Raw genomic sequence first — 55,818 nt, 5'->3', positions numbered from 1 at the left:
AATGTAGCTGGGGGCGTGCGGCTGGATGAACCAGCTATCGATTTGGCGGTTGCGGTCAGCATTGCATCCAGTCTGAGGGATGTACCGACCAAACCGGATGACGTCATCTTTGGCGAAATCGGTTTGACGGGTGAGGTTCGGGCCGTTTCACGGGCTGAACAACGTGTGAAAGAAGCTCAGAAATTGGGCTTTAAGCGTGTTATTTTACCAGAAAAAAGCTTAAAGGGCTGGAAACATCCTCGCGGGATACAACTGATCGGTGTGAATACCGTGGCAGATGCACTAGCGGTTGCTTTAGATTAGGGGGCATAACAAGATGAAAGATTCGAGCCAACTGGATAATATGAACGAATTGTTAAGGCTGATCGCACCAGGTACACCTTTCCGCGAAGGTCTGGAGAACGTGCTGCGCGCCAAGACGGGTGCACTGCTGGTTGTAGGATACAGCCCTGAAGTGATGGAAGTGGTGGATGGAGGATTCTCGATTAACTGTGATTTCTCTCCGAACTATCTGTATGAACTCGCCAAGATGGACGGTGCCATTATCCTTAGCGAGGATTTGAAGCGTATTCTATACGCCAATACTCAGCTCATTCCTGACTCATCCATCTCTTCATCTGAGACGGGGATCCGTCACCGGACGGCTGAGCGTGTCGCGAAACAAACAGGTAAATTAGTCGTATCTATATCGCAACGCAGGAATATTATCACCTTATATCAAGGAACACTACGGTATTCCCTCAAGGAAATCGGGGTTATTTTGACCAAAGCGAATCAAGCGATCCAAACCCTGGAGAAATACAAAGCTGTATTGACACAGTCCCTTACGAATCTGAGTGCCTCCGAGTTCGAGGAACTGGTGACGATTCCTGAGGTGGTCAATGTCATTCAGCGTACAGAAATGGTTATGCGCATCAAAACGGAAATCAAACGTTACATTCATGAACTCGGCAACGAGGGACGTCTGATCTCCATGCAGATGGAGGAACTCGTTGGTACAACGGAAGAGGAAGCCTGGTTGCTGTATAAGGACTATGCCCGTGTTGACAGTGATGAGAAAATCCGTGAGATTATCGTGGGTCTGAAAAGATTGTCGGACGATGAATTGCTGGATGCACATCATATCGTACGTCTGCTGGGATACCCTTCGTCAGCGGCTACCTCCGAAGATGCGGTTGCGCCTCGCGGATATCGGGTATTAAATAAGATCCCCCGCCTGCCGAATGTCATTATCCATAACCTGGTGGGTCAATTCGAACAATTGCCTCATGTCATTATGGCTACAATTGAAGAGCTGGACGAAGTGGACGGGATTGGAGAGGTACGTGCCCGAACCATTAAGGAAGGTCTCAAGCGTTTGCAGGAGCAGATGTTTATTGACAGACAGATGTAAGGGTTTGCCTATAACGGCTTGAAAATAATGAGGTGAAACAACGATGTTAACCAGATTCATTCCGAATCTCTTTACCTTGGGTAATCTGTTTCTTGGAATGATGGCAATCCTGCTTGCAATTGATGGAAATTATAGTTTGGCAGCCATTTTGGTCATTATTGCGATGTTGCTTGACGGCCTCGATGGTCGTGTGGCACGGGCACTGAATGCCCAGAGTGAATTTGGTAAAGAGCTGGATTCATTGTCTGACATGGTGTCATTTGGTGCAGCTCCGGCCCTGATTATATTCATGGTCTCGTTTCAGGATGCAACTCCGGTTCTTGCCTGGATCGCAACCGCAAGCTTTCCCATTTGTGGTGCCATCCGGCTTGCCCGGTTTAATGTTCGCCCCGGTATCCCCGGGTATTTCACAGGCTTGCCGATTCCAGCAGCCGGAGGTGTACTGGCTACACTGTCCCTGTTTAACAAGGATATCGGTCCTGTAAGTATGATGATTGCGACGCTGCTGTTATCGTATCTGATGGTAAGTTCGCTGAAATATCCCAATTTCAAAAAGGTTGGTCTGCCTCGTAAAGCGATCTGGATTGCACCATGGGTCATCGTCTTTGCGGTAGTGGTGGCAGTCATGTTCCAAGAACAACTATCCAAATTGATCTTTATTCCACTTGTGATATACGCTCTATATGGAATGAAGCATAATATGCGGACGGCAGCCTCACGTAACCGGGCCAAAAAGCGTAAGGAAGAGAAGTCTTCACGTCCTTCCGATCGCTAGGCATTCCATCATTCTGGAAGTCGGTCGGTCTGTGTCTCCTTTATCAACAATACAAAGAAAGCACGTACGCTCCTGAACGGAGAATGCGTGCTTATTTTTGTTTTTCAAATCTATAAGGTAACTTAACCATTTGCAACGAAATACGTATTGTTTACGACAAATTGAACATCCCTAACGTCGAACATTTCTGTGACTCGTGATTTACGACTTCTTCCATGTTGATGTCCAGCAGATTGCAGAGAGCCGACATATAAAACAGGTTCCGCCCCAGTTCAGAGCTGATCACCTCTTTACAATTCTCGCACAATTCACCTTCCACATGCGTTTCCAGCAGCCCTTTGGATTGAGCGATATCGCTCTCCGGGGCATATTTCTGCTTGGTGGCGTGCAGCTCAATGCAGCCGCATTCGGTAATGGCCTTGGACACGGCACGATTGACAGAAGCTCCGGCTTGTCCCGTTTTGGACAGTACATCAATCAGGCTGCGATGACGCAGCAACAGCTCGGAAACTTGATCCTGAAAAGCCTGTAAACTTAGCGTACTCATTTTGCTACTCACCTCGGGATATGAATTGAATTCATTATATGCCAATAATTTACCTTCTTTCAACTGACGATTTCAACATTTCCAAAAAGTTCTTGTAAAGCGGGATTAGCAATCCGGGAATTGGATCATACTGGATATAAAGATGAAGATATATTGAAGGAGGTGCAGGGACTTATGTGGAAAAAAGGCATTTTAACTTTTACAGGATTGTGCGGTGCATGGTTCGGCTACACGGCATATCATCTGGCAGGAAAATCTGTCCCTTGGATGGCTGAATGGATTCAGTCAGCAGGACTGTTAGGGGCTGGGGTAGCAACGCTTTTAGGAGCAGTAATGTTTATGTCTGTATGTAACATCGGCGGAACAATAATGGCAACCAGACTGCAAAATGGGATTGATTCCCTGGCAAAGGTACCGATGAATGAATTAGCTGCAGGTGCCGCTGGTACCGTTGCTGGTTTACTGGTAGCCTTGCTTTTATATCCTTGTGTGGCATGGCTGGGGACGGCTGGAGAAGTGCTGCAGGTGGCACTGACGGTCGTAAGTAGCTATGCAGGCTATATGCTTGCCATGGCAAAGAAAGACGATCTGGCGGCATTCTGGATGTCAGGACGCTGGGGTCATCCCGAGGTGGACGAGGAAAGACGGCTGGAAGAGCACAAAATTTTGGATACCAGTGTCATTATCGATGGTCGCATCGCAGATATATGCAAAACCGGATTTATTGAGGGCACGATTGTAATCCCGGAATTCGTTCTGGAGGAATTGCAGCACATTGCTGATTCATCGGACTTGCTCAAGCGAAACAGAGGACGCAGAGGGCTTGATATACTGAATAAAATTCAGAAGGAATTGGATGTTAAAGTACTTATCTACGAAGGAGATTTCGAGGAAATTTCCGAAGTGGACAGCAAACTGGTCAAGCTCGCCAAGGTGCTTCAGGGTAAAGTCGTCACCAACGACTTCAACCTGAACAAGGTCTGCGAATTGCAAGGAGTATCCGTGTTAAACATCAACGATCTTGCCAATGCGGTTAAGCCGGTTGTATTACCGGGTGAGGAGATTATGGTGCAGATTATCAAGGATGGCAAGGAGCATGGTCAGGGTGTAGCCTATCTGGATGATGGCACAATGATTGTTGTGGAAGGCGGACGCGAGTACATCGGCATGATGATGGAAGTGCTGGTGACCAGCGTGCTGCAGACGTCAGCAGGACGAATGATTTTTGCCAAGCCGAAACTGTTGGAAAAAGCCCAATAAAGCGGTATGATGGGTAGTGTATCGTTTAACGATATTTTATATCGAAAGTAGATATTGTATATCTCTGAACGATAAACTGACAGACAAGGCAGGGATTGCGGCATGGATAAAGGGTGGGGTGTTGTCATTGTGGCAGCAGGTCGAGGGACCCGGATGGGAACGACCGAGAGCAAGCAGTTTCTGCTGCTGCAGGACAAGCCCGTTTTCATACATACGCTCGAAGTGTTTGCGGCTTTGGACGAGGTCAGCGAAATGGTGCTGGTCACAGGATCTGCCGATGTTGAACGCTGCCAGGATTGGGTAAAAGAATACCGACTGGAATCACGTGTCCGTGTCATCCCCGGAGGGAAAGAGAGACAGCATTCAGTCCACGAAGGCCTTAAGGCATTGGGGACGGATTGGGTCCTCGTTCACGACGGGGTACGCCCTTTTATAAACCGTGAGCAGATTATGGGGTGTATGCAGGCCGCCATGTCGGGTGGAGCAGCTGTACTGGCCGTTCCAGTGAAGGATACGATCAAACAAGTCAATGCGGAGGGAATCGTTACGGCGACGCCTGACCGCAGCAGTCTGTGGAGCATTCAAACCCCGCAGGCTTTTCGTCTTTCTTCCCTGGTGCTCGCATACGAATCGGCGGAACGGGACGGATTTCTCGGAACGGATGACGCGATGCTGGCTGAACGCCAGGGAATGTCGGTCAAGGTTGTGGAAGGCAGTTATACGAACATCAAATTAACGACGCCGGAAGATTTGGAATACGCTGCGTTTATCCTGGGGGGAGAGAAGAAGCGATGATACGTGTAGGACAAGGATTTGATGTACACCAGCTGGTAGAGGGACGCCCATGCATTATTGGCGGGGTGACGATTCCTTATGAAAAAGGACTGCTGGGCCACTCGGACGCAGACGTGTTGCTGCATGCCATTAGTGATGCTATTCTTGGCGCGCTTGCGCTTGGGGATATTGGCAAACACTTCCCGGATACCGATCCGGAGTTCAAGGATGCCGATAGCCTGAAACTGCTGGAGCATGTGTGGCAGTTGGTGAAGGATCGCGGATACCGTCTAGGGAACATCGATTCAACCATTATTGCACAGAAACCGAAGATGGCACCTTACGTTCCACAGATGGCTGAGATTATTGCCAAGGCACTGGAAGCGGATGTAACTCAGGTGAATGTCAAAGCGACAACAACAGAGCAACTGGGATTCCCCGGACGGGGAGAGGGCATAGCAGCCCAATCAGTTGTTTGCCTTGTTCGCGTGTGATATTATCAACCAATTAGAGACGGAGGGGATATTATGAGCACCGAAGTTCGCGTGCGTTACGCGCCAAGTCCAACGGGACACCTGCATATCGGGAACGCCCGTACAGCGCTGTTTAACTATTTGTATGCCAAACATAATAACGGCAAATTCATTATTCGTATTGAGGATACGGACGTGAAACGCAATATTGCCGGTGGTGAAGAAAGCCAGCTGAAATACCTGAAATGGCTCGGAATCGAGTGGGACGAAAGTATTGATGTCGGCGGAGAGTACGGACCATACCGTCAGACGGAACGTCTGGACATCTATCGTAAATATACGCAGGAATTGCTGGACAAAGGTCTGGCTTACCGCTGTTATTGCACAGAAGAAGAGCTGGAACAAGAACGCGAGGAACAGACAGCTCGTGGAGAAACACCGCGTTATTCGGGCAAACACCGTGATCTGACACCGGAGCAACAAAGTGCATTTGAAGCGGAAGGCCGTGTGGCAAGTATTCGTTTCCGTGTACCGACAGAACAGACATATACGTTTGATGATATGGTAAAAGGTACAATCTCATTCAACAGCAAGGAATCCGGCGACTTCGTTATTGTGAAAAAAGACGGCATTCCCACGTACAACTATGCAGTTGCTGTGGATGATCACCTGATGAAGATCTCTCACGTCCTGCGTGGAGAGGATCACATCTCTAACACACCGCGTCAACTGATGATCTATGAAGCGCTTGGCTGGGAGCCTCCGCAATTCGGGCATATGACGCTGATCGTGAATGAAAACCACAAAAAGCTGAGCAAACGGGATGAGTCCGTTATTCAGTTTATTGAACAATATGATCAGCTCGGCTATTTGCCGGAAGCGATGTTTAACTTCATCTCCCTGCTTGGCTGGTCGCCTGAAGGAGAAGAAGAGATCTTCTCGCAGGAGCAGTTAATCTCCATTTTTGATACGAAGCGTCTGTCCAAGAGCCCGGCGGTATTTGATACCCATAAGCTGGCTCACTTGAACAACCATTACATCAAAAATGCGGACCCGGATCGCATTGCCGAAATGGCGATTCCACATCTGCAAAAAGCGGGGCGTATTGCTACTGAGCTGTCTCCGGAACAGAAAGAATGGGCATATACGCTGGTTCACCTCTATCAGGAGCAGATGAATTCTGCCTCCGATATCGTAGAATTGTCGGAAGTGTTCTTCCGTTCCCACCTGGAGCTGGAAAGTGAAGGGGCCGCTGTACTGGCAGAAGAGCAGGTGCCAACCGTTCTGAAAGCATTTGCTGATAAGGTACAGGCAAGCGACGAATTTACACCAAGCAAGATGGCTGCGCTGATCAAGGAAGTTCAGAAGGAGACCGGATTTAAGGGTAAACAGCTGTTTATGCCAATCCGTGTTGCTCTGACAGGACAGACTCATGGCCGCGATCTAAACCAAACGATTGTATTGCTTGGCCGCGATACGGTTATTGATCGATTGTATGCTCAGGTTAAAGGCGCGTAAGAGTACCCCTGTTTTAGTTTGCTTTGGACTTAAGGGTGGAGCTTCGTTCAGACCGATATGAAGGAAGATTGTTGTCAGTCCATAACCTTTTCGCTATAATAGCAACACAAAGGTTAAATGGTATGATTTTATCATTCATCATAAAAACAGCAAAGACCGGGAGAAGTAGGCTGAACCGGACAGATTCAGAGAGGATGGTCCTGCAGTAGAGAACAAGATTCTTTGCTGCGGTGGCTGTGAGCCATCCGCTGTCCGCCAGTCGAAATGCACCCGTGAGCTGCACAGCCGAATCCGGCCCCGCCTCTTGTTTTGTAGAAGAGAGGAAAACGTCAGGATAGGTTGTGACGGTTGGTTCCCGTTACGGAACTGTTGAGGGTTCATTCTTGTGCAAGGATATGAGGCAGCTATAACACGCTGCTCAGTTCTTGTATGTTAAGGCATGAACCGAGCAGAGTGGGACCGCGATAAACGCCTCTGCAGCTTAAATAGCTGCAGGGGCGTTTTCTGTTTAGGTCGAGTCGGAAGTACACTACCATGAGGGCCGCGCCATCCGGTAAGCCGGAGGACGAAGACCTGAACAAGAGGGGAACGAGCATGTTCAAGAAGATCAGATCAGATATCCAGGCGGTGTTTGAAAACGATCCGGCGGCCCGGGGTTGGCTTGAGGTTGTATTTACCTACTCGGGGCTGCATGCGATATGGGCGCACCGGATGGCACACTTTTTATACAAGCGGAGATGGTTTTCTTTCGCCCGCTTCATTTCACAGGTCAGCCGTTTTATGACAGGCATCGAAATCCATCCTGGGGCTACCATTGGCAATCGGTTGTTTATTGACCATGGCATGGGAGTCGTAATTGGGGAAACGTGTGAAATCGGGGATGATGTTGTCATTTATCAGGGGGTAACGCTTGGCGGAACGGGTAAAGAAAAAGGGAAGAGACATCCGACAATTGGCAATAATGTGGTTATATCATCCGGGGCGAAGGTGCTTGGTTCCTTCAGTGTGGGGGATCAATGCAATATTGGTGCGAACTCGGTTGTTCTGAAGGAAGTCCCTTCAAACAGCACCGTTGTAGGCATACCGGGCAGAATCGTGAAGCAGGATGGGCGCCGGGTGGACCGTCTGAATCAGCAGCTTCCCGACCCGGTCATCGATTCCCTGCGCAGCATGCAGCAAGAGATCGAACAATTGCGTGAAGAAGTGCGTACTTTGAAGAGTACCCGTGAAAGTGAGTTTTCCCGTGGTACAATAGAATAATGATGGAAACGGATGAAAGGAAAGTGACTATGACGCTTCAAATTTACAATACGATGAGTCGTACCAAAGAGAATTTTATTCCCCAAGAGCCAGGAAAAGTGAAAATGTATGTGTGCGGGCCAACGGTATATGATTACATTCATATCGGAAATGCACGTCCGGTTATCTTTTTCGACACGGTTCGCGGATACCTGGAACAGACCGGTCATGAGGTGAACTATGTCGTGAACTTCACGGATGTCGATGACAAGCTCATTCGTAAAGCCGAGCAGCTTGGGACGGATGTTCCTCATGTCGCCGAGAAGTTTATTGCGGCTTATTACGAAGACCTCGAAGGGCTGGGTATTCCAAAGGCAAGCAGTAATCCTAGAGTAACGGAAAACATGCCGCTCATTATTGATTTTATCCGTGAGCTGGTTGAAAAGGACTTTGCCTATGAAAATGGCGGTGACGTATATTATCGCACAGGCAAATTCGCAGAGTATGGCAAACTGTCGAAGCAAAACCTTCAGGAATTACAGTTTGGAATTCGCATTGGTGTAGATGAGCGCAAAGAGCACCCGGAAGACTTTGTACTCTGGAAAGCTGCGAAGCTGGGTGAGATCTTCTGGTCCAGTCCGTGGGGCGATGGTCGTCCAGGCTGGCATATTGAGTGCTCTGCCATGGCACGGGAGTATCTGGGGGATACACTGGATATTCACGGTGGAGGACAGGATCTGCAGTTCCCGCACCATGAGTGCGAATGCGCTCAATCCGAGGTGTTGACGGGCAAACCGCTCGCAAACTACTGGATGCATAATGGATTTATCCGTATCGATAATGAAAAAATGTCGAAATCACTCGGTAACGGTGTGCTTGTTAAAGACCTTCGAAATCAATACAAACGCGAAGCCATTCGATACTTCATGTTGTCTACTCACTATCGCAATCCGTTGAACTTTACGGAAGATACGATGGAGCAGGCGCAGAACAGTGTAGACCGGATCGCTAATAGCGTGGGCAACCTGAAACATCGCTTGCAGGCTGTAAGTGTGGACCAGGCTGTGTCGGCAGAGTTCGCTGCTAGGCTGGAGCAAATTCGTCAGCAGTATCATCAAAAAATGCAGGATGACTTCAATACGCCTGATGCAATCACGGCGCTGTTTGAGTGGGCTGGGGAAGCTAACCAACTACTGCAGCAAGATGTGGTTAATGCTGCGGACATTCGTGCCCTGTTGGAATTGTTCAGTGAGCTGAATGCGGTGCTTCGCATTTATACCGAGGCGGAACCGGAACTCTTGGACGAAGAAATTGAACGTCTAATTGAAGAACGTAACGAAGCACGTAAGACCAAAAACTGGGCACGTGCTGATGAAATTCGGGATGAACTGTCTGCGCAGGGCATCTTGCTTGAGGATACGGCTCAAGGAATGAGATGGCGGCGCAAATGAGCGAGGAACAACTGAATAAGTTGTCTGAATCTGTCGAGCATGTCGAGCAACCAAAGGAACAACAGCCAGATGAACAGTCTCTGCAAGTTGACCAAGGGGGATGGTTTCCTTATCCCCCATCTCGGCCTGCACGGTTGATTCCACCCATTGCTCTTGCCTATATTGGGGATGCGGTATATGAGGTAGCCGTACGACAGTATCTGTTATCTAAAGCCAACATGCGCCCCAACCATCTGCACCGTAGTGCGACAGGCTTGGTATCGGCGAAGGCACAGAGCCGTATTCTCACTGGTATTGAGGCTGAGCTGACCGAGGAAGAGCGTGACATTGTCAGACAAGGTCGTAATGCCAAGTCCGGCAGTATTCCCAAAAACGCAGACGTTTTGGAATATAGACATGCCACAGCTTTGGAGTGTCTGATCGGTTACCTGTATAGCAGTGGTCGGCATGATCGCATGATTGAACTGATTCGTCAGGGTATCGAGCATGCCGAACAAAATTTGCAATTACCTACAAAATAATATTAATTACAACAAAAACAGCTCTGTAAGGTGCGCTGATCATGGCGTAGTGAATTACAAGGCGTTATAGAGAGGATCGAATAAAGATGGAAGAAGAATGGATCGCCGGTAAACACTCCGTGACGGAGGCGCTGCGTTCAGGCCGGACCATTAATAAAATATGGATTGCAGATACCGCGCAAAAACATCTGACTCAACCGATTATCACGGAAGCGAAAAAACTGGGTATTGTTATTCAGCATGTAGACAAGCGTAAACTGGATCAGACGGTCCCGGGCGTTCAACACCAGGGAGTGGTGGCGCAAGCGGCACCTTACGCTTATGTGGAGGTTGAAGACATTCTTGCTGCAGCGGCTGCAAAAAATGAACATCCATTTTTGATTTTGCTGGATGAGATTGAAGATCCTCATAATCTTGGATCAATTTTGCGGACGGCCGACTGCACAGGTGCCCATGGTGTCATTGTACCCAAACGGCGCTCAGCTGCAGTTACAGTGACCGTATCCAAAACATCTGCAGGTGCGGTAGAGTACGTGCCCGTTGCTCGTGTAAGCAATCTTGGTCAAACCATTGATCGTCTTAAGGAAGAGGGCGTGTGGGTTGTGGGTACGGATGTTGCTGCTCAGGAGAGCGTGTTCGGGAACGGAGTCTTTACAGGCCCGGTAGCCCTCGTGATCGGGAACGAGAACAAAGGGATGGGACGGCTCATTCGTGAAAAATGTGATGTGCTGATCAAATTGCCGATGCAAGGACAGATTAATTCCCTGAATGCTTCCGTGGCAGCGGGGGTTGTCATGTATGAAGTGCTCCGCTCGCGCCAAGCGCAGGACTAGAAGATATGGCTGATTCCCGTGATGTGCTTCTTGTAGACGGGTACAACATGATTGGTGACTGGCCGGAGCTATCCCGATTGGCGGAGAGTGGGTTGGAGGAGGCCCGCAACAGGCTTCTCTCTCGTCTAGCCGACTATCAGGCATTCTCCGGCTTGAGAGTCATTGTTGTTTTTGACGCCTACCTCGTGCCAGGACTCGGTAAATCCTTTACACAGAGCAAAGTACAGATCTTTTTCACAAAGGAAAGAGAGACGGCAGACGAATGCATTGAGAGACTCGTTCGGGAACTAAGCACGCGAAGACGCCAAATCTATGTGGCTACAAGTGATATGGTAGAGCAGCATGTCATTTTTGGACAGGGAGCTCTGCGTGTATCCGCAAGGGAATTGCTCATCGAAGTAGAGCAGAACGAAAAAGAGTTACAGAAACGTCTGGAAGAAGATCAGGCTAAAGCGACGCGAAATACGCTCGGCGGGAAGTTAAGTCCGGATGTTTTGAAGCAGTTTGAGCGATGGCGCCGGGAATAACAGCACGGTTTTACAGAAATTAGAATTTTGAAACTCTTGACAATTATGTTATTGATGTTCTTTTTTAGGCAGAGCGTGGTTGACGGTGTGAGGTACCATCATATATACTGATCCTATATTTCATAGAGTAGAGTAACGGGGTACCTTGCGTTGCAGCCGGAGGGATTGTCTGTGAGTGTCGACCTCAAAGATATCATGTTATCCAAGTATGATTACCAAAGTGACGAAGACATTGTCGAAGCGGTCCGTGAAGGTGAAAGCGAAGCGCTGGAGTTTTTGATTAACAAATATCGTAACTTTGTACGCGCCAAGGCAAGATCTTATTTTCTGATTGGAGCTGACCGGGAGGATATCATTCAAGAAGGAATGATTGGACTCTATAAATCCATTAGGGATTTCAAAGGGGACAAGCTCGCTTCTTTCAAAGCTTTCGCCGAGTTGTGTATTACACGACAGATTATTACGGCAATCAAGACAGCAACACGTCAGAAGCATATTCCGCTTAATTCTTATGTATCACTGGACAAGCCTATTTATGACGAAGAGTCCGATCGTACGTTACTCGATGTGATTTGTGGAACACAGGTCAGCGATCCGGAAGAGCTTATCATCAATCAGGAAGAGTTTGTGGGCCTGGAAGATAAGATGTCTGAGATTCTGAGTGATCTGGAACGTAAAGTATTGATGTTGTATCTGGACGGGAGATCTTATCAAGAGATTGCAGTGGATTTGGACAGACATGTGAAGTCCATTGATAATGCACTTCAGCGCGTGAAGCGCAAACTTGAAAAGTACCTGGAAGTTCGAGATAATTGAACACATGTTGTCGTTGACGGAAAAGGCTCGGGGTTTGAGTCTTTTTTTGCTGCCTCAAGTTTATAAAGTAAAAGAATGATTATACTAGTAATCGCTTGGTCCATGCAGGAGAAGAGAAAAAACAGAGATGCGAAACCAAATGTGTTTGTAAGGAACTTTTACCCAATGATGAGAGGCTAATCTTTCATTGACAGGGTTATACCCATATGATAAAGTGTTTTAGGTAGGCCTAAATTCGCGGCTTTTTTTTAGGATCAATTTAGAGACTCCGCTTCAATGTGGAAGTCTTCGGGAGGTGTACATCATGCGGGTAATTATTACTTTGGCTTGTACGAATTGCAAACAAAGAAATTACACTACGACGAAAAACAAGCGTAATCACCCCGACCGCATGGAGATGAAGAAATTTTGCAAGTTTTGTAACGAGCAGACTTCTCATCGCGAAACCAGATAGTTTTTTGGAGGTGTAGTCGGCGTGAAACGTAGTTTCAAATCTCTGATTTCCTTTTTCTCTGAAAGCTGGGCTGAACTTAAAAAAGTTCGCTGGCCTAATCGTAAAGAGCTGACCAACTACACATTGATCGTTCTTGGTACTGTTGTGGTTATGACGCTGTTTTTTTGGGTCGTTGATATCGGCATCTCCGCTGTGATCGAAGCGATTATTTAAGAAGGGTCCCAGGTGGCTTGATATGGAAAAAAGATGGTACGTCGTTCATACCTATTCAGGGTATGAGAATAAGGTCAAAGCCAATTTGGAAAAACGCGTAGAGTCCATGGGCATGGAAGACAAGATTTTCCGCGTTCTTGTTCCTATGGAAGAAGAAGTGGTGAACAAAGACGGTAAGAAAAAAACCGTTATGCGTAAAGTTTACCCCGGTTATGTCTTGGTCGAAATGGTCCAGACGGATGACTCTTGGTATGTTGTTCGCAACACACCAGGTGTTACGGGATTTGTCGGTTCGACAGGTTCCGGGTCCAAACCAACAGCCTTGCTGCCTGAAGAAGTGGAACAAATTCTGAAGCATATGGGCATGGTTGAGCCGAAGCCTAAAATTGAATTCGATATTAAGGAATCCGTACGTATTAAAGTTGGTCCTTTTGCGAATTTTGTGGGCTCCGTGGAAGAAATCTTGGTAGACAAAAGCAAGTTGAAAGTGCACGTGAACATGTTTGGACGGGAAACACCGCTTGAGTTGGAATACACGCAAGTGGAGAAGATATAGTTTCTTCAAGTTTCTTGTGGGAGGGCTGAGAGGCCCGTTAACCACTATTTTGCAAGGAGGTGTCAATCATGGCAAAAAAGGTAATCAAAATGGTAAAACTGCAAATTCCAGCAGGTAAAGCGAATCCAGCGCCTCCGGTAGGTCCAGCTTTGGGTCAAGCAGGTGTCAACATCATGGCATTCTGTAAAGAGTTCAACGCTCGTACAGCCGATCAAGCGGGATTGATTATTCCTGTTGAAATCACAGTATTCGAAGACCGTTCCTTTACTTTCATTACTAAAACTCCACCAGCAGCAGTTCTGTTGAAAGTGGCAGCTAAAGTAGAAAAAGGATCCGGCGAACCGAACAAGAAAAAAGTAGCTACCGTTAAACGTGATGCGGTACGTCAAATCGCGGAACAAAAAATGCCTGACCTGAATGCTGCTGACGTTGAGTCTGCAATGCGTATGGTCGAAGGTACTGCCCGCAGCATGGGTATCACCATCGAAGACTAATTTTTCATCTGAAACATGGCTTCGTAAAGCCGGCCGATTCGCGGCCGGTTGATGTGGGAGGTATATCCGCTAACACCACAAAGGAGGAATATAACATGGCTAAACACGGTAAAAAATACCTGGAAGCTGCCAAGCTGATTGACAGCGAAGCAACTTACGAGCCTTCAGAAGCTGTAGAGCTTGTGAAAAAGGCAGCCACTGCAAAATTCGATGAAACGATCGAAGCAGCAGTACGCTTGGGCGTTGACCCACGTAAACAAGACCAGGCAGTACGTGGTGTTGTTGTCTTGCCACACGGCACAGGTAAAACACAACGCGTATTGGTATTTGCAAAAGGTGACAAAGCGAAAGAAGCGGAAGCGGCTGGCGCGGACTATGTTGGTGATGCAGACATGATCAACAAAATCCAACAAGGCTGGTTCGAATTCGACGTCTGCGTAGCGACACCGGACATGATGAGTGAAGTAGGTAAATTGGGCCGACTGCTCGGCGGTAAAGGTCTGATGCCTAACCCTAAAGCCGGAACGGTAACTTTCGATGTATCCAAGGCTGTTCAAGAAATCAAAGCCGGTAAAATCGAATATCGTCTGGATCGTGCAGGTCAAATTCATGCACCGATCGGTAAAGCTTCTTTCTCTGCAGAGCAACTGAATGAGAACCTTAAAGCTCTCATGGATGCTTTGACTCGTGCTAAACCGGCGGCAGCAAAAGGTGTTTATCTGAAGAATGTAAGTCTTTCTTCCACGATGGGCCCTGGAGCACGCGTGAACGCAGCATCTTTTAGATAATATCACTTGACAGGCTTGTCCTGTTCTGATAATCTATAAAAGTTGTGAGTCCGAGTGACTGACCGTTGACATTTGAATATGCTTACCGTAGACAGTAGGTGCCATTTTGGCTTAATTCCCTGCCGAGGTGTGATTATAGAACTTAGAACGATGCAAATCGGTTATGAGTATATATCAAGCCTTCGTGATTCTACGGAGGCTTTTCTTATTGGGATAAATTTGATCAGGAGGTGTACAGTTTGGCAAACGCAAAAGTGATTCAAGCAAAACAAGAATCCGTTGATGCAGTAACAGCAAAATTGCGCGAGAGCGCTACTAGCGTTGTTGTTGACTATCGCGGTTTGAACGTTGCCCAAGTAACTGAGCTGCGTAAGCAGCTTCGTGAAGCCGGAATCGAATTCCAAGTGCTGAAAAACTCGTTGCTTCGCCGCGCAGCAGCTGCAGCAGAACTGACAGAACTTAACGAAGTACTGTCAGGTCCTAGTGCAATTGCATTCAGCGTAGACGACGTAGTGGCTCCAGCCAAAATTCTGAACGACTTCGCGAAAAAGAACGATGCACTGGAATTGAAAGGTGCAGTCGTAGAAGGTCGCGTAATTGGAGTAGAAGAAGTCAAAGCATTGGCAGAATTGCCATCCCGCGAAGGTCTCCTCTCCATGCTCCTCAGCGTGCTTCAAGCGCCAGTGCGCAACTTCGCGCTTGCGGTTAAAGCTGTTGCTGATAAAGAAGAACAAGGCGCGTAAGCAACTTGATCTGAATGCTGCTTAGCAGTGATGAATTACAAAAAAAATAATATTATATATGGAGGTTCAATCATGAGTAAAGAGCAAATCTTGGAAGCAATCAAAGGCATGACTGTACTGGAACTGAATGATCTCGTTAAAGCAATCGAAGAAGAATTCGGCGTAACTGCTGCAGCTCCAGTAGCTGTTGCAGGTGGCGGAGCTGCTGCAGCTGAAGCTGAGCAATCCGAGTTCGACGTAATCTTGACTAGCGCTGGTGCTTCCAAAATCAACGTTATCAAAGCAGTTCGCGAAATCACAGGTCTTGGCCTGAAAGAAGCAAAAGAAGTAGTTGACAACGCTCCAAAAGCGTTGAAAGAAAAAGTTAGCAAAGAAGAAGCAGAAACGGTTAAAGCTAAGCTTGAAGAAGCAGGCGCTTCAATCGAAGTTAAATAATTTGGCTTTCATTAGCTAAATGAACAAAACAACAAACCCCTTGACTTATATCAAGGGGTTTGTTGCTGTAATTGTAAATGGAAAGTGAGTGAGGACATGTCCAATCATTATTATTCGGACAAACCGCAGGTGGCACATGACAGACGGGCTACAGAAGCGGAGCTACGCGGATGGAAATTACGACTCGTTACGGATGCAGGGGTATTTTCCAAAAACGGAATCGATTACGGCAGCAGAGTGCTGATTGATGCTATAGAGTTGCCTGCTGGAGCTCATGTACTGGATGTGGGTTGCGGGTATGGGCCAATTGGTCTTACAGCAGCTAAACTTGTACCGGATGGACATGTCACCATGATCGATATCAATGAGAGAGCCGTTGAGCTTTCCAAGGAAAATGCAAAAGCGAATGGCATAACGAATGTAACGGTTATGCAAAGCAATCTTCTGGCAGAAGTTAAAAAGGAAGACTTTGACGCGATTCTAACGAATCCTCCGATCCGTGCGGGTAAGGAAACCGTGCATACGATCTTTGAACAGGCGTATCGTCATTTGAAGGTGGGCGGAGCGTTATGGATTGTCATTCAGAAAAAGCAGGGAGCACCTTCGGCAAAAGCGAAGCTGGAATCTCTCTTTGGACGAGTGGAGGAAGTAACGAAGGATAAAGGCTACCGAATTTTCAAAGCGGTAAAATTGGAAGAGGCGCCTTTAGGCTAAATCCTGATTTGTAAAGTAAGCAGGGGAGCATTTTTTTTGCAATAGGACTATTGACTTGAAATTCAGGTCGTGGTATTATTGTAAAATGTCAGTATTAAGATGCCCTATTTGGCTTTAGCTAACTAAAAATGTCAACCTTTTTTACGCCGAACGGGCTTATTATGCCAACGTTTGGCGTATAATATGTACATTTTGGGCAAACTGGGGATAAGTATGTTTTGGAAAGACATCCGCCGATCAAAGTTGCTCTTTTTTCGAACGACATTCGAGTAAGGGCTTTTCTTTATTTGTGGATGCATTGCTTTGCTCTGTATGTGTACCATTATAAGGTTACAAACAGAGGTTCGCAACGAAATTTTTAAAGTGAGTAGACATTGAGGGGTGAGTTTAAGTTGGCAGGACATCTTGTTCAATATGGTCGACGCACTCGGCGCAGTTATGCACGAATTAACGAGATACTCGAAGTTCCGAACCTGATTGAAATCCAACAAAAATCTTACGATTGGTTTTTGGAGGAAGGGTTGCGCGAAATGTTCCAGGATATCTCGCCGATCCAGGATTTTACAGGTAACTTGATTTTGGAATTTATCGACTACAGTCTCGGTGAACCGAAGTATACAGTAGATGACGCGAAAGAGCGCGACGTTACTTATGCAGCACCGCTTCGGGTCAAAGTCCGGCTCATTAATAAGGAAACCGGCGAAGTCAAAGAGCAGGAAGTATTCATGGGAGATTTCCCGCTGATGACCGACACCGGCACATTTATTATTAATGGTGCGGAACGGGTTATTGTCAGCCAGTTGGTTCGCTCTCCTAGCGTTTACTTCAGTACCAAAGTAGATAAAAACGCCAAAAAAACGTATACCGCTACAGTTATTCCTAACCGCGGCGCTTGGCTCGAACTGGAGATGGACGCGAAGGATGTTGTTTACGTCCGGATCGACCGCACACGTAAAATACCGGTGACGGTTCTCCTGCGTGCACTTGGTTTTGGCACAGACGCTGAGATTCTGGATCTGCTCGGTAATGACGAATATATCCGCAACACGCTGGACAAAGACAATACGGATTCTACGGAGAAAGCGCTGATTGAGATTTATGAGCGTCTTCGTCCGGGCGAGCCGCCAACGCTTGATAATGCGAAAAGCTTGCTCGTCGCTCGTTTCTTTGATCCAAAACGTTATGACCTTGCTAATGTGGGTCGTTACAAAATCAACAAAAAGCTGCACATCAAGAACCGTTTGTTCAACCAACGTTTGGCTGAGTCTCTTGTGGATACCGAAACCGGTGAAATCATTGCCGAAGCAGGTCAAATGATAGACCGTCGTCTGTTGGATGAAATCATGCCGCAACTGGAGAAAAGTGTTGGTTTCCGCACATATCATGTGGCTAACGGCGTTTTGGATGCCAATGATATCCCGATGCAAACGATTGATGTGTTTTCACCGATTGAGGATGGTAAGGTCGTTAAACTGATTGCCAATGCTAACATTGATAAATCAGTGAAGAACGTTACACCAGCTGATATCATTTCCTCTATCAGTTACTTCATTAACCTTTTGCATGGCATCGGAAGCACAGATGATATCGATCACCTGGGTAACCGTCGTCTTCGCTCGGTTGGTGAACTCTTGCAAAACCAATTCCGTATCGGTTTATCCCGTATGGAACGTGTAGTTCGTGAGAGAATGTCCATTCAGGATGCTAACGTAATCACGCCTCAGGCTTTGATTAACATACGTCCTGTTATCGCATCCATTAAAGAGTTCTTCGGTAGCTCCCAATTGTCACAGTTTATGGATCAAACGAACCCATTGGGTGAGTTGACGCATAAACGCCGTCTGTCCGCTCTCGGACCAGGTGGTTTGACGCGTGAGCGTGCCGGCATGGAAGTCCGTGACGTGCATCCATCCCACTATGGCCGGATGTGTCCAATCGAGACACCAGAGGGACCAAACATTGGTTTGATCAACTCATTGTCGACATTTGCCCGTGTGAACGAATATGGTTTCATTGAAGCTCCTTATCGCTGGGTAGATCCGAAGACTGGTGTCGTAACCGAGCAAATCGATTACCTGACAGCAGACGAAGAGGACAACTATGTAATCGCTCAAGCGAATGCGAAGCTGAATGAAGATAGTACATTTGAAGAAGAAGCGATCATTGTACGTTACAACAAGCAGTCGGATAACATCCTTACGATGCCGAGTGAGCGCGTTGACTACATGGACGTATCTCCTAAACAAGTTGTATCCGTCGCTACGGCGCTCATTCCGTTCCTAGAGAACGATGACTCCAACCGTGCGCTCATGGGATCAAACATGCAGCGGCAGGCCGTTCCACTCTTGATTCCAAAAGCACCGCTTGTCGGAACAGGTATGGAACATAAAGCCGCGAAAGATTCCGGTGTATGTATTGTCTCCAAATATGACGGGATTATTGAACGTTCTTCTGCGAATGAAATTTGGTTGCGTCGTATTGAAGAAGTCGATGGTCAAGAAGTCAAAGGCGATATCGTTAAATATAAATTACACAAATTTATGCGTTCGAACCAAGGAACATGCATTAACCAACGTCCGATTGTCAAAAGAGGTGCTGTTGTCAAAGCTGGCGACATCCTTGCAGACGGTCCTTCGACGGAAATGGGTGAATTGGCACTGGGACGTAACGTCGTTGTTGCTTTCATGACTTGGGAAGGTTACAACTACGAGGATGCGATCCTGCTCAGCGAAAAACTCGTGAAGGAAGATGTCTACACATCGATCCATATCGAGGAGTATGAGTCTGAAGCACGTGATACTAAGCTCGGACCTGAAGAGATCACGCGTGACATCCCTAACGTTGGGGAAGAAGCGCTGCGTAATCTGGATGAGCGCGGTATTATCCGTATTGGTGCAGAAATCAGTGCTGGTGACATTCTGGTTGGTAAAGTAACACCAAAAGGTGTAACAGAACTGACTGCAGAAGAGCGTCTCCTTCATGCAATCTTTGGTGAGAAAGCACGTGAAGTACGTGATACTTCCTTGCGTGTACCTCACGGTACTGACGGTATCGTAGTCGATGTAAAAGTCTTCACCCGTGAAAATGGTGATGAACTGCCTCCAGGTGTTAACCAGCTCGTTCGTGTCTATATTGCTCAAAAACGGAAAATTTCCGAGGGTGATAAAATGGCCGGACGTCACGGTAACAAAGGGGTCGTGGCCCGTATCCTGCCGGAAGAAGATATGCCTTTCCTGCCAGACGGTACACCAGTTCAAATCGTTCTTAACCCGCTGGGCGTACCTTCCCGGATGAACATCGGTCAAGTGCTTGAAGTTCACTTGGGTATGGCAGCCATGCAGCTCGGTATTCACGTAGCTACTCCTGTATTCGACGGAGCGAAGGAGTATGACGTCTTCGATACGATGGAAGAAGCAGGTATGCAGCGGAATGGTAAAACCGTTCTGTACGACGGTCGTACGGGAGAAGAGTTCGAACGTGAAGTTACTGTTGGCGTCATGCACATGATCAAGCTGGCGCACATGGTTGACGATAAAATCCATGCTCGTTCCACAGGTCCTTACTCACTCGTTACGCAACAGCCTCTGGGTGGTAAAGCCCAGTTCGGTGGACAACGTTTCGGGGAGATGGAAGTATGGGCGCTTGAGGCTTATGGTGCGGCCTATACACTGCAAGAAATCTTGACTGTTAAGTCCGATGACGTTGTAGGTCGGGTGAAAACATATGAGTCCATCGTCAAAGGCGAGAATGTTCCGGAACCAGGTGTTCCTGAGTCATTCAAAGTATTGATCAAAGAGCTGCAAAGCTTGGGTATGGACGTTAAGATTTTGAGCGAAGATGAGCAAGAGATTGAAATGAAAGAAATGGACGATGAAGATGACGCTGCGAGCGATAAGCTCAGCCTCAACCTTGAGGGTACAGAGGTCGGAGCGGAGTAACCGCTTCGGGCGCATGATGACCGGCGTTTTTCATCAGGCTCGCGTCTTGCTCCGGCTTCGGCCGGAGGGGGCGTAACCTAGAATACAGGACTTGGTTAAGGAGGGTTGCTCCTTGTTGGACGTCAACAATTTCGAATACATGAAGATCGGGCTTGCTTCCCCAGAAAAAATTCGTTCTTGGTCCCGCGGAGAAGTGAAAAAACCGGAAACGATCAACTATCGTACGTTGAAACCGGAAAAAGAAGGGCTGTTCTGCGAAAAGATTTTTGGCCCTACAAAAGACTGGGAATGTCATTGCGGTAAATACAAACGCGTCCGTTATAAAGGCGTTGTCTGTGATCGCTGTGGCGTTGAAGTCACACGTGCGAAAGTACGCCGCGAACGGATGGGCCATATTGAGCTCGCTGCTCCGGTATCGCATATCTGGTACTTCAAAGGTATTCCGAGCCGCATGGGTCTCGCTTTGGATATGTCTCCAAGATCTCTCGAGGAGATTATTTATTTTGCATCATATGTAGTAACTGATCCAGGAGAAACTCCACTGGAGAAAAAACAGCTGTTGTCCGAGAAAGAATACCGCAGCTACCGTGAGAAATACGGATATGGGTTCCAGGCTGGTATGGGCGCAGAAGCAGTTAAAAAATTGCTTCAAGACCTTGATATAGACAAAGAGCTTGAATTCCTTAAGGAAGAGCTCCGCACTGCTCAAGGACAACGTCGTAACCGTGCTATCAAACGTCTGGAAGTAATCGAAGCATTCCGCAACTCGGGTAATAAACCTGAATGGATGATCATGGATGTACTTCCTGTTATCCCGCCGGAACTTCGTCCGATGGTACAGCTGGATGGTGGACGTTTTGCAACGTCTGACCTGAATGACCTGTATCGCCGTGTAATTAACCGGAACAACCGTCTGAAACGTTTGCTTGATTTGGGCGCGCCAGACATTATCGTGCAAAATGAAAAACGGATGCTTCAGGAAGCTGTTGATGCATTAATTGACAACGGCCGTCGTGGACGCCCTGTAACGGGTCCTGGTAACCGTCCATTGAAATCTCTCAGCCATATGCTGAAAGGTAAACAAGGACGTTTCCGTCAGAACTTGCTCGGTAAACGGGTTGACTATTCTGGTCGTTCCGTTATCGTAGTTGGACCTTACCTGAAAATGTATCAGTGTGGTCTGCCTAAAGATATGGCACTTGAACTGTTCAAGCCTTTCGTTATGAAAGAGCTTGTAAATAAAGGGCTTGCCCACAACATCAAGAGCGCTAAACGTAAAGTTGAGCGCGTAAGTCCTGAAGTATGGGATGTTCTTGAAGAAGTTATCAAGGAGCACCCGGTTCTTCTGAACCGTGCCCCTACGCTTCACCGTCTCGGTATTCAAGCATTTGAACCGATTCTTGTTGAAGGTAAAGCAATTCGTCTTCACCCACTCGTATGTACGGCATACAATGCCGACTTTGACGGTGACCAAATGGCCGTGCACGTTCCATTGTCCGCTGAAGCTCAAGCGGAAGCACGTATTTTGATGCTTGCATCAGGTAACATTTTGAACCCGAAAGACGGTAAACCGGTTGTTACCCCTTCCCAGGATATGGTGCTTGGTTCTTACTACCTGACCATGGACAACAAGGAAGAAAAGGGAACAGGCATGATCTTGCGTACGGTTAACGAGGCTGTGTCCGCGTACCAACGTGGTACTGCAGGACTGCATGCACGTGTAGCCATCCCGGTTAGAGCGCTTGGCAAAACAATCTTCACCGAAGAGCAACAAGATGCAATGTTGCTGACTACCATCGGCAAAATCATCTTTAATGAGATCTTCCCGGCAAGCTTCCCTTACATCAATGATGCAACTCGTGCGAACCTTTACCAAGGTACTGCAGAGCATTCATTTGTTTATGAGAAGGGTGCTGACCTTAGAGAAGCGATCATGAATGCTCCTTTGGCTGGTGGTGTCGGTAAAGAATATCTCGGTTCTATCATCGCGCGTTGTTTTGAAATTTATCACACAACGGAAACTGCCGTTATTTTGGATAAAATCAAACAACTCGGATTCACGTATTCCACTCGTGCGGGTATCACTGTAGCGGTGTCGGATGTTATCGTTCCACCTGAGAAATTTGAAATCCTTAGACAGTCTGAGGAAAAAGCACAAATCGTTACGAACCAGTACCGTCGTGGTCTGATTACGAACGAAGAGCGCTATGACCGCATCATTGATATCTGGTCGAAATCGAAAGATGATATCACCGAGATTCTGATGAAATCGATGGATCGTTACAACTCCATCATGATGATGGTTGACTCCAAAGCACGGGGTAACAAATCGCAAATCACCCAATTGGGCGGTATGCGTGGTCTGATGGCCAACCCGTCTGGTCGAATCATTGAACTCCCAATCAAATCGAACTTCCGTGAAGGTCTGACGGTACTCGAGTACTTTATCTCGACTCACGGTGCCCGTAAAGGTTTGGCCGATACGGCCCTGCGTACAGCGGATTCAGGTTACCTGACTCGTCGTCTCGTAGACGTGGCACAAGACGTGATCGTGCGTGAAGATGATTGTGGTACTGATAAAGGCTTTACGGTAAGTCGTATCCAGGATGGTAAAGAGGTTATTGAGGATCTCTACGATCGTATTGAAGGCAGATACTGCTTCGAGACTGTTCGTCATCCGGAAACAAAAGAAATTATTGCACACCGCAATGAGCTGATTGACTCTGATAAAGCTGAAGCAATCATCAAAGCTGGCGTAACCAAACTGCAAATCCGCTCCGTACTTAGCTGCCGTGCACGTCACGGTGTCTGCAAGAAGTGTTATGGTCGCAACTTGGCGACTGGTAAACACGTGGAGATCGGTGAAGCAGTTGGTATTATTGCAGCACAATCCATTGGTGAGCCAGGAACACAGCTGACAATGCGTACATTCCACACCGGTGGTGTAGCCGGAGACGATATTACGCAAGGTTTGCCGCGTATCCAGGAGTTGTTTGAGGCTCGTAATCCTAAGGGTCAGGCAACAATCAGTGAAATCGATGGTGTTGTTAAAGAAATTCGCGAAGCGAAAGATCGTCGCGAAATTGAAATTCAAGGTGAAGCAGAATCCAAAGTATACTCTGTTACCTACGGTTCCCGTGTACGCGTTAGCGAAGGCATGGAAATTGAAGCAGGCGACGAGTTGACAGATGGTTCTATCGATCCAAAAGAAATGCTGCGCATTAAAGGCGTACGTGGCGTGCAGAACTACATTTTGCAGGAAGTACAACGCGTATACCGTAACCAAGGCGTAGAAATCAATGACAAACACGTTGAAGTTATGATCCGTCAAATGTTGCGTAAAATCCGTATCGTCGATGCAGGGGACACTACGTTGTTGCCAGGATCGTTCGTGGATACGCATGAGTACGAAAGAGCTAACAAAACAGCGATTCTGAGTGATAAAGAGCCTGCGGTTGCGAAACCAATCCTGCTCGGTATTACGAAAGCATCCCTGGAAACAGACTCCTTCCTCTCGGCGGCTTCGTTCCAAGAGACTACACGTGTACTGACAGATGCAGCGATCAAAGGTAAAGTCGATCAGTTGCTCGGTCTGAAAGAGAATGTAATCATCGGTAAATTGATTCCTGCAGGTACAGGTATGCACCGTTACCGCAGCATCAAATTTGCTGAGCCGGAAGATGGTCAATCTTCAGTTGAAGAACTTGAACCAGTTTCGGTTGATTAAGATATTTAACTAGATTCATCCTTATCATAAGGTTGAACTAGAGTTTTGTACGCCGGGAGACGACGGCTGTTTCGTACAGAAGGATGTTTCCCGGTGTGGCAAAACTTTAAATAAAATGTTTTAGGATTAGCATTGACATTGCTTGCGCTAGATGCTAATATATCAAAGGTGCGTGAGTAGCTGATTGTATTTGGTCCTATTCGGAGGAATGAACAATGTCTAATGAAAAAGGTCTGCAAGATGCTCATGTCAAAATAGGTACCAAACAGACCACGCGGATGGTTCAGACAGGTATGGCTTCTGAAGTTTATGTGGCTGAAGATTGTGATCCGCAGCTTACTTCCAAAATCATTGCCTTGTGTGAACAACACAATGTGAAGTGCACGAAAGTGGACACAATGAAAAATCTCGGCAAAGCTTGCGGGATTGGAGTAGGAGCAGCAATGGCTGCTGTCGTAAAATGATACGGTAAGGAACGTTTTTGTCCGAGAACTTTTAGGGATTCTCCAAGGCAAAAACTTTTCATTTGTCTTTTTATGAACCGCCTGGGTCTGTGGACTTAGCATAAGAGGTTTATAAAGAAACATGAACAATTGAGGAAGGGGGTGGCAATCACATGCCAACTATTAACCAACTGGTACGTAAAGGACGTCAAGCTAAAGTTGAAAAGTCCAAATCACCAGCTTTGCAAAAAGGGTTCAATGCTTTGAAACGTGAATCAACTAACATCAGTGCCCCACAAAAACGTGGTGTCTGCACTCGTGTAGGTACAATGACTCCACGTAAACCAAACTCTGCACTTCGTAAGTATGCCCGTGTTCGTTTGACGAACCGTCTCGAGGTAACTGCTTATATCCCGGGTATCGGACATAACCTTCAAGAGCACAGTGTTGTGTTGATCCGTGGAGGTAAAGTTAAAGACCTTGCAGGGGTTCGTTATCACATCGTTCGCGGAGCTCTTGATACTGCAGGCGTGAACAACCGTATGCAAGCTCGTTCGAAATACGGTGCTAAACGTCCAAAAGCTAAAAAAGCCTAAAATATTATAAGTAGCAGTCCTGAATATCTTCTGGGTTAATCCCAGGAGGTGTAGGATGTGCTCATGAAGAAAGAAAGGGGGATATCCATGCCACGCAAAGGTCCAGTTACGAAAAGAGACGTGTTGCCAGATCCGGTATACAGCAGCAAGCTGGTTACTCGTTTGATCAACCGCATCATGCTCGACGGAAAACGCGGTGTTGCTCAAAGCATTCTGTATAATGCGTTTAAGTTGATTCAAGAACGTACGGGTAATGACCCGATGGAAGTATTTGAAGCAGCAATCAAGAATATCATGCCAGTCCTGGAAGTTAAAGCTCGCCGTGTCGGCGGTGCCAACTACCAAGTACCAATCGAGGTAAAACCAGAGAGACGTACTGCTTTGGGATTACGTTGGCTCGTGAACTACTCCCGCAACCGCGGTGAGAAAACAATGGAAGAGCGTTTGGCGGCTGAGATCATCGACGCTTCCAACAACACAGGCGCTTCCGTTAAAAAACGTGAAGATACGCACAAAATGGCTGAAGCGAACAAAGCGTTTGCTCACTACCGTTGGTAGGATTCGGTTCACAATAATAACTTCAATTTTGAAGGGAGACCCATTTCATGGCAAGAGAGTTCTCCTTGAAAAATACACGTAATATCGGGATCATGGCTCATATTGATGCGGGTAAAACCACGACAACTGAGCGGATCTTGTTCTACACAGGACGTACGCACAAAATCGGTGAAGTACACGAAGGCGCTGCGACAATGGACTGGATGGAACAGGAACAGGAGCGCGGAATTACGATTACTTCCGCTGCGACTACCGCTGCTTGGAAAGGCCACCGCGTTAACATCATTGATACCCCGGGACACGTTGACTTCACTGTTGAAGTTGAACGTTCCCTTCGTGTATTGGACGGAGCAGTTGGTGTATTCAGTGCGAAAGAAGGCGTTGAGCCTCAGTCCGAAACCGTATGGAGACAGGCTGATAAGTACGGCGTACCTCGTATCGCTTATGTAAACAAAATGGATATCATCGGTGCTGACTTCCTGAACGTTGTATCTGACATGCGTGATCGCCTTCAAGCGAACGCAGTTGCGATCCAACTTCCGATCGGTGCTGAAAATGATTTCAAAGGTATCATTGATATCGTTGCACAAAAGGCTCATATGTACAAAGATGACCTGGGACAAGATATCGAAGAAACTGAAATTCCTGCGGAATTTGCTGATCAAGTTGCAGAACTCCGTAACGAATTGGTTGAGCGTGTTGCTGAACTCGACGAAGATTTGACAATGAAATACCTGGAAGGCGAAGAAATCACTATTGATGAGATCAAAGCTGCCCTCCGTAAAGGTGTAGTTGATGTTAAGATCTTCCCGGTTATCTGTGGATCCTCGTATCGTAACAAAGGTGTTCAACTGATGTTGGATGCTGTTATCGACTACTTGCCGGCTCCAACAGATGTTCCATCTATCACGGGTCATCTTGAAGATGGAACTGAAGCAATTCGTAAGTCATCCGATGAAGAGCCTTTCTCCGCATTGGCATTCAAAATTATGACTGACCCTTACGTTGGTAAGTTGACATTCTTCCGCGTTTACTCCGGTGTTCTTCAATCCGGATCTTACGTATTGAACGCAACTAAAAACAAACGTGAGCGTATCGGTCGTATCCTTCAAATGCACGCGAACAGCCGTCAAGAGATCACTGAAGTTTACTCCGGTGACATTGCAGCTGCCGTAGGTTTGAAAGATACAGGTACAGGTGATACACTGTGTGATGAGAAAAACCCGGTTATCCTGGAGTCAATGAACTTCCCTGATCCGGTTATCGAAATCGCCGTTGAACCTAAAACCAAAGCTGACCAAGACAAAATGGGTGTTGCTCTCGGTAAGTTGACAGAAGAGGATCCAACTCTTCGTGCTCATACTGACGAAGAAACAGGCCAAACAATCTTGGCAGGTATGGGTGAGCTTCACCTTGATATCATCATCGACCGTATGCGTCGTGAGTTCAAGGTTGAAACTACTGTGGGTAAACCACAAGTAGCTTACCGTGAAACGTTCCGTGCACCAGCGCGCGTTGAAGGTAAATTCGTTCGTCAATCCGGTGGTCGTGGTCAATACGGTCACGTATGGGTTGAGTTCGAACCTCTCGAGGCGGGTACAGGCAGCCAGTTCGAAAGTAAGGTTGTCGGTGGTTCTGTTCCAAGAGAATACATTCAACCAGCTCTTGCAGGTATCGAAGAGCAAATGAAAAACGGCGTTATTGCAGGCTTCCCGCTTGTTGACGTTAAGGCTACAATCGTAGACGGATCTTACCATGATGTCGATTCCAACGAGATGGCATTTAAAATTGCCGGATCGATGGCGCTGAAAGCTGCGAAAGACAAATGTAAGCCGGTTCTGCTTGAGCCAATCATGAAAGTAGAAGTAACCGTTCCAGAAGAGTATATGGGTGACGTTATGGGTATGCTTAACTCCCGTCGTGGCCGCATCGAAGGTATGGATTCCCGTAGTGGAGCCCAAATCATCCGTGCTAAAGTACCTTTGTCTGAAATGTTCGGATACTCTACAACTCTTCGTTCCGGTACTCAAGGACGCGGCGTATTCTCCATGGAGCTCTCTCACTATGAAGAAGTTCCTAAGAGCATCGCTGAAGAGATTGTTGCTAAAACAAAAGGAACCGAGTAGTTTTCTCTCATTGGATGAAAGTGCATAAGAGTCATGTATTCTTTGCACTTCATTTAGTGAAAACATAAAATTATAATTTTAAGGAGGCCACGTTCAAATGGCAAAGGCTAAATACGAACGTAATAAACCCCACGTTAACATTGGTACTATCGGTCACGTCGACCATGGTAAAACAACTCTGACTGCTGCAATCACAACTGTATTGTCCAAAACTTACGGTGGTGCAGCAATCGCATTCGATCAAATCGATAAAGCTCCAGAAGAGCGCGAACGCGGTATCACAATTTCTACATCACACGTTGAGTACGAAACTGATACTCGTCACTACGCTCACGTAGACTGCCCAGGTCACGCCGACTATGTTAAAAACATGATCACTGGCGCGGCACAAATGGACGGAGCTATCTTGGTAGTATCCGCAGCTGATGGCCCAATGCCACAAACTCGTGAGCACATCCTGCTCTCCCGTCAAGTAGGCGTACCTTACATTGTTGTATTCTTGAACAAATGTGATATGGTTGAAGACGAAGAGTTGTTGGAATTGGTTGAGATGGAAGTTCGCGACCTTCTTAACGAATATGAGTTCCCAGGTGATGATACTCCAATCACTCGTGGATCCGCTCGTGAAGCTCTGCAAAACCCTGATGGTGAGTGGGCTCAAAAAATCGTTGAGATGTTCAAAGAAATCGATACGTACATCCCACTGCCTGAGCGTCAAACTGACAAACCTTTCTTGATGCCTGTCGAGGACGTATTCTCCATCACTGGTCGTGGTACTGTTGCTACAGGTCGTGTAGAGCGTGGTACTGTTAAAGTCGGCGAAGAGATCGAAATCGTTGGTATTACTGAAGAAACTAAAAAATCCGTAGTTACGGGCGTTGAGATGTTCCGTAAATTGCTGGATTCCGCTCAAGCGGGTGACAACATCGGCGCATTGCTGCGTGGTGTTGATCGTACTCAAATCGAGCGTGGACAAGTTTTGGCAAAACCGGGTTCTGTTAAGCCTCACACAGAATTCACAGCTCAAATCTACGTTCTGACTAAAGAAGAGGGCGGACGTCACAAACCATTCTTCACCGGTTACCGTCCACAGTTCTACTTCCGTACAACTGACGTAACAGGCATCATTAACTTGCCTGAAGGTACTGAAATGGTAATGCCTGGTGATAACATCACTGTTACTGTTTCCTTGATCTCCCCAATCGCGATTGAAGAAGGAACTAAGTTCTCCATTCGTGAAGGCGGACGTACAGTAGGTGCCGGTTCCGTAGCAAGCATCCAAAAATAATTCAGCTTAACGCTGAGTAAGCATATGCAACAGTGTACTGGAACGAGTAACATTGTATTGTAACGAAGCTTCGGAAGAGTTCTTTATCCGACATCGGATAGAGAACTCTTTTATTATGTAAATGATTCGGAACCTGCGTCATCAGGTTTAAACTTTCATTCGGAATTGTAAAGAAAGATTGGTTAAGGTAGCTAGTATAGAGTAGGAAAACAGCACATTAAACAAATTCATTTCACTCGAAAAGATTAGTTTAAATGTTTTTCTTAATTATGCTTGCAATACGCCCATCTTTTCTATATAATAATGAATGTTGTTCTGTGACGTTGCGATGATGTGAGAGGTTACTGGCACACCCGGCCCCTTTGCCATGGGACAGTGGCTAGAAAATTTTCACGGAGTATGTCCGATAAAAAATTGGGCGATAGAAGGAGGGACTAAAATGGCAAAGCAAAAAATTCGTATTCGTTTGAAAGCTTACGACCACAGAATTCTTGATCAATCCGCGGAGAAAATTGTTGAAACAGCAAAACGTTCGGGTGCTGGTGTATCCGGTCCGATTCCGCTTCCTACTGAAAAACAAATCATTACTATTCTTCGTGCGGTGCACAAGTACAAGGATTCTCGGGAACAATTCGAACAACGTACACATAAACGTTTGATCGACATCGTTAACCCGACTCCACAAACTGTGGATGCCTTGATGCGCTTGGATCTGCCGTCCGGTGTAGATATCGAAATTAAATTGTAATATAAGCTACAACAAAGACCATGTATAAAGGAAAAGAGGTGTCAACATGAAAGCAATCTTAGGAAAAAAACTCGGAATGACTCAAGTATTTACTCCTGAAGGTAACGTCGTTCCAGTAACGGTTATCGAAGCAGGCCCTTGTGTTGTTTTGCAAAAGAAAGACATTGAGAACGATGGCTACGAAGCAATTCAAATCGGTTACTCCGATAAGAAAGAGAAAAATGCTAACAAGCCAGAAGCAGGTCACGCTAAAAAAGCGAATACTGCCCCTAAGCGCTACGTTCGTGAAGTTCGCGGTATCAACATCGCAGAATATGAAGTTGGCCAAGAACTGAAAGCTGACATTTTCGCTGAAGGCGAATTCGTTGACGTAACGGGTATTTCTAAAGGTAAAGGTTTTGCCGGCGTTATCAAACGTTGGGGACAAAGCACTGGACCTATGTCACACGGTTCGCGTTACCACCGTGGCCCTGGTTCAATGGGTTCGATCCAAGCTAACCGCGTTCCTAAAGGCAAACGCCTGCCAGGACACATGGGACATGATACTGTTACAATCCAACGTCTTGAAGTAGTTAAAGTAGACGCTGAGCGTAACGTGTTGCTCGTGAAAGGTTCCATTCCTGGACCGAAAAACAGTCTCATTAAAGTTAAAGAAACGGTGAAAAAATAACCACTGAAGAAAGGAGGAACACAAAATGCCAAAAGTATCAGTTTACAATGTAGATGGTAGCCAAGTAGGCGAAGTTGAATTGAACGATGCGGTTTTCGGAATTGAACCGAACCAACACGTTCTGTACGATGCAGTTCTTATGCAACGCGCTTCCCTTCGTCAAGGTACCCACAAAGTAAAAGGACGTTCTGAAGTACGTGGCGGTGGACGTAAGCCTTGGAAACAAAAAGGTACAGGTCGCGCTCGTCAAGGTTCAATTCGTTCACCACAGTGGAAAGGCGGCGGTATCGTATTTGGTCCAACACCACGGAGCTATGCGTATAAACTGCCTAAGAAAGTTCGCCGTTTGGCGATCAAATCAGCCCTTTCATCCAAAGTGCTTGACAATGACATTATCGTTTTGGACGCTCTCACGTTGAGCACGCCTAAAACTAAAGAATTCGCAGCCATCTTGAGTAACCTCAAAGTGGGACGTAAGGCTTTGATCGTAGCTCCTAGCTATGATGATAATGTAGCTCTTTCCGCACGGAATATTCCAGGCGTGAAATTCGTAGCTGCTGACGGCATTAATGTTCTTGACGTGCTTTCGCACGACAAACTGATCATTACGAAAGAAGCAGTTCAGAAGGTAGAGGAGGTGCTCGCGTAATGAAAGATCCTCGTGATATTGTAAAACGTCCGATTATTACGGAACGTACTGCTGACATGATGAATGACTTGAAATATGTATTTGAAGTCGATATCCGTGCAAACAAAACCGAGATCAAGAAAGCCGTGGAAGCTATTTTCAACGTAAAAGTGAAAAACGTGAACACGCTTCGTGTTCCAGCTAAACCAAAACGGTACGGACGTTATTCCGGATATACTAGCGAATGGAAAAAAGCGTTTGTAACGCTGACACAAGACAGCAAAACGCTTGAGTTCTTTGAAACAGTATAATTGAATTTTTGAAGTAAGGAGGGAAACCCAGTGCCAATCAAAAAGTATAAACCAACTTCCCCGGCAAGACGGAACATGTCCGTTTCTACATTTGAGGAAATCACCACAGATCAGCCGGAGAAATCGTTGTTGGCCCCATTGAGCAAACAAGCAGGCCGCAACAACCAAGGTAAAATTACAGTTCGTCACCATGGTGGTGGACACAAACGTAAATACCGTATCATTGACTTCAAACGTACTAAAGATGGAATACCGGGCCGCGTTGCTACGATTGAGTATGACCCGAACCGTACATCTAACATCGCTCTGATTCACTATGCTGATGGTGAAAAACGTTATATCATCGCTCCTAAAGGTTTGAAAGTTGGAGATCAAGTATTCTCCGGACCTGAATCAGACATCAAAATCGGAAACGCATTGCCACTCGAAAATATTCCAGTAGGTACTGTTATCCACAACATCGAGTTGAAACCAGGTAAAGGCGGACAATTGGTTCGTGCTGCTGGTACAGAAGCTCAATTGCTTGGTAAAGAAGAAAAATACGTTTCCGTTCGTCTCTCTTCCGGAGAAGTTCGTCGTATTTTGAAAGTTTGCCGCGCAACAATTGGATCTGTTGGTAACCAAGACCACGAGCTTATCAAAATCGGTAAAGCCGGTCGTAGCCGTTGGTTGGGTAAACGTCCTGAAGTTCGTGGTGTAGTAATGAACCCTAACGATCACCCACACGGTGGTGGTGAAGGTCGTGCTCCAATCGGACGTAAATCGCCAATGTCACCATGGGGTAAACCTACTCTTGGTTACAAAACGCGTAAGAAAAATAAAGCTTCTGATAAATACATCATTCGCCGCCGCACGAAGTAATACACACTGTGCATAACTTCGTGAGGCATCTGCGGATGCATAATAGCTACGTTTGAAGGGAGGATCTCCACATGGGTCGCAGTTTGAAAAAAGGGCCATTCATTGATGGCTACATGCTGAAAAAAGTAGAAGAGATGGAAGCATCCGGTAAGAAACTCGTTATTAAAACCTGGTCCCGTCGTTCTACAATTTTCCCGCAATTCATCGGACACACATTTGGCGTATATGACGGTCGTAAACACGTACCAGTATACGTAACTGAGGACATGGTCGGACACAAACTGGGTGAGTTCGCTCCAACCCGTACGTACAAAGGCCATACTGATGATGATAAGAAAACAAGAAGATAAATGAACATCTTTAATGTTTGAGAGGAGGTTACACAATGGAAGCAAAAGCACATGCTAAGTTTATCCGGATTGCTCCTCGTAAAGTTCAACTCGTTGTTGACTTGATTCGCGGCAAGCAAGTAGGTGAGGCGGTTGCCATTCTCCGTCACACTCCGAAATCCGCTTCTCCGATTGTTGAGAAGTTGCTTAACTCCGCGATTGCAAATGCGGAACATAACTATTCTTTGGATGTTAATAACTTGGTCATTTCGCAAGCTTACGTGAACCAAGGACCGACAATGAAACGTTTCCGCCCTCGTGCAATGGGACGTGCAAGTCGTATTAACAAACGTACTAGCCACATCACTTTGGTGGTATCTGAAAAGTAGAAGGAGGGGAAATGTGTGGGCCAAAAGGTAAATCCAGTCGGACTCCGTGTCGGAATTATCCGTGACTGGGAATCTAAGTGGTATGCAGGTAAAGACTTCGGCGATCTTTTGATGGAAGACGTGAAAATTCGTGAATTCCTGAAAAATAAATTGAAAGACTCCGCTATGTCTCGTGTTGAAATCGAGAGAGCGGCTAACCGCGTAAACGTAACGATTCACACTGCGAAACCAGGTATGGTTATCGGTAAGGGTGGTTCGGAAGTTGAAAATCTTCGTAATCAAATTACGAAAATCGCAGGCGGTAAAAAAGTACACATCAACATTTCTGAAATTAAGAACCAAGACCTGGACGCGATCCTGGTAGCTGAAAGCATTGCACAACAATTGGAACGTCGTGTTTCTTTCCGTCGTGCTCTGAAACAAGCTATTCAAAGAACAATGCGCTCTGGTGCAAAAGGTATTAAAACTCAAGTGGGCGGACGTCTTGGCGGAGCTGAGATCGCACGTTCGGAAGGCTACAGCGAAGGAACTGTTCCACTGCACACGCTTCGTGCCGACATCGACTACGGTACAGCAGAGGCTCATACTACTTACGGCCGTATCGGCGTAAAAGTATGGATCTATCGTGGAGAGGTTCTTCCTACGGCTAAGAAACAGGCTGCTAAGGAAGGAGGCAACTAATCATGTTGGTACCAAAACGTGTAAAACACCGTAAGCAACAACGTGGACATATGAAGGGCCAAGCTAAAGGCGGAACTACGCTGAACTTTGGCGAGTATGGTCTGCAAGCTACGGAACCGGCTTGGATTACGAACCGTCAAATCGAAGCGGCTCGTATTGCGATGACTCGTTACATCAAACGTGGTGGTAAAGTTTGGATCAAAATTTTCCCAGACAAACCAATCACTCAAAAGCCTCTCGAGGTTCGGATGGGTAGCGGTAAAGGTAACGTAGAAAAATGGGTTGCAGTTGTGAAACCAGGTAAGATCATGTTTGAACTTGCTGGTGTACCGGAGGATGTTGCACGCGAAGCAATGCGTCTTGCCGCTCACAAACTGCCAATCAAAACGAAGTTTGTGAAACGTGAAGAATTGGGTGGTGAAGCAAATGAAAGCTAGTGAATTTCGCAACCTAACCTCTGCTGAAATCGAGCAAAAGATTGCCGGATTTAAAGAAGAACTCTTTAACCTCCGCTTTCAACTCGCTACCGGTCAGCTGGATAACCCGACTCGAATCCGTGATGTGCGGAAAGAAATAGCTCGTGCTAAAACCATTATCCGTGAAAGAGAATTGGGAATCGGTTAATTAGGGATCGGATGTCTAATCCGTCCGTAATCAGGAAGGAGGCCAACAATGAGCGAAGAACGTAACGCACGTAAAGTGCAAACAGGTAAAGTAGTCAGTGATAAAATGGATAAAACGATCGTTGTTGCTGTAGAAACTTACAAAAAACACGACTTGTACCATAAACGTATCAAGGTTACTAAAAAATTCAAAGCGCATGACGAAGAAAACACTGCGAAAATCGGTGACACGGTGAAAATCATGGAGACTCGTCCGCTTTCGAAAGATAAACGCTGGAGACTTACTGAAGTCGTAGAAAAAGCGATTATCATCTAATGCATCAGCAGCATAGCTGAAAGGAGGAATACTAAATGATTCAACCATTTACACGTTTGACTGTGGCTGACAACTCCGGTGCGAAGGAACTGATGTGTATCCGCGTACTCGGCGGTACGGGACGTCGTACAGCTCAAATCGGTGATCTGATCGTTTGTTCTGTAAAACAAGCAACACCAGGCGGCGTTGTCAAAAAAGGTGATGTAGTTAGAGCGGTTGTCGTTCGTACGAAACGTTCTGTACGTCGTAAAGACGGTTCCTACATCGGTTTTGATGAAAATGCAGCGGTTGTTGTAAAAGACGACAGAAGCCCACGTGGAACACGTATTTTCGGACCTGTTGCTCGTGAACTCCGCGAGAAAGACTTCATGAAAATCGTTTCCTTGGCCCCAGAAGTTATCTAAAGCTTAATCTCGTGATGTTAGAAACAGGAGGTGTACGAAATGCCAAGAGTGAAAAAAGTTCTGGAATCCCATAACAATAAACTTCATGTTAAAAAAGAAGATACAGTTATGGTGATCAGCGGTAAAGACAAAGGTAAAAAAGGCCGTGTCATCGCTGCTTATCCTCGTGAGAACCGTGTCCTTGTGGAAGGTGTTAACATGATTAAAAAACACCAGAAGCCTAACCAGCAAAATCCGCAAGGCGGCATTATCGAGAAGGAAGCTCCGATTCACGTTTCCAACGTAATGCACATCGATCCAAAGAGCGGAAAAGTAACCCGTGTAGGTTACAAAGTGTTGGATAACGGAAAGAAAGTGCGCGTTGCTAAACGTTCCGGAGAAATTATCGACTAATTGAACCGAATGAGAAAGGAGGTCTATGATTCATGGCAGCAAGAATGAAAGAACGTTACCTGAACGAAATTGCTCCTGCTTTGATGCAGAAGTTTAACTATACAACGGTAATGCAAGTGCCGAAAATCGAGAAAATCGTTATCAACATGGGTGTGGGCGACGCTGTCCAAAACTCCAAAGTGTTGGATTCCGCAGTAAACGATTTGCAATTGATCGCAGGTCAAAAACCTGTAATCACTCGTGCTAAAAAATCTATCGCAGGTTTCAAACTGCGTGAGAACATGCCTATCGGTGTGAAAGTAACATTGCGCGGCGAGCGCATGTACTTCTTCCTCGATAAATTGCTCAACGTTACGCTTCCTCGTGTCCGCGACTTCCGCGGTGTATCGAGCAAAGCTTTCGACGGACGTGGTAACTATACACTGGGTCTGAAAGAACAACTGATCTTCCCAGAGATTGAGTATGATAAAGTAGACAAAGTCCGCGGTATGGACATTGTCATTGTTACAACGGCGAAAACAGACGAAGAGTCCCGTGAATTGCTCACGCAACTGGGAATGCCTTTCGTAAAATAATGTTACTATAACGTTTCCGGGTGTCTGGAAAGACTCCCTTTTCTCCGAAATTATTTAGGAGGTGTCAGGCTAAGTGGCAAAAACTTCGATGAAAGTTAAACAACAACGTACACCAAAGTTTAAAGTACGTGCTTATACACGCTGTGAGCGTTGCGGACGTCCACATTCGGTACTGCAGAAGTTCAAAATTTGCAGAATTTGCTTCCGTGAATTAGCTTATAAAGGCCAGATCCCTGGCGTGAAAAAAGCAAGCTGGTAAAAAGTCCTGAACGGGAAGGAGGTTAACTCACAATGACTATGTCTGATCCAATTGCAGATATGCTTACTCGTATTCGTAACGCGAACACAGTTCGTCACGAAACGGTAGAAATGCCTGCTTCGACAATGAAAAAACAAATCGCCGACATCCTGAAGCGTGAAGGTTTCATCCGTGATGCTGAAGTTATCGACGATAACAAACAAGGGATTATCCGTGTTTTCCTGAAATACGGTCAAAATAACGAGCGTGTTATTACTGGTCTGAAAAGAATCAGTAAACCTGGTCTTCGTGTTTACACGAAAAGCAACGAAGTACCTCGTGTACTTGGTGGTCTGGGTATCGCTATTATCTCGACATCCAAAGGTATCATGACGGACAAAGAAGCTCGTCAATCGAAATCCGGCGGAGAAGTCGTCTGCTACGTTTGGTAATATAACGTCACAAGATAGGAGGTGCAACATATGTCTCGTATTGGTCGCAAACCAATTACAGTACCAAGTGGTGTGGACATCACACTGGACAACACCGTTATTACGGTAAAAGGACCTAAAGGATCTTTGACTCGTGAACTTCATAAAGACATGAAAGTAACGGTTGAAAACAACGAAATTACAGTTGTGCGTCCTTCCGATAACAAAACTCACCGTTCTTTGCATGGCACAACGCGTAGCGTTGTAAACAACATGGTGAGTGGTGTTACTGAAGGATTCGCAAAATCTCTGGAGCTGGTTGGGGTCGGATATCGTGCAAGCAAATCCGGAGATAAAATCGTTCTGAACGTTGGCTACTCTCACCCGGTTGAAATTACACCGGAAGCGGGAATCGAGTTCGAAGTTCCTTCGAACACGAAAATCATCGTTCGCGGAATCGATAAAGAGCGTGTAGGTGCTTACGCTGCTAAAATCCGTTCCGTTCGTGAACCTGAGCCGTACAAAGGTAAAGGTATTAAATATGAAGGCGAGCGTATCATCCGTAAGGAAGGTAAAGCCGGTAAGAAGAAATAAGATTTTTCTTGCCGCCTTTGCGCGGTTTTCGGCTTGCTTGCTTCTTGTGTTTCTAATATACCCCGTGGCTTCTGGTTTGAAGCCAGCGAGGTAACCTGAAAGGAGTGAATCCCTGAGATGATTACGAAACAAGATAAAAACAAGGCTCGTCTGAAAAGACACCTGCGTGTTCGTAAGAAAATCCAAGGAACGGCAGCACGTCCTCGTTTGAACGTATTCCGTTCTGGTAAACATATGTATGCTCAAATCATCGATGATGTAGCTGGTGTTACGATCGCTTCCGCGTCTACTGTAGACAAAGAATTGAGCGGCGACATCCAAAACGGCGCATCTGTTGAATCTGCTCGTAAAGTTGGCGAACTCGTTGCTAAACGTGCGAAAGACAAAGGCGTTTCAAACATCGTATTTGACCGTAGCGGTTATCTGTACCATGGTCGTATCGCAGCATTGGCTGCAGCGGCTCGTGAAGCAGGACTTGAGTTTTAAGATATTTTTAAAAAGGAGGTTAACGACTTGCGTGTAGATCCGAATACTTTGGAACTGTCTGAAAGAGTTGTAAATATTAATCGCGTAGCTAAAGTAGTAAAAGGCGGACGCCGTTTCAGCTTTAGCGCACTGGTTGTAGTCGGCGACGGCAACGGCTGGGTTGGAGCTGGTATCGGTAAAGCGGGCGAAGTACCTGATGCAATTCGCAAAGGTATTGAAGACGCTAAGAAAAACCTTGTACACGTTCCACTCGTAGGAACTTCGATTCCTCACTTGGTAACAGGTAAGTTCGGCGCAGGACGCGTTCTGTTGAAACCAGCATCTGAAGGTACTGGTGTTATCGCTGGTGGTCCTGTACGTGCGGTTCTCGAACTTGCTGGTGTAGGTGACATTTTGACAAAATCTCTGGGTTCTTCGAATTCCATGAACATGGTCAATGCGACTTTGGAAGGTTTGTCCCGTTTGAAACGTGCTGAAGACGTGGCAAAACTGCGCGGCAAATCCGTCGAAGAGCTTCTGGGTTAAGGAGGGAATCTCATGGCTAAATTAGAAATTACCCTCGTCCGCAGCTTGATCGGACGTCCGGAGACGCAAAGAACAACTGTGAAAACATTGGGCTTGCGCAAAATCAACAGTAAAGTGGTTCAAAACGACAATCCTGCCATTCGTGGTATGATTAACAAAGTAAGCCACTTGGTCGCTGTTAAAGAAGTAGAAGTTTAAAAAAGGGTTAATCCCACAAATCTTTAAGGAGGTGCAACGAACGATGAAGTTACATGAGCTTTCACCATCTCCTGGATCCCGCAAAGAACGTAAACGTCTTGGTCGCGGTCCAAGTAGTGGTACTGGTAAAACATCAGGTCGCGGTCACAAAGGACAAAATTCTCGTTCCGGCGGTGGTGTTCGTCCAGGCTTCGAAGGTGGACAAAATCCATTGTATCGTCGCTTGCCAAAACGCGGTTTCGTAAACCCAACTCGCAAAGAATACGCAGTTGTGAATACTGAAGACTTGAACAGTTTTGCTGAGGGTACTGAAGTAACTCCAGAATTCTTGATGACGAACGGCGTAGTTAAAAACGCTAAATCCGGAATCAAAATTCTGGGTAACGGTGAAGTCACTGTGAAGTTGACTGTTAAAGCTAACAAGTTTTCTCAATCTGCGGTGGAGAAAATTGAAGCTGCCGGCGGTAAAACCGAGGTGATTTAATGTTCAAGACCCTAAAGAATATCTGGCGGGTTGAAGATCTGCGCAAAAGGGTATTATTTACCCTTTTTGTACTGATCATTTACCGCATCGGATCCTTCGTTCCAGTACCTGGGGTTAACAAAGAGGTTTTCGAAGCGACAAATTCTGCGGGTAAAGAAGTTTTTGGACTTCTCAATACGTTCTCGGGTGGAGCGCTCTTTCAGTTCTCGATATTTGCGCTCGGGATCGTGCCTTACATCACTGCGTCTATCATAGTGCAGCTGCTTTCCATGGACGTTATTCCTAAACTAGCGGAGTGGGCAAAGCAGGGTGAACAAGGTAAGAAGAAATCTGCACAACTGACCCGTTATTTAACGGTAGGTCTGGCATTGATTCAAGCGTTTGGTACGTCGATCGGATTCAACCGCTTATACAATACAGAAATGGTGCCTAACGCAACATTTGCAGATTATATCTTGATCGCGATTGTACTTACGGCCGGTACTTCATTCCTAATGTGGCTTGGTGAGCAGATCACCGAGAAGGGCATAGGAAACGGGATTTCGATCTTGATCTTTGCGGGTATCCTATCAACGGTGCCTAATATTATCAAACAAACGATCGAATCCGACTTTATCCAAGCTGATCAAATGTTCATGAACATTCTTAAAGGGGTAATCGTAGCAATTGTTATTGTGCTGATTATCATAGGTGTCATTTACATTCAGCAGGCGATTCGGAAAATTCCGGTACAGTACGCTAAACGTGTCGTAGGTAACAAAATGTACGGTGGACAGAACACACATATCCCGCTGAAGATTAATGCAGCAGGTGTTATCCCTGTCATCTTTGCTTCATCTCTGTTGATGTTCCCATCGATCATCGCAAACTTCTGGGCTGATCGTACATGGGCACAGTGGATCGGAGCCAATCTCACTACTCACAAACCTCTGGGTATGTTACTCTATGTAGTGATGATTTTCGGATTCACATTCTTCTATACTTTTGTACAGATGAATCCACAGCAGATGGCTGACAACATGAAAAAGAACGGCGGTTACATCCCAGGCATTCGTCCGGGTAAAGCAACCGAGAAATATCTGACCCGTGTCATGACTCGTTTGACAACGGCAGGTGCCATCTTCTTGGCAGTAATTTCCGTTCTGCCTGTAATCTTGGGGGCACTTTCTGGTTTGCCTCAATCCGCGCAAATTGGAGGAACTTCTCTCCTGATCGTTATCGGTGTTGCGCTGGATACGATGAAGCAAATCGAAAGCCAATTGATCAAACGCCACTACAAAGGTTTTATCAATAAATAGGCAATAGGTACCGGTCAAGCTAAGATTTACTTGCCGGCACCTATTGTGCTGTTTGTTGATGTAGGGTAGTCTTGGAGGGAGTGACATAACGTGAACATCCTATTCATGGGCCCTCCGGGGGCAGGAAAAGGAACGCAAGCAGACGTCATTGTGAAAGAGTTCGGTATTCCCCACATTTCAACAGGCGATGCATTTCGTCTCGCGATTAAGCAGGGAACTCCCATTGGCCTGAAAGCCAAGGAATATATGGATCAAGGATTGCTCGTACCAGATGATGTAACCATTGGCATCGTTGAAGAACGTTTGCAGCAGCCTGATTGCAGAGAAGGATTCCTCTTGGATGGATTTCCAAGAACCCTGTCTCAAGCAGAAGCGCTCGATGGCATTCTGGATCGACTGAACTCAGGTCTCGATCATGTAATCAACCTGAAAGTGGACCGCAACAAATTGCTGGCCCGTTTGACGGGTCGTCGCATTTGTAAGAACTGTGGCGCCACTTATCATGTCGTGTTCAATCCGCCCAAGCAGGAAGGTATTTGTGATAAATGCGGCGGTGACTTGTACCAGCGCTCTGATGATAATGAAGAGAGCGTAGGCACACGTCTCGACGAATATATCAACAAAACAGCACCACTCCTCACATTTTATGAGAACAAAGGCCTTCTTCGTCAAATGGACGGAGAGCAGGATATCGATCAAGTTTCTCATGAAATCGTGTCCCTGCTGCGAGGTTAATTGAATGATCATTGGTAAGTCCGAAACGGAACTGGGCTTGATGAGGGAAGCGGGGAGAATTGTTGCGGAAACGCATCGTCTCTTGGCAGAGCATATCGCTCCCGGTATTACGACTGGAGAACTTGACCATATGGCCGATCAATACATCCGCAGTCAAGGAGCTGTGCCGTCTTTCAAAGGTTATAACGGTTTCCCTGCCAGTGTGTGCGCTTCAGTGAATGAAGAGTTGGTGCATGGATTTCCCGGCAAACGAAAGTTGAACGAGGGCGATATCGTTACGTTTGACATTGGCGCGCAGTACCAGGGTTATCACGGAGATTCCGCCTGGACTTATCCAGTCGGCCGTATTTCCGAAGAAGCCCGTCGTCTTCTGGACGTTACCGAGGCTTCGTTATACGCAGGTCTGGCGCTGGTAAAACCGGACGTTCGCTTGTTTACAATATCTCATGCGATTCAGAAATATATTGAAGATGAAGGGTTCTCGGTAGTACGTGAATATGTCGGTCACGGCATAGGAGCGGATCTGCACGAAGAACCACAGATTCCGAACTATGGTCTTCCTGATCGGGGACCACGGCTTAAAGCGGGCATGGTGCTGGCCATAGAGCCGATGGTTAACGCAGGTAGACGGTATGTGAAAACGTTGGAAGATAACTGGACTGTCGTCACTGTTGATGGATCGTTATGCGCCCACTTTGAACACACCGTAGCAGTTACACCGGAAGGCATGGAAATTTTCACAAAACTGAATGCGTAGGTGATAAGGCATGAACAATCAGTCTAATCCGCAGCTCGGTCAACTTGTGAAGATCCGTAAAGGCCGCAATGCGGACCAAGCCGCAGTAATTGTTGCTATAGCGGACAGTAAGTTCGTATATATTGCGGATGGGGACAAACGTAAGTTTGATCAACCCAAGAAGAAGAATATTCTTCATCTTGAGCTCCAGCCGATGATTAGCAGCGAGGTCGTAAACAGTTTAAACGAGAGTGGTCGGGTGACAAACGGAAAGCTCCGCTATGCGGTTCATTCGTTTCTGGAATCCACCAACATTCAAGCTGAAGAGAAAGGAGACTGACTAATGGCCAAGGAAGATGTCATTGAAGTGGAAGGTACGGTTCTCGAGCCGCTACCGAATGCAACGTTCAAGGTTGAGCTTGAGAACGGTCATCAAATTCTCGCTCACGTTTCCGGCAAGTTGCGGATGCACTTTATCCGTATCCTGACTGGAGACAAAGTGGTTGTTCAGTTATCACCTTATGATTTGACAAAAGGTCGTATAACTTACCGTAAATAGTAGTAGACAGTTGCAATGAACTGTGAAGCTTATGAAGCGGGTTTTGCCCGGCAAAACTTGCGAAAGCTTCGAAGCCGGTTTTACAATAGTAAAACAAGGTCAATGCTTACGAAGAGGGTTTTGCTAAGCAAAACTTTGAGGAGGTAATTCACATGAAGGTAAGACCTTCGGTCAAGCCGATTTGCGAAAAATGCAAAGTCATTCGCCGCAAAGGGAATGTTATGGTTATCTGTGAAAATCCGAAACACAAACAAAAACAAGGTTAAAGAAGGGGGTGTAGCGTAAAATGGCACGTATAGCTGGTGTGGATTTGCCACGTGATAAGCGCGTTGAGATCGCCTTGACTTATATTTTCGGAATCGGTAAAACGACTTCCCAGAAAATTCTGAGCACAACAGGCATCAACAAGGACACTCGTGTCCGTGATTTGACGGAAGATGAAGTCAGCAAATTGCGGGAAAGTATCGACAAAGAGGTCAAAGTAGAAGGTGACCTGCGTCGTGAAATCTCTTTGAATATTAAACGTTTGACGGAGATCGGTTGTTACCGTGGAGTTCGTCATCGTCGTGGTCTGCCTGTTCGTGGACAACGTACGAAAACGAATGCTCGTACTCGTAAAGGTCCTCGTCGTACTGTAGCGAACAAGAAGAAATAATAAGGGGGGATAAGAGAAAATGGCTAAACCGAAAAAAGTCGTACGTACTAAACGTCGTGACCGTAAAAATATTGAATCTGGCGTGGCACATATCCGCTCCACGTTCAATAACACTATCGTTACCATTACGGACCCTCACGGAAACGCAATTTCGTGGGCAAGCTCCGGCGGCCTCGGATTCAGAGGTTCCCGTAAATCGACTCCGTTTGCTGCACAAATGGCTGCTGAGACTGCTGCCAAAGCTGCAATGGAACATGGGATGAAAGCCGTTGAGGTTATGGTTAAAGGACCAGGCGCAGGCCGTGAAGCAGCGATCCGCTCTTTGCAAGCTGCTGGTCTTGAAGTTAACCTGATCAAAGACGTAACTCCAGTCCCGCATAACGGATGCCGTCCTCCAAAACGTCGTCGTGTCTAATGAGATTTGCCCCTGCGTGTGGTATATTTCCGGCACAATCTGCTAATAATGGTTGTTTAGGCATACTACTACATGTTTTCGCAAGAGAAGGTAAATGTTTCATAGAGGACCGACGTTTTGAAGGAGGGGTATTGCAGTGATTGAAATCGAAAAGCCGAAAATTGAGACGGTAGACGTCAACGATGATGGCACCTATGGGAAATTCGTAGTAGAACCGCTGGAGCGCGGATACGGTACGACGCTTGGAAACTCGCTTCGTCGTATCTTGCTCTCCTCACTGCCGGGTGCGGCAGTGTCTTCGGTTCAAATCGATGGCGTTCTGCATGAATTTGCTACAGTTCCTGGCGTTATGGAAGATGTAACGGAGATTATTCTTAACCTGAAAGCTTTGTCGCTCAAAATTCACTCTGACGAGGAGAAAGTGCTCGAGATTGATGCTGAAGGCGAAGGAGCAATTACGGCGGGAGATATCCGTGCTGACTCCGATGTGGAGATCCTTAACCCGGATTTGCACATTGCTACGCTCGGACCAGGTTCGAGACTTCACATGCGTATTTTTGCCAATCGCGGTCGCGGCTACGTCCAGGCAGATCGGAATAAACGCGATGACCAGCCGATCGGCGTCATCCCAGTCGATTCCATCTTCACCCCGATCAGCCGCGTTAACTACGCTGTGGAAAATACGCGTGTCGGCCAAGTAACCAACTATGACAAGCTCACGTTGGAAGTTTGGACTGACGGAAGTATTCGTCCTGAAGAGGCTGTAAGCCTTGGCGCTAAAATTTTGACCGAGCACTTGATGCTCTTCGTGGGTCTTACAGACGAAGCGAAAGACGCAGAGATCATGGTCGAAAAAGAAGAAGACAAAAAAGAAAAAGTACTCGAAATGACGATCGAAGAGCTGGATCTCTCTGTTCGTTCCTACAACTGCCTCAAACGTGCTGGTATTAATACCGTGCAAGAGCTGACCACGAAAACGGAAGAAGACATGATGAAAGTCCGTAACCTCGGACGCAAGTCTTTGGAAGAAGTTCAAGAGAAGCTTGAGGAACTCGGTTTGGGACTCCGTACAGAAGAATAGACAGCCGAGTGCTTGAAGTGAAGGAGGGAAAACAATGGCATACCAAAAGTTGGGCCGTAATTCCAGCGCACGTAAAGCTTTGTTCCGTGACCTGGTAACCGACCTGTTCTTATACGAACGCATTCAGACAACTGAAGCGAAAGCAAAAGAGGTTCGCTCTATTGCTGAAAAACTGATCACTAAAGCGAAAAAGGGAGATCTTCATGCCCGTCGCCAAGTGGCAGCTTATGTTCGCCGCGAAACAATCGATGGTGAGCAAGATGCAATCCAAAAACTGTTTAGCGAATTGTCCGGTCGTTACGCTGAGCGTCCAGGTGGGTACACTCGTATCCTTAAACTGGGACCTCGTCGTGGTGACGCTGCGCCTATGGTTTACTTGGAACTGGTTGACCGCGCGTAAAACAGATGAGATGAGGAAAGGGGACAGAATCACTGATTCTGGATTAACCCTTTTTTTCTCTTCATTTCGGAATTCGTGCTGTAATTGAAGCTCCGAAAGGGGCTTCTTTTGCTGTTCGGGATAGGCACATGTATAGTATGGAACAAAGGTGTGGTAATGATGCGCAACTTATGTATGACGTTAACTTATGATGGCACTGCCTATTACGGCTTTCAGGTTCAGCCGGGAGGGAACACCATCCAGGACCATCTTGAAGATGCCATTCGTGCTTTGACCGGTGAGAAGGTTAAAATTACGGGATCAGGCAGAACGGATGCTGGCGTTCACGCTCGCAGACAGATCTTCAATTTCCCTACGGAATCCCATATCCCGATTGAACGATGGTGTATTGCGCTCAACTCCAGATTACCTTCGGATATTATCGTTATTGATGCGGCTGAAGTACCACACGATTTTCATTCTCGCTATGCAGCGAAAAAGAAAACGTATCGCTATACCGTCAATGCGAATCAATTCCCGGATGTATTTAACCGGAGGCTGCAATATCATCATCATGCCAAGCTGGACATTGTGGCAATGCAGGAGGGGTTGCGTCATTTTATTGGTACGTACGATTTCACCTCCTTTGCTTCACGCAAGTCTCAGAAAGAGAATCATGTACGTTCGGTATACGATGCATGGATAGAAGTGGACCGTTCAATGTGTAGGGACCATCCGCGCGATCAGGGTGTCATTCACATCTATGTGAGTGGTAACGGCTTTTTGCAGCATATGGTTCGTATTATTGTAGGTACCTTGCTGGAGATCGGAGAGGGCAAAAGGAAAGCCTCTGATGTACCGAATATGATTGCTGCTTGTAATCGTTCTGCTGCAGGACCTACTGCAGTTAGCTGCGGTTTAATGCTCTGGGACCTTGAATACAGAAAAGATTAAATTTGCGAAGTGAAATGCTTAATTAACACTTGCGATTTAAGCTCCTATCATGTAATATAAAAGTTGTGTTTTCTTAATGGCTTTCCCACAGCCCCAATTAAGAGGGTCACAACGAAAGAACTATCCATCAACACCTAAAAGTTATCACTTAATGAACGAAGATAAATGAATATAATGATGTTGAACATTTTAAGGAGGAACTTTTCATGCGTACCACGTACATGGCGAAGCCTAACGAAGTTGAGCGCCAATGGCACATCATTGATGCCGAAGGCAAAACGCTCGGACGTTTGGCGAGCGAAGCAGCTGCTTTGATCCGCGGCAAACATAAGCCACAATTCACTCCACATGTGGACACTGGCGATTTCGTTGTTATCATCAATGCAGAGAAAATTGTATTGACTGGTAAAAAAATGCAAGGTAAAAAATACTACCGTCACTCGATGCACCCAGGTGGTTTGAAAGTAACTACAGCTGAAGAGATGGTTAAAAACAAACCGGAACGTATGTTGGAATTGGCTGTTCGCGGTATGCTTCCTAAAACTCGCATGGGCGAGAAAATGAAGTTGAGACTTAAAGCGTACAGAGGCACTGAGCATCCACATGCAGCACAAAAACCAGAAGTTTATGAACTTCGCGGTTAATTAAAAGGAGGACAGTTTCATGGCACAAGTACAATACTATGGGACAGGTCGTCGTAAACATTCGGTAGCTCGTGTTCGCCTTGTACCGGGTGAAGGACGCATTGTCATCAATAAACGTGATATTAATGAATACTTCGGTTTGGAAACACTCAAACTGATCGTAAAACAACCACTGAACCTGACAGAAACACTCAGCAACTATGATGTTCTTGTTATCGCTCATGGTGGCGGAATCTCCGGTCAAGCCGGCGCGATCCGTCATGGTATCTCCCGCGCTCTGTTGAAAGCAGATCCGGAATACCGTGCTTCCCTGAAAAAAGCAGGATTCCTGACTCGTGACCCACGGATGAAAGAGCGTAAAAAATACGGTCTCAAAGCCGCACGTCGCGCACCTCAGTTCTCCAAACGTTAATATGCATTACAAGCCTTTGGCCTCGGCCGAAGGCTTTTTTATATTTTATAAACCCATTAGGCTGCAATAATCTTTCTTTACTCCAGCTGAGGTTGTGGATTAGCTTCAGATTCTTCTGTAGCAGTTAAAGTATCTCCCCACAACCTAATGAATCAGAACCATCCCATCATCTCAGGTCATCATAACGGACTGCGAATGCATTCCTTCTTCCTCCACTCCAACCCTTCAGCAAATGCAATTCTCCGACATTCATTAACCTATTTCTTGAATTTAGACTTCACCATGTTTGTAATTAATCATTTTTCATCCCCTATTTTCATCAGTATTTCTTATGGTTTTGATAAAGGTCCCTTACAATTGAAGAATAAGATCCATTATCTATTTCATTAATAAATTCACCTTTCCCTTTGATATCTCCAAGGATCTATAGAGTTGTTCTATACTTCGAATGATTCACTTGTGACGATAAATCCAGTAGTGGCAACGTTTTTCAATCATGAATGACTAAGATAAGGTGAGATATGATGAGATTACAGATGGATGATTTTATCTGCTAATCATTTTAAAGTTTAATCAACACCTAATTATTTTCAAAAAGAACAACAAAAAATTGGGCTCAAACTGATGTATTTTACCATATGGCAGGCATTGACATCCACCATGAAAGATTTATACTATACATAATTCATATTAGATTAGTCGGCTTTAGTGATTGTTGAAATGCAGAATGGGGGAAATGCAGACATGAACTTGTTGGAGAAAGAAGAACTTGCACGGACGAAAGCTGAAGAGTTGGAAAACGCAAGTCCAGAGGATATTATTCGTTATGCTATTGAGACGTTTCCAAATATCACTTTTGCATGCAGCTTCGGTGCGGAAGATGTGGTACTTGTAGATATGCTTCAGAAGATCAGCCCATCCACTGATATTTTTTATCTGGACACCGATTTTCATTTTAAGGAAACATACGAAACTCGTGACAAAATGAAAGAGAAGTACAATCTTGATTTTGTACGTGTTGCACCAAAAATCACTCCTGAAGAGCAGGCAGCTCAACATGGAGAACAATTGTGGAAGTTGGATCCGAATGCTTGTTGTAATATTCGGAAGGTTGAACCGCTGACCCGTATCTTATCCCAATACGATGCTTGGATTACCGGTATTCGGAGAGATCAAGCACCGACGCGTGCAAATTCCAAAAAGGTAGAATATGATGCCAAGTTTGGACTGATGAAGTTCAACCCGATTGCACATTGGACTTCAGAGGATGTATGGGACTATATTCATGCCAATAATGTCGTATACAATCCGCTGCATGATCAGAATTACCCGAGTATCGGTTGCGAATATTGCACACGTCAGGTTATGCCTGGAGAAGATCCACGTGCGGGACGCTGGTCTGGGAATGATAAAACGGAATGTGGTCTTCATAAATAATTCAGTTCAGAGTAAGTTTGGATAAAGCATTGAATTCACTCTTAATAATATAAAAAAATGGAGAAAAGGGAGCTGACAAGATGACTTCGATTCTGCCTCATGGAGGTACGCTGATTCAGCGTGTCGTACAAGGAGAAGAACGGGAACAATTATTACGAGAGAGTGACAAATTGTCCTCTTTACGTATTAACAGCTGGACAATTTCGGATTTGGATCTGATCGGCGTGGGTGCGTTCTCCCCGCTTCAAGGCTTTATGACTGAAGAAGACTATCTTTCGGTTATATCTCGTATGCGTCTTGCTGATGGAACCGTCTGGAGTATACCTATTACCCTGGCTGTAGACGAGGAACAGGCTGCATCGCTCCAGATTGGTGAGACGGTGGCACTCATTGGTGATGATGATGGGGTAACCTATGGATTGTTGGAAGTGAAGAGCTTATACCAAGTAGATCAGGGTGAAGAAGCACGTCGTGTCTTCAAGACGGATGATCCAGAGCACCCGGGTGTGAAAAAACTGCTGGAACGACCTGCAACGTATGTAGGAGGTCCAATTCAAGTGCTGAATCGCCCCAAACCGGCCAAGTTCGAACAGTTTTACTTTGAACCCGCTGAGACACGGAAAACGTTCCAGGATAAGGGCTGGAAGACGGTTGTCGGTTTTCAGACGCGTAATCCGGTCCATCGTGCCCATGAGTACATTCAGAAGAGTGCAATGGAGATTGTGGACGCCCTGTTTTTAAACCCGCTTGTAGGTGAAACGAAGTCTGATGACGTACCTGCCGATGTACGTATGAAGAGCTATTTGGTTTTGCTGGAGAACTATTATCCGGCTGATCGTGCGTTCCTCGGTGTATTCCCGGCGGCTATGCGGTATGCTGGTCCAAGAGAGGCCATTTTCCACGCGATGGTACGAAAAAATTATGGTTGTACTCACTTTATCGTAGGCCGCGACCATGCAGGTGTGGGTGATTACTACGGAACGTATGAAGCGCAGGAGATCTTTACTAACTTCACACCAGAAGAACTAGGTATCACGCCGTTGTTCTTCGAACATAGTTTTTTCTGTACAAAATGTGGCAACATGGCATCAAGCAAAACCTGCCCGCATGATAAAGAACACCACATGGCTCTATCGGGCACCAAAGTACGTGGCTTGCTGCGAGACGGTCAATGCCCTCCACCTGAATTTACACGCCCTGAGGTAGCTGAGGTGCTGATTGAAGGAATGGCGGAGCAAGTCCGCTCCTAACGGTATATTTGTCCATCTTGTCCCATATAGATGATTAGAATCATTTATAGGGACGAGGTGGTTTTTTTATGCGTAAAAATATGGGGAAGAAGCACTTTGTGGTCTGGATCAGGTTACGCACCATGAAGAGGGTCATGTTAAGCCTCTGTTTGCTTGCTATGTTTGTGGCAGTGGTCACGTATGAGCTGCCGTCCTCCAAAATGTCCGGTTACTGGGGGTTGCCATTAGCGGGTAAAGTTATAGCCATTGATGCAGGCCATGGTGGCCCGGATGGGGGAGCAGTAAGTAAGCAGGGGGTCATTGAGAAAGATATCAATTTATCGATTGCGCTGTACGTACGAGATTATCTGCAGCAAGCAGGGGCCCTGGTTGTGATGACCCGAGAAATAGACACCGATCTGGCAGCTTCAGATACCAAAGGATACTCCAAACGCAAGACGGAGGATCTGAAACAACGAGTAAGAAGAATCGAGGACAAACAGGCGGATCTCTTTATCAGCATTCATATGAACAGTGTTCCTTCGAACCGCTGGAGTGGTGCACAAGTTTTTTATACACCCAATCATCCCGATAATGAAGGATTAGCTAACCTGCTTCAGCAAGAAATGATTCGAAATCTGGAAAATACAGATCGAATTGCGAAAACGGTCAATACCGTTTATTTGCTCCAGGCACTAAAAATTCCCTCGGCACTTGTGGAGGTGGGTTTCCTTTCTCATCCTGAAGAGGCGCGTCTGCTTGCAGATGAATCCTATCAGCGCAAAGTGGCTGCATCCATCTACAACGGAATTCTCCGTTATTCCTCAGGAGAACGTCCTAAAAGTTAGTCACAATGAGAAAGGTAATGATATAATTGGTTCAGCATACCTAATTACATGCCAATAGATAAAGCTGAGGTGCTGTCTGATGTTATCAAAAGAACAGATACTTGAACTATTGCAGCCATTGCAGGAACCGCAATTGGGCGTAAGTTTGACAGAACTGCAGTGGGTCCGTGATGTCATGGTTAAAGAAAATCATGTTGCTCTAACTATGGTGACGCTGGAGAACCGCACAGAGGATACAACTGCTCTAAGCGATGCCGCGCGCAACCTGCTGTCCCAACACGGAGTGAATGATGTACATATTCGTCTGCGTGCAGCGTCTGAGCATGAGCGTGAGAGCCTGAACATAGGACAAGCGGATGAGGAGGACAATCAGGACGAAGTGCTTGTCAAAGGCCATGCAGCAGGGCTGGACGGGCATGAGTTGTTGAGTCCTGAATCCGGTGTTCGTTTTATTGCTGTGGCTAGTGGTAAAGGTGGCGTCGGTAAATCGACGGTAACCGTTAATTTGGCTGCCGCTCTGGCACGCCAAGGCAAGAAGGTTGGTCTGATTGATGCAGATATATACGGCTTCAGTGTACCTGATATGATGGGCATTGAGGAATATCCGGTCGTTGAGGACGGAGTTATCCAACCTGTTGAGCGTTTCGGCGTAAAAGTCATGTCGATGGGATTTTTTATTCGGGAGAATAACCCGGTCATTTGGCGTGGACCCATGTTGGGGCGGATGCTGCGCCAATTCTTTACCGATGTAAATTGGGGAGAGCTGGATTATATGCTGCTTGATCTGCCTCCGGGTACGGGAGACGTCGCACTAGATGTACATCAGATGCTCCCACACAGCAAAGAAATCATCGTTACAACACCGCATGCAACCGCTGCTTTTGTAGCTGCACGTGCTGGCGCCATGGCCATTCAGACGGAACATGAGCTGCTGGGCGTAGTGGAGAACATGGCTTATTATGAATGCAGCAAATGCGGTGAAAAAGATTATGTATTTGGTCGGGGCGGTGGTGGCACTCTTGCCGAGAGCCTTCATACAGAGCTGTTAGCGCAGATTCCACTGGGAGCGCCGGATAATCATATCTCGGAGCCTGATTTTTCCCCATCCGTGTATAAGGCAGAGTCAAGCATCGGTGCGATCTACGATGAGGTGGCCCAGTCTATTGATGCCAAGTTTTAATTTTTCTAATGACGTAAAACATAAAAAGCCCACATCCAATGGATGCGGGCTTTTTTAACATGATAACTTTAACATTAAATGTTTTTATGCTTCTTATGATCCACCACTACTTCCGTCGCCACCACTGTTGCCATCACTACTACCGTCGCTGCCGCCGCCTCCTCCGCCATCTCCGCTGCTGTCTTTGCTTTGGCCTTCCTGTTTCCCGCCTTGTTCTGTTTTGGGTTGAAGCTCATCCTGAACTACTTTTTTAAGCAAAGTCAGCACTTCCATCCGGAACAAAGGGTTCTGCATGACTTCCTGCATAACGGTCATCGTTTGTTTACGATATTCTGGTGTTTTAGTCATGTCCATAAACATCTTGGATACATCAGGGGATTTCATGATATCTTCAATCGACTTTTGATACGTTGGGTCTTTGATCAATTGCATATGCAGTTGTTTGCTTTGAGCATTGATTACTTTGGCGAATTCGCCTGCGAATTGAGGGTCTGTCATGATTTTCTCGAATTCCTTCTTGTACTCTGGAGCTGTGATGGTATCTTTTACAGCTATACGTATTTGTTCTGAAGATTGCATAGGCATTAGCATTTTCATACCCACTGTTCCAGATCCACCGCCTGAAGCACCACTTTGTCCAGAAGCACCGCCACCACCACCAGAAGAACTTTGTCCAGTGAGAGCTTCCTCGACCGCTTTTTTGCCTTCGTCGCTTTTAAGAATATCCACGACCATCGTTTTCATCTCTTTATAACCGCCCTGAGGAGGCGAGTAATTCTGATCTGAGCCACAGCCGGCAAGCATGACGGATAGTCCAAGTACGACACAGCATAACTGCCACAAAGGCCGTTTCATGTGCACAACCCCTCCTTGATTAGATACTGGATGTAGTATGTGATGGGAAACCGCTAAATATGTTGAATGATGATGGTTTTTTGCTGTGAAGGTTGGTAAAATAAACTCTCGGGGGTGGAAAACATTTGAATTTACGTAAATGGTTTTTCCTATTTTGGTCAGCTTTGCTTATTGGGGCTGCAGGATCATTAGTGACGGGTCTAATTATGATGTTGGTTAATGGAGAAAAAACGAATGGAATGACCGATTTTTTAATTTATCTCCTCATCTTGTTTGGTTCCGGTATTATGATTAGCGTGTATTCGCAAATGGGTTTTTTCGCATACTTGATATTGAACTATATGGGCAAAGGTGTATTTTCGAAACGCAGTTGGCAAATTGTACAGATTGTTCTAACCGTTTTGGCGTTGCTTGATGTCATGTTTTTACGGTTGTTCGTCGGTGGGGAAAGAGAACGCCTATCCGATATTGTGCTTGGAATCATTATTTTGGCAGCTGGAATTGTTACCGCTTACGTAAAGGTGAAGCAGACACATATTTCGGCGCTGGTACCTACACTCTTTTTCATGGTGGCTGTTACTGTAGTAGAGACGATCGGTGTGTTGCGAATTGATGTGAATGCGGCTACCATCTTTATTGTGGTTCCTTTGTTAATCTGTAATGCATACCAAATGCTGATATTGCACAGGCTGGTAGATGGGTCCATGGAGCAGCGGGTGAGTCGGAAAAAAGAGCAGATACAAGAAAGCCATGCGTAGCAATTAACTTACAAAAAAACGCCAAAAAGAGCTAACCTGGTTAGCTCTTTTCATTTATGGCGCTTCAGCGCCTTTTTGCCATGAAATGTCCTGAAGGTTATTATACAGTTGCAGCAGCTGCCGCGGCCGCATTACTGTGTTCGTTACTGTGCGCTGGCCTGATCACGAACTTCCGTACCTTTGACACTTGAATGGTTGAGCAGCTCGGAAACCGTCAAGAATTCATACCCTTGATTTTTTAACTTGTCGATAATGACGGGTAAGGCTTCGTGCGTTTGTTTCGAGGAATCACTGGCGTGCAGCAGCACGATGTCACCCGGATGTGCCTTGCTGACAACACGATCAACGATGGTCTGTACACCAGGGTTCTTCCAATCCTGCGAATCAGTGTCCCATTGGACAACTTGGTAATTCAGACTGCTGGCTACCTGGAGAACACGTTTGTCAAAGTCTCCATTCGGCAGACGTAGCAACTTCGGTTCTTTTCCCGTTAAATCGGTTAAAATGCTATGAGCTGTCGAAATTTCCTTGCGGATTTCCTCTTCAGTCAGACTGCTGTAGTTATCATGTCTGTGGCCATGGCTGCCAATCTCGTATCCTGCGTCTTTGATGGCTGTTACAATCTCGGGGTGTGTCTTACTCCAGGGGGAGGACAAGAAGAAAGTAGCCTTCTGCACTTTATTATCTTGGAGAACCTTCAGAATAGGCTCTGTCCTTTTATCTCCCCAGCTAATGTCAAAGGTGAGTGCAATAACCTTCTTATCGGTTGGAACGCTGTATACGGCGGATGGTGCGTCCTCCGAGAATACAGAAATATTGCCGCTCTCCAGATAAATAATCCCGATAGCAAAGACGGCAGCAACCAGCACAATCAGGAAACGTTTGATCTTTTTGCCGCTAAATACATAGAACGAGTTCATTTCAATAAGCGCCCCTCTCCCATAAGAAATGCTTGTTTACTCTCCAATGTATGCTCGTACCTCGCAGTTATTCGTATCAGACGTTTGTTTGTCCAACATCTTGGTTTCACAGGAGGATATCATGTTAAAATTCAGTACATTTCTTAGAGCGTTAAGTTCCATTCGTGGTGCATTAATCTGGTCGATCGTATTGTTTGTTATTGGAATAGGCACGGGATGGGTGAGTACAGGACCACTTGAGGATATATTGTTGAACCAAATTGGGGGACTCAGGGAGATTAGTGAAAGGCTGGAGCAGGGGAGCAATGTGCAATGGAACTTCTTCCTCTTTATCTTTTTCAATAATGCGATCAAAAGTGTACTCGTAATCTATGCTGGTATCTTCTTTGGCATTCTGCCTGTCGTTTTCCTGTTGATTAACGGAATGGTTATCGGTTTTCTGGTACACACCACAATGAACTATGGGGCCAGCTTCTTTGATATTGTTGTAAAAGGACTTCTTCCACATGGCATTATTGAAATTCCGGTCATTATTATCGCATGTGCATTCGGTCTAAGATTCGGTGGGCTGGTTCTCAAAAGCCTTATTCAATTTGGCGGGGGCAAACGAAATACGATTAGCAGCCAGTGGAGTACGTTTATGCGCACAACGGTAACTGCATCCTTCTGGATTGTTATTTTGCTTCTTGTTGCAGCGATTATCGAAAGTACACTTACCTACAGCCTAGTACGAGGATAAATTTGTATGGGATGACATTCATAAATTTTCAGAAAGTTGACCATAACAATAAAACGGGTTTCAGTAGCAACCGCAAAAGGACAAACAAAGATGATCCTAGGTTTGCTACTAAACCGGCGCTGTCCGATATATAGCCTGAATTAAAGGGGCTCGAATATGACATACACGGGGACACGCCATTATCCATATGCAGAAAAAGGAGAACTCTAATGCTGGGTATGCTGTTTAACGAGAAGGAATGCAAGGAACTGGATTATGTATTGCGCAAAGAGCTCGATGAAATGTTGTTCGACTTAAGTGACAATCGTCTCGATCAAGAAATTAAATACGCCATTGCGAGTCGCTACAAGACTGTGTTCCGTATGTATGCACGCTTTGCGCCACCTAAAGAGCTATCCAAATATGCTAGAGGCGGTAAATTAAAAAAGTCGAAGCCCTAATGCTGTGGTCAGTGGAATATTTGGTGTTTACCAATATAAGAGAGGTGCGGCCCGTAAAGTAAAGCCAGCGCTGTACCTCAGACATCATGAATTACGAATAGAACGAATAACCAGCTTTGAAAAGGATATGAAGCAATTTGTCGAAAAAGGGTTGACCTTTTTTGTTCAATATGATAAATTAATTTTCGTTCCTTTTTTAAGGAAAAGTTAACCGGAACAAGCGCTGGAATAAAGCGATGAAAATAAAATCGAAAAAAAGTGCTTGCAAAGTAAACTTAAACATGATATATTATAAAAGTCGCCGCTGAAAATACGGTGACATGAAAAACCGAAACAAATTGAATGTTTGATCTTTGAAAACTGAACAACGAGTGAGTAACGATTTTGCTTGCAAGATCGACGCTGAGAAATCGGTACATGTCTTCGGACTGTATGATTTGGAAGCACAAATGAGATTTTT

At 46.1% G+C, this 55,818-nt stretch carries 72 protein-coding genes and 1 other annotated feature (1 of these 73 only partly in view); of the genes, 69 read left to right on the top strand and 3 right to left on the bottom strand.

The window, feature by feature from the left end:
* The 3 genes in view from radA to pssA are tightly spaced (at most 43 nt apart) and all read left to right on the top strand, a layout consistent with a single transcriptional unit that may run on beyond the window.
* A protein-coding gene (gene radA, locus P364_RS0129495; protein ID WP_024633614.1) for a DNA repair protein RadA crosses the window boundary here: on the top strand, nt 1-303 show its end. The gene continues 1,065 nt to the left of window position 1, outside the view; 303 of the gene's 1,368 nt are visible here — the last part of the coding sequence; its start codon lies off the left edge, out of view; it ends in the stop codon at nt 301-303.
* Between the two features lie 13 nt (nt 304-316).
* Nucleotides 317-1,393, top strand: coding sequence for a DNA integrity scanning diadenylate cyclase DisA (gene disA, locus P364_RS0129490; protein ID WP_024633613.1), 1,077 nt, complete (start codon nt 317-319; stop codon nt 1,391-1,393).
* 43 nt (nt 1,394-1,436) lie between these two features.
* Nucleotides 1,437-2,168, top strand: coding sequence for a CDP-diacylglycerol--serine O-phosphatidyltransferase (pssA, locus tag P364_RS0129485; protein WP_024633612.1), 732 nt, complete (start codon nt 1,437-1,439; stop codon nt 2,166-2,168).
* A gap of 151 nt (nt 2,169-2,319) precedes the next feature.
* Here pssA and P364_RS0129480 read toward each other — a convergent pair whose 3' ends face one another.
* Complete coding sequence (locus tag P364_RS0129480; RefSeq protein WP_024633611.1) at nt 2,320-2,715, bottom strand: hypothetical protein; 396 nt, start codon at nt 2,713-2,715, stop codon at nt 2,320-2,322.
* Between the two features lie 174 nt (nt 2,716-2,889).
* Here P364_RS0129480 and P364_RS0129475 point away from each other — a divergent pair, with 174 nt between their 5' ends.
* From P364_RS0129475 to P364_RS0129170, 63 genes are all read left to right on the top strand, one after another.
* On the top strand, nt 2,890-3,975 hold the full coding sequence (locus tag P364_RS0129475; RefSeq protein ID WP_024633610.1) for a PIN/TRAM domain-containing protein: 1,086 nt from the start codon (nt 2,890-2,892) through the stop codon (nt 3,973-3,975).
* Between the two features lie 102 nt (nt 3,976-4,077).
* Nucleotides 4,078-4,770 (top strand): 2-C-methyl-D-erythritol 4-phosphate cytidylyltransferase, encoded by a 693-nt coding sequence (ispD, locus tag P364_RS0129470; protein ID WP_024633609.1) that lies wholly within the window; start codon nt 4,078-4,080, stop codon nt 4,768-4,770.
* Nucleotides 4,767-5,243, top strand: a complete 477-nt coding sequence (gene ispF, locus P364_RS0129465) for a 2-C-methyl-D-erythritol 2,4-cyclodiphosphate synthase (protein ID WP_024633608.1) — start codon at nt 4,767-4,769, stop codon at nt 5,241-5,243. The genes ispD and ispF overlap by 4 nt, the downstream gene beginning before the upstream one ends.
* Before the next feature lie 33 nt (nt 5,244-5,276).
* On the top strand, nt 5,277-6,740 hold the full coding sequence (gene gltX, locus P364_RS0129460) for a glutamate--tRNA ligase (protein ID WP_024633607.1): 1,464 nt from the start codon (nt 5,277-5,279) through the stop codon (nt 6,738-6,740).
* A gap of 594 nt (nt 6,741-7,334) precedes the next feature.
* A complete protein-coding gene (gene cysE / locus P364_RS0129455) occupies nt 7,335-8,000 on the top strand; it encodes a serine O-acetyltransferase (protein WP_024633606.1) in 666 nt (221 codons plus the stop codon).
* A gap of 29 nt (nt 8,001-8,029) precedes the next feature.
* The gene (gene cysS, locus P364_RS0129450) at nt 8,030-9,430 is read left to right on the top strand and encodes a cysteine--tRNA ligase (RefSeq protein WP_024633605.1); all 1,401 of its coding nucleotides are present in this window, start codon (nt 8,030-8,032) and stop codon (nt 9,428-9,430) included.
* Complete coding sequence (locus tag P364_RS0129445; protein ID WP_024633604.1) at nt 9,427-9,951, top strand: Mini-ribonuclease 3; 525 nt, start codon at nt 9,427-9,429, stop codon at nt 9,949-9,951. The genes cysS and P364_RS0129445 overlap by 4 nt, the downstream gene beginning before the upstream one ends.
* Before the next feature lie 86 nt (nt 9,952-10,037).
* Nucleotides 10,038-10,784, top strand: coding sequence for a 23S rRNA (guanosine(2251)-2'-O)-methyltransferase RlmB (gene rlmB, locus P364_RS0129440; protein WP_024633603.1), 747 nt, complete (start codon nt 10,038-10,040; stop codon nt 10,782-10,784).
* A 5-nt stretch (nt 10,785-10,789) separates the two neighbouring features.
* Nucleotides 10,790-11,311 (top strand): NYN domain-containing protein, encoded by a 522-nt coding sequence (locus tag P364_RS0129435; RefSeq protein WP_024633602.1) that lies wholly within the window; start codon nt 10,790-10,792, stop codon nt 11,309-11,311.
* Between the two features lie 171 nt (nt 11,312-11,482).
* The gene (sigH, locus tag P364_RS0129430; protein WP_024633601.1) at nt 11,483-12,127 is read left to right on the top strand and encodes an RNA polymerase sporulation sigma factor SigH; all 645 of its coding nucleotides are present in this window, start codon (nt 11,483-11,485) and stop codon (nt 12,125-12,127) included.
* 304 nt (nt 12,128-12,431) lie between these two features.
* The gene (rpmG, locus tag P364_RS37060) at nt 12,432-12,581 is read left to right on the top strand and encodes a 50S ribosomal protein L33 (RefSeq protein WP_072735843.1); all 150 of its coding nucleotides are present in this window, start codon (nt 12,432-12,434) and stop codon (nt 12,579-12,581) included.
* Between the two features lie 21 nt (nt 12,582-12,602).
* On the top strand, nt 12,603-12,794 hold the full coding sequence (gene secE, locus P364_RS0129425; RefSeq protein WP_024633600.1) for a preprotein translocase subunit SecE: 192 nt from the start codon (nt 12,603-12,605) through the stop codon (nt 12,792-12,794).
* A gap of 22 nt (nt 12,795-12,816) precedes the next feature.
* Nucleotides 12,817-13,350 carry a transcription termination/antitermination protein NusG gene (gene nusG, locus P364_RS0129420; protein ID WP_024633599.1) on the top strand — a complete coding sequence of 178 codons (534 nt, stop codon included), beginning with the start codon at nt 12,817-12,819 and terminating at the stop codon, nt 13,348-13,350.
* Between the two features lie 68 nt (nt 13,351-13,418).
* On the top strand, nt 13,419-13,844 hold the full coding sequence (gene rplK / locus P364_RS0129415) for a 50S ribosomal protein L11 (RefSeq protein WP_024633598.1): 426 nt from the start codon (nt 13,419-13,421) through the stop codon (nt 13,842-13,844).
* Nucleotides 13,845-13,939: 95 nt separating this feature from the next.
* Entirely contained in the window at nt 13,940-14,632 is a 693-nt protein-coding gene (rplA, locus tag P364_RS0129410; RefSeq protein WP_024633597.1) for a 50S ribosomal protein L1, read from the top strand.
* 67 nt (nt 14,633-14,699) lie between these two features.
* Nucleotides 14,700-14,847: a sequence feature (ribosomal protein L10 leader region), on the top strand.
* A 24-nt stretch (nt 14,848-14,871) separates the two neighbouring features.
* On the top strand, nt 14,872-15,375 hold the full coding sequence (gene rplJ / locus P364_RS0129405) for a 50S ribosomal protein L10 (protein ID WP_024633596.1): 504 nt from the start codon (nt 14,872-14,874) through the stop codon (nt 15,373-15,375).
* 72 nt (nt 15,376-15,447) lie between these two features.
* Nucleotides 15,448-15,810, top strand: a complete 363-nt coding sequence (gene rplL, locus P364_RS0129400; protein ID WP_024633595.1) for a 50S ribosomal protein L7/L12 — start codon at nt 15,448-15,450, stop codon at nt 15,808-15,810.
* 96 nt (nt 15,811-15,906) lie between these two features.
* The gene (locus tag P364_RS0129395) at nt 15,907-16,524 is read left to right on the top strand and encodes a class I SAM-dependent methyltransferase (protein ID WP_024633594.1); all 618 of its coding nucleotides are present in this window, start codon (nt 15,907-15,909) and stop codon (nt 16,522-16,524) included.
* Nucleotides 16,525-16,916: 392 nt separating this feature from the next.
* The gene (gene rpoB / locus P364_RS0129390; protein ID WP_024633593.1) at nt 16,917-20,462 is read left to right on the top strand and encodes a DNA-directed RNA polymerase subunit beta; all 3,546 of its coding nucleotides are present in this window, start codon (nt 16,917-16,919) and stop codon (nt 20,460-20,462) included.
* A gap of 112 nt (nt 20,463-20,574) precedes the next feature.
* The gene (gene rpoC / locus P364_RS0129385; RefSeq protein WP_024633592.1) at nt 20,575-24,189 is read left to right on the top strand and encodes a DNA-directed RNA polymerase subunit beta'; all 3,615 of its coding nucleotides are present in this window, start codon (nt 20,575-20,577) and stop codon (nt 24,187-24,189) included.
* A gap of 215 nt (nt 24,190-24,404) precedes the next feature.
* Nucleotides 24,405-24,653, top strand: a complete 249-nt coding sequence (locus P364_RS0129380) for a ribosomal L7Ae/L30e/S12e/Gadd45 family protein (RefSeq protein ID WP_024633591.1) — start codon at nt 24,405-24,407, stop codon at nt 24,651-24,653.
* A gap of 152 nt (nt 24,654-24,805) precedes the next feature.
* A complete protein-coding gene (gene rpsL, locus P364_RS0129375; protein WP_017692070.1) occupies nt 24,806-25,228 on the top strand; it encodes a 30S ribosomal protein S12 in 423 nt (140 codons plus the stop codon).
* 87 nt (nt 25,229-25,315) lie between these two features.
* Nucleotides 25,316-25,786: a 30S ribosomal protein S7 gene (gene rpsG / locus P364_RS0129370; RefSeq protein ID WP_024633590.1), complete on the top strand. Its 471-nt coding sequence runs from the start codon at nt 25,316-25,318 to the stop codon at nt 25,784-25,786.
* A gap of 47 nt (nt 25,787-25,833) precedes the next feature.
* Nucleotides 25,834-27,912: an elongation factor G gene (gene fusA / locus P364_RS0129365; RefSeq protein WP_024633589.1), complete on the top strand. Its 2,079-nt coding sequence runs from the start codon at nt 25,834-25,836 to the stop codon at nt 27,910-27,912.
* 97 nt (nt 27,913-28,009) lie between these two features.
* On the top strand, nt 28,010-29,200 hold the full coding sequence (gene tuf / locus P364_RS0129360) for an elongation factor Tu (RefSeq protein WP_024633588.1): 1,191 nt from the start codon (nt 28,010-28,012) through the stop codon (nt 29,198-29,200).
* Nucleotides 29,201-29,639: 439 nt separating this feature from the next.
* Nucleotides 29,640-29,948 (top strand): 30S ribosomal protein S10, encoded by a 309-nt coding sequence (rpsJ, locus tag P364_RS0129355; RefSeq protein ID WP_017692074.1) that lies wholly within the window; start codon nt 29,640-29,642, stop codon nt 29,946-29,948.
* A gap of 46 nt (nt 29,949-29,994) precedes the next feature.
* Nucleotides 29,995-30,618 carry a 50S ribosomal protein L3 gene (rplC, locus tag P364_RS0129350; protein ID WP_024633587.1) on the top strand — a complete coding sequence of 208 codons (624 nt, stop codon included), beginning with the start codon at nt 29,995-29,997 and terminating at the stop codon, nt 30,616-30,618.
* A 25-nt stretch (nt 30,619-30,643) separates the two neighbouring features.
* The gene (gene rplD, locus P364_RS0129345) at nt 30,644-31,267 is read left to right on the top strand and encodes a 50S ribosomal protein L4 (RefSeq protein WP_017692076.1); all 624 of its coding nucleotides are present in this window, start codon (nt 30,644-30,646) and stop codon (nt 31,265-31,267) included.
* A complete protein-coding gene (gene rplW / locus P364_RS0129340) occupies nt 31,267-31,557 on the top strand; it encodes a 50S ribosomal protein L23 (RefSeq protein ID WP_024633586.1) in 291 nt (96 codons plus the stop codon). Before rplD ends, rplW begins: the two co-directional genes overlap by 1 nt.
* A 30-nt stretch (nt 31,558-31,587) precedes the next feature.
* Nucleotides 31,588-32,418, top strand: a complete 831-nt coding sequence (gene rplB / locus P364_RS0129335) for a 50S ribosomal protein L2 (protein WP_024633585.1) — start codon at nt 31,588-31,590, stop codon at nt 32,416-32,418.
* Between the two features lie 71 nt (nt 32,419-32,489).
* Nucleotides 32,490-32,768, top strand: a complete 279-nt coding sequence (gene rpsS / locus P364_RS0129330) for a 30S ribosomal protein S19 (RefSeq protein ID WP_024633584.1) — start codon at nt 32,490-32,492, stop codon at nt 32,766-32,768.
* Between the two features lie 35 nt (nt 32,769-32,803).
* Entirely contained in the window at nt 32,804-33,136 is a 333-nt protein-coding gene (rplV, locus tag P364_RS0129325) for a 50S ribosomal protein L22 (RefSeq protein ID WP_024633583.1), read from the top strand.
* Nucleotides 33,137-33,151: 15 nt separating this feature from the next.
* Nucleotides 33,152-33,817: a 30S ribosomal protein S3 gene (gene rpsC, locus P364_RS0129320; RefSeq protein WP_024633582.1), complete on the top strand. Its 666-nt coding sequence runs from the start codon at nt 33,152-33,154 to the stop codon at nt 33,815-33,817.
* A 2-nt stretch (nt 33,818-33,819) separates the two neighbouring features.
* Nucleotides 33,820-34,254: a 50S ribosomal protein L16 gene (gene rplP / locus P364_RS0129315; protein ID WP_024633581.1), complete on the top strand. Its 435-nt coding sequence runs from the start codon at nt 33,820-33,822 to the stop codon at nt 34,252-34,254.
* Nucleotides 34,244-34,441 carry a 50S ribosomal protein L29 gene (rpmC, locus tag P364_RS0129310; protein ID WP_017692083.1) on the top strand — a complete coding sequence of 66 codons (198 nt, stop codon included), beginning with the start codon at nt 34,244-34,246 and terminating at the stop codon, nt 34,439-34,441. Before rplP ends, rpmC begins: the two co-directional genes overlap by 11 nt.
* A gap of 48 nt (nt 34,442-34,489) precedes the next feature.
* Nucleotides 34,490-34,756, top strand: coding sequence for a 30S ribosomal protein S17 (rpsQ, locus tag P364_RS0129305; RefSeq protein ID WP_024633580.1), 267 nt, complete (start codon nt 34,490-34,492; stop codon nt 34,754-34,756).
* 35 nt (nt 34,757-34,791) lie between these two features.
* Complete coding sequence (rplN, locus tag P364_RS0129300) at nt 34,792-35,160, top strand: 50S ribosomal protein L14 (RefSeq protein WP_024633579.1); 369 nt, start codon at nt 34,792-34,794, stop codon at nt 35,158-35,160.
* A 39-nt stretch (nt 35,161-35,199) separates the two neighbouring features.
* Nucleotides 35,200-35,553, top strand: coding sequence for a 50S ribosomal protein L24 (gene rplX / locus P364_RS0129295; RefSeq protein WP_024633578.1), 354 nt, complete (start codon nt 35,200-35,202; stop codon nt 35,551-35,553).
* A gap of 32 nt (nt 35,554-35,585) precedes the next feature.
* Complete coding sequence (gene rplE, locus P364_RS0129290) at nt 35,586-36,128, top strand: 50S ribosomal protein L5 (RefSeq protein WP_024633577.1); 543 nt, start codon at nt 35,586-35,588, stop codon at nt 36,126-36,128.
* A 73-nt stretch (nt 36,129-36,201) separates the two neighbouring features.
* Nucleotides 36,202-36,387, top strand: a complete 186-nt coding sequence (locus P364_RS0129285; RefSeq protein WP_013312154.1) for a type Z 30S ribosomal protein S14 — start codon at nt 36,202-36,204, stop codon at nt 36,385-36,387.
* Between the two features lie 32 nt (nt 36,388-36,419).
* Complete coding sequence (gene rpsH, locus P364_RS0129280) at nt 36,420-36,818, top strand: 30S ribosomal protein S8 (RefSeq protein ID WP_017692088.1); 399 nt, start codon at nt 36,420-36,422, stop codon at nt 36,816-36,818.
* Between the two features lie 30 nt (nt 36,819-36,848).
* Nucleotides 36,849-37,391 carry a 50S ribosomal protein L6 gene (gene rplF, locus P364_RS0129275; RefSeq protein ID WP_024633576.1) on the top strand — a complete coding sequence of 181 codons (543 nt, stop codon included), beginning with the start codon at nt 36,849-36,851 and terminating at the stop codon, nt 37,389-37,391.
* Nucleotides 37,392-37,508: 117 nt separating this feature from the next.
* On the top strand, nt 37,509-37,877 hold the full coding sequence (rplR, locus tag P364_RS0129270) for a 50S ribosomal protein L18 (protein ID WP_024633575.1): 369 nt from the start codon (nt 37,509-37,511) through the stop codon (nt 37,875-37,877).
* Nucleotides 37,878-37,904: 27 nt separating this feature from the next.
* On the top strand, nt 37,905-38,402 hold the full coding sequence (gene rpsE / locus P364_RS0129265; protein WP_024633574.1) for a 30S ribosomal protein S5: 498 nt from the start codon (nt 37,905-37,907) through the stop codon (nt 38,400-38,402).
* Between the two features lie 12 nt (nt 38,403-38,414).
* Nucleotides 38,415-38,600, top strand: coding sequence for a 50S ribosomal protein L30 (gene rpmD / locus P364_RS0129260; RefSeq protein WP_024633573.1), 186 nt, complete (start codon nt 38,415-38,417; stop codon nt 38,598-38,600).
* A gap of 43 nt (nt 38,601-38,643) precedes the next feature.
* Nucleotides 38,644-39,084: a 50S ribosomal protein L15 gene (rplO, locus tag P364_RS0129255; protein WP_024633572.1), complete on the top strand. Its 441-nt coding sequence runs from the start codon at nt 38,644-38,646 to the stop codon at nt 39,082-39,084.
* Entirely contained in the window at nt 39,084-40,382 is a 1,299-nt protein-coding gene (secY, locus tag P364_RS0129250) for a preprotein translocase subunit SecY (RefSeq protein WP_024633571.1), read from the top strand. The genes rplO and secY overlap by 1 nt, the downstream gene beginning before the upstream one ends.
* 90 nt (nt 40,383-40,472) lie before the next feature.
* On the top strand, nt 40,473-41,117 hold the full coding sequence (locus tag P364_RS0129245; protein WP_024633570.1) for an adenylate kinase: 645 nt from the start codon (nt 40,473-40,475) through the stop codon (nt 41,115-41,117).
* A 4-nt stretch (nt 41,118-41,121) separates the two neighbouring features.
* Complete coding sequence (map, locus tag P364_RS0129240; protein WP_024633569.1) at nt 41,122-41,874, top strand: type I methionyl aminopeptidase; 753 nt, start codon at nt 41,122-41,124, stop codon at nt 41,872-41,874.
* Between the two features lie 10 nt (nt 41,875-41,884).
* Nucleotides 41,885-42,193 (top strand): KOW domain-containing RNA-binding protein, encoded by a 309-nt coding sequence (locus P364_RS0129235; RefSeq protein ID WP_024633568.1) that lies wholly within the window; start codon nt 41,885-41,887, stop codon nt 42,191-42,193.
* A 3-nt stretch (nt 42,194-42,196) separates the two neighbouring features.
* Nucleotides 42,197-42,412, top strand: a complete 216-nt coding sequence (infA, locus tag P364_RS0129230) for a translation initiation factor IF-1 (RefSeq protein WP_017692098.1) — start codon at nt 42,197-42,199, stop codon at nt 42,410-42,412.
* A gap of 152 nt (nt 42,413-42,564) precedes the next feature.
* Complete coding sequence (gene rpmJ, locus P364_RS0129225) at nt 42,565-42,678, top strand: 50S ribosomal protein L36 (protein WP_003333770.1); 114 nt, start codon at nt 42,565-42,567, stop codon at nt 42,676-42,678.
* 20 nt (nt 42,679-42,698) lie between these two features.
* Entirely contained in the window at nt 42,699-43,067 is a 369-nt protein-coding gene (rpsM, locus tag P364_RS0129220) for a 30S ribosomal protein S13 (protein ID WP_024633567.1), read from the top strand.
* Between the two features lie 19 nt (nt 43,068-43,086).
* Entirely contained in the window at nt 43,087-43,482 is a 396-nt protein-coding gene (gene rpsK / locus P364_RS0129215; RefSeq protein ID WP_017692100.1) for a 30S ribosomal protein S11, read from the top strand.
* A gap of 136 nt (nt 43,483-43,618) precedes the next feature.
* Entirely contained in the window at nt 43,619-44,563 is a 945-nt protein-coding gene (locus tag P364_RS0129210; RefSeq protein ID WP_024633566.1) for a DNA-directed RNA polymerase subunit alpha, read from the top strand.
* A gap of 34 nt (nt 44,564-44,597) precedes the next feature.
* The gene (gene rplQ, locus P364_RS0129205) at nt 44,598-44,963 is read left to right on the top strand and encodes a 50S ribosomal protein L17 (protein ID WP_017692102.1); all 366 of its coding nucleotides are present in this window, start codon (nt 44,598-44,600) and stop codon (nt 44,961-44,963) included.
* Nucleotides 44,964-45,122: 159 nt separating this feature from the next.
* The gene (truA, locus tag P364_RS0129200; protein ID WP_024633565.1) at nt 45,123-45,896 is read left to right on the top strand and encodes a tRNA pseudouridine(38-40) synthase TruA; all 774 of its coding nucleotides are present in this window, start codon (nt 45,123-45,125) and stop codon (nt 45,894-45,896) included.
* Nucleotides 45,897-46,102: 206 nt separating this feature from the next.
* The gene (rplM, locus tag P364_RS0129195) at nt 46,103-46,540 is read left to right on the top strand and encodes a 50S ribosomal protein L13 (protein WP_024633564.1); all 438 of its coding nucleotides are present in this window, start codon (nt 46,103-46,105) and stop codon (nt 46,538-46,540) included.
* A 19-nt stretch (nt 46,541-46,559) separates the two neighbouring features.
* Nucleotides 46,560-46,952 carry a 30S ribosomal protein S9 gene (rpsI, locus tag P364_RS0129190; protein WP_024633563.1) on the top strand — a complete coding sequence of 131 codons (393 nt, stop codon included), beginning with the start codon at nt 46,560-46,562 and terminating at the stop codon, nt 46,950-46,952.
* A 744-nt stretch (nt 46,953-47,696) separates the two neighbouring features.
* On the top strand, nt 47,697-48,389 hold the full coding sequence (locus P364_RS0129185; protein WP_024633562.1) for a phosphoadenylyl-sulfate reductase: 693 nt from the start codon (nt 47,697-47,699) through the stop codon (nt 48,387-48,389).
* Between the two features lie 80 nt (nt 48,390-48,469).
* The gene (gene sat, locus P364_RS0129180; protein WP_024633561.1) at nt 48,470-49,639 is read left to right on the top strand and encodes a sulfate adenylyltransferase; all 1,170 of its coding nucleotides are present in this window, start codon (nt 48,470-48,472) and stop codon (nt 49,637-49,639) included.
* Between the two features lie 68 nt (nt 49,640-49,707).
* On the top strand, nt 49,708-50,466 hold the full coding sequence (gene cwlD / locus P364_RS0129175) for an N-acetylmuramoyl-L-alanine amidase CwlD (RefSeq protein WP_024633560.1): 759 nt from the start codon (nt 49,708-49,710) through the stop codon (nt 50,464-50,466).
* Nucleotides 50,467-50,545: 79 nt separating this feature from the next.
* Nucleotides 50,546-51,646, top strand: a complete 1,101-nt coding sequence (locus tag P364_RS0129170) for an Mrp/NBP35 family ATP-binding protein (RefSeq protein WP_024633559.1) — start codon at nt 50,546-50,548, stop codon at nt 51,644-51,646.
* A 93-nt stretch (nt 51,647-51,739) separates the two neighbouring features.
* Here P364_RS0129170 and gerD read toward each other — a convergent pair whose 3' ends face one another.
* Nucleotides 51,740-52,501, bottom strand: coding sequence for a spore germination lipoprotein GerD (gerD, locus tag P364_RS0129165; RefSeq protein WP_024633558.1), 762 nt, complete (start codon nt 52,499-52,501; stop codon nt 51,740-51,742).
* Between the two features lie 125 nt (nt 52,502-52,626).
* On the opposite strand from gerD, the gene P364_RS0129160 reads away from it, so the two are divergent.
* A complete protein-coding gene (locus tag P364_RS0129160) occupies nt 52,627-53,259 on the top strand; it encodes a KinB-signaling pathway activation protein (protein ID WP_024633557.1) in 633 nt (210 codons plus the stop codon).
* Between the two features lie 143 nt (nt 53,260-53,402).
* Here the strand turns inward: P364_RS0129160 and pdaB are convergent, their stop codons facing one another.
* Nucleotides 53,403-54,179: a polysaccharide deacetylase family sporulation protein PdaB gene (gene pdaB / locus P364_RS0129155; RefSeq protein WP_024633556.1), complete on the bottom strand. Its 777-nt coding sequence runs from the start codon at nt 54,177-54,179 to the stop codon at nt 53,403-53,405.
* A 121-nt stretch (nt 54,180-54,300) separates the two neighbouring features.
* Between pdaB and P364_RS0129150 the strand changes: the two genes are divergently transcribed.
* Both P364_RS0129150 and P364_RS0129145 read left to right on the top strand, forming a co-directional pair.
* Nucleotides 54,301-54,918: a stage II sporulation protein M gene (locus P364_RS0129150; protein WP_024633555.1), complete on the top strand. Its 618-nt coding sequence runs from the start codon at nt 54,301-54,303 to the stop codon at nt 54,916-54,918.
* A gap of 209 nt (nt 54,919-55,127) precedes the next feature.
* Entirely contained in the window at nt 55,128-55,358 is a 231-nt protein-coding gene (locus P364_RS0129145; RefSeq protein WP_017692114.1) for a hypothetical protein, read from the top strand.
* Nucleotides 55,359-55,818: the final 460 nt, after the last annotated feature.

Origin of the sequence: Paenibacillus sp. MAEPY2 (assembly GCF_000499205.1) — a bacterium.
Taxonomy (GTDB): Bacteria; Bacillota; Bacilli; order Paenibacillales; family Paenibacillaceae; genus Paenibacillus; species Paenibacillus vandeheii.
This window is presented reverse-complemented; position numbering and strand designations above follow the sequence as displayed.

Bases quoted from the DNA above. Each gene is read 5' to 3' on its own strand.
- disA (WP_024633613.1), top strand. From the start codon at position 317: ATGAAAGATTCGAGCCAACTGGATAATATGAACGAATTGTTAAGGCTG.
- pssA (WP_024633612.1), top strand. From the start codon at position 1,437: ATGTTAACCAGATTCATTCCGAATCTCTTTACCTTGGGTAATCTGTTT.
- P364_RS0129480 (WP_024633611.1), bottom strand. From the start codon at position 2,715: ATGAGTACGCTAAGTTTACAGGCTTTTCAGGATCAAGTTTCCGAGCTG.
- P364_RS0129475 (WP_024633610.1), top strand. From the start codon at position 2,890: ATGTGGAAAAAAGGCATTTTAACTTTTACAGGATTGTGCGGTGCATGG.
- ispD (WP_024633609.1), top strand. From the start codon at position 4,078: ATGGATAAAGGGTGGGGTGTTGTCATTGTGGCAGCAGGTCGAGGGACC.
- ispF (WP_024633608.1), top strand. From the start codon at position 4,767: ATGATACGTGTAGGACAAGGATTTGATGTACACCAGCTGGTAGAGGGA.
- gltX (WP_024633607.1), top strand. From the start codon at position 5,277: ATGAGCACCGAAGTTCGCGTGCGTTACGCGCCAAGTCCAACGGGACAC.
- cysE (WP_024633606.1), top strand. From the start codon at position 7,335: ATGTTCAAGAAGATCAGATCAGATATCCAGGCGGTGTTTGAAAACGAT.
- cysS (WP_024633605.1), top strand. From the start codon at position 8,030: ATGACGCTTCAAATTTACAATACGATGAGTCGTACCAAAGAGAATTTT.
- P364_RS0129445 (WP_024633604.1), top strand. From the start codon at position 9,427: ATGAGCGAGGAACAACTGAATAAGTTGTCTGAATCTGTCGAGCATGTC.
- rlmB (WP_024633603.1), top strand. From the start codon at position 10,038: ATGGAAGAAGAATGGATCGCCGGTAAACACTCCGTGACGGAGGCGCTG.
- P364_RS0129435 (WP_024633602.1), top strand. From the start codon at position 10,790: ATGGCTGATTCCCGTGATGTGCTTCTTGTAGACGGGTACAACATGATT.
- rpmG (WP_072735843.1), top strand. From the start codon at position 12,432: ATGCGGGTAATTATTACTTTGGCTTGTACGAATTGCAAACAAAGAAAT.
- nusG (WP_024633599.1), top strand. From the start codon at position 12,817: ATGGAAAAAAGATGGTACGTCGTTCATACCTATTCAGGGTATGAGAAT.
- rplK (WP_024633598.1), top strand. From the start codon at position 13,419: ATGGCAAAAAAGGTAATCAAAATGGTAAAACTGCAAATTCCAGCAGGT.
- rplA (WP_024633597.1), top strand. From the start codon at position 13,940: ATGGCTAAACACGGTAAAAAATACCTGGAAGCTGCCAAGCTGATTGAC.
- rplL (WP_024633595.1), top strand. From the start codon at position 15,448: ATGAGTAAAGAGCAAATCTTGGAAGCAATCAAAGGCATGACTGTACTG.
- P364_RS0129395 (WP_024633594.1), top strand. From the start codon at position 15,907: ATGTCCAATCATTATTATTCGGACAAACCGCAGGTGGCACATGACAGA.
- P364_RS0129380 (WP_024633591.1), top strand. From the start codon at position 24,405: ATGTCTAATGAAAAAGGTCTGCAAGATGCTCATGTCAAAATAGGTACC.
- rpsL (WP_017692070.1), top strand. From the start codon at position 24,806: ATGCCAACTATTAACCAACTGGTACGTAAAGGACGTCAAGCTAAAGTT.
- rpsG (WP_024633590.1), top strand. From the start codon at position 25,316: ATGCCACGCAAAGGTCCAGTTACGAAAAGAGACGTGTTGCCAGATCCG.
- fusA (WP_024633589.1), top strand. From the start codon at position 25,834: ATGGCAAGAGAGTTCTCCTTGAAAAATACACGTAATATCGGGATCATG.
- tuf (WP_024633588.1), top strand. From the start codon at position 28,010: ATGGCAAAGGCTAAATACGAACGTAATAAACCCCACGTTAACATTGGT.
- rpsJ (WP_017692074.1), top strand. From the start codon at position 29,640: ATGGCAAAGCAAAAAATTCGTATTCGTTTGAAAGCTTACGACCACAGA.
- rplC (WP_024633587.1), top strand. From the start codon at position 29,995: ATGAAAGCAATCTTAGGAAAAAAACTCGGAATGACTCAAGTATTTACT.
- rplD (WP_017692076.1), top strand. From the start codon at position 30,644: ATGCCAAAAGTATCAGTTTACAATGTAGATGGTAGCCAAGTAGGCGAA.
- rplW (WP_024633586.1), top strand. From the start codon at position 31,267: ATGAAAGATCCTCGTGATATTGTAAAACGTCCGATTATTACGGAACGT.
- rpsS (WP_024633584.1), top strand. From the start codon at position 32,490: ATGGGTCGCAGTTTGAAAAAAGGGCCATTCATTGATGGCTACATGCTG.
- rplV (WP_024633583.1), top strand. From the start codon at position 32,804: ATGGAAGCAAAAGCACATGCTAAGTTTATCCGGATTGCTCCTCGTAAA.
- rplP (WP_024633581.1), top strand. From the start codon at position 33,820: ATGTTGGTACCAAAACGTGTAAAACACCGTAAGCAACAACGTGGACAT.
- rpmC (WP_017692083.1), top strand. From the start codon at position 34,244: ATGAAAGCTAGTGAATTTCGCAACCTAACCTCTGCTGAAATCGAGCAA.
- rpsQ (WP_024633580.1), top strand. From the start codon at position 34,490: ATGAGCGAAGAACGTAACGCACGTAAAGTGCAAACAGGTAAAGTAGTC.
- rplN (WP_024633579.1), top strand. From the start codon at position 34,792: ATGATTCAACCATTTACACGTTTGACTGTGGCTGACAACTCCGGTGCG.
- rplX (WP_024633578.1), top strand. From the start codon at position 35,200: ATGCCAAGAGTGAAAAAAGTTCTGGAATCCCATAACAATAAACTTCAT.
- rplE (WP_024633577.1), top strand. From the start codon at position 35,586: ATGGCAGCAAGAATGAAAGAACGTTACCTGAACGAAATTGCTCCTGCT.
- rpsH (WP_017692088.1), top strand. From the start codon at position 36,420: ATGACTATGTCTGATCCAATTGCAGATATGCTTACTCGTATTCGTAAC.
- rplF (WP_024633576.1), top strand. From the start codon at position 36,849: ATGTCTCGTATTGGTCGCAAACCAATTACAGTACCAAGTGGTGTGGAC.
- rplR (WP_024633575.1), top strand. From the start codon at position 37,509: ATGATTACGAAACAAGATAAAAACAAGGCTCGTCTGAAAAGACACCTG.
- rpmD (WP_024633573.1), top strand. From the start codon at position 38,415: ATGGCTAAATTAGAAATTACCCTCGTCCGCAGCTTGATCGGACGTCCG.
- rplO (WP_024633572.1), top strand. From the start codon at position 38,644: ATGAAGTTACATGAGCTTTCACCATCTCCTGGATCCCGCAAAGAACGT.
- secY (WP_024633571.1), top strand. From the start codon at position 39,084: ATGTTCAAGACCCTAAAGAATATCTGGCGGGTTGAAGATCTGCGCAAA.
- map (WP_024633569.1), top strand. From the start codon at position 41,122: ATGATCATTGGTAAGTCCGAAACGGAACTGGGCTTGATGAGGGAAGCG.
- P364_RS0129235 (WP_024633568.1), top strand. From the start codon at position 41,885: ATGAACAATCAGTCTAATCCGCAGCTCGGTCAACTTGTGAAGATCCGT.
- infA (WP_017692098.1), top strand. From the start codon at position 42,197: ATGGCCAAGGAAGATGTCATTGAAGTGGAAGGTACGGTTCTCGAGCCG.
- rpmJ (WP_003333770.1), top strand. From the start codon at position 42,565: ATGAAGGTAAGACCTTCGGTCAAGCCGATTTGCGAAAAATGCAAAGTC.
- rpsM (WP_024633567.1), top strand. From the start codon at position 42,699: ATGGCACGTATAGCTGGTGTGGATTTGCCACGTGATAAGCGCGTTGAG.
- rpsK (WP_017692100.1), top strand. From the start codon at position 43,087: ATGGCTAAACCGAAAAAAGTCGTACGTACTAAACGTCGTGACCGTAAA.
- rplQ (WP_017692102.1), top strand. From the start codon at position 44,598: ATGGCATACCAAAAGTTGGGCCGTAATTCCAGCGCACGTAAAGCTTTG.
- truA (WP_024633565.1), top strand. From the start codon at position 45,123: ATGCGCAACTTATGTATGACGTTAACTTATGATGGCACTGCCTATTAC.
- rplM (WP_024633564.1), top strand. From the start codon at position 46,103: ATGCGTACCACGTACATGGCGAAGCCTAACGAAGTTGAGCGCCAATGG.
- rpsI (WP_024633563.1), top strand. From the start codon at position 46,560: ATGGCACAAGTACAATACTATGGGACAGGTCGTCGTAAACATTCGGTA.
- P364_RS0129185 (WP_024633562.1), top strand. From the start codon at position 47,697: ATGAACTTGTTGGAGAAAGAAGAACTTGCACGGACGAAAGCTGAAGAG.
- sat (WP_024633561.1), top strand. From the start codon at position 48,470: ATGACTTCGATTCTGCCTCATGGAGGTACGCTGATTCAGCGTGTCGTA.
- cwlD (WP_024633560.1), top strand. From the start codon at position 49,708: ATGCGTAAAAATATGGGGAAGAAGCACTTTGTGGTCTGGATCAGGTTA.
- P364_RS0129170 (WP_024633559.1), top strand. From the start codon at position 50,546: ATGTTATCAAAAGAACAGATACTTGAACTATTGCAGCCATTGCAGGAA.
- gerD (WP_024633558.1), bottom strand. From the start codon at position 52,501: ATGAAACGGCCTTTGTGGCAGTTATGCTGTGTCGTACTTGGACTATCC.
- pdaB (WP_024633556.1), bottom strand. From the start codon at position 54,179: ATGAACTCGTTCTATGTATTTAGCGGCAAAAAGATCAAACGTTTCCTG.
- P364_RS0129150 (WP_024633555.1), top strand. From the start codon at position 54,301: ATGTTAAAATTCAGTACATTTCTTAGAGCGTTAAGTTCCATTCGTGGT.
- P364_RS0129145 (WP_017692114.1), top strand. From the start codon at position 55,128: ATGCTGGGTATGCTGTTTAACGAGAAGGAATGCAAGGAACTGGATTAT.